The sequence below is a fragment of the Wenyingzhuangia gilva genome (assembly GCF_030519655.1).
Taxonomy (GTDB): Bacteria; Bacteroidota; Bacteroidia; order Flavobacteriales; family Flavobacteriaceae; genus Wenyingzhuangia; species Wenyingzhuangia gilva.
The window spans coordinates 230,685-288,355 of the sequence record NZ_JAUMIT010000002.1; the positions used below are offsets into that span (position 1 = coordinate 230,685).

Sequence of the window (57,671 nt, forward strand, 5' to 3'; positions counted from 1 at the left end):
ATGTTTTACTAGTAAATATTTTTAAAGGTTTTCTATGGTTTTAATTGTGTTTAAACCAGATTGGATTTTAGATAATTGTCCTTTTAAAATAGATACGATTGATGGTGGAGTAGCAGAGTCATATATAGCGTCTTCATAGTCTTTAATAGCCTTTTTTTCTCCTGTAATAGCTGCCTCTAACATTGCTTCGGCATTATTACTAGAAAAGAGTGTTTTAATATCTATCCAAGCTCTATGAGCATGACTTTTTAAACTAGTGTCTTTTTTATATTCTCCACCTAATGCTTTAATTTCTTCTACTAATTCTTTTGCAAATTCTTTTCTTTGTTCTGATTTTGCTTTAAAATATGCTTTTAACCCTAAATGGTCGGTTTTTTCAGTTGCTTTTTTAAATCCCTCCTCAGCATCGTGGGTTCTAATTAGTAATCCTTCTAGTTTTTCTGTAAGAATGTCTAAACTTGTTTTCATCTTTCTATCATTTTTTTTGGGTAATACTTTAAATGATGCGTATTACCTTAACATCTTTCTCTACTCCAAAGTTAAGTGATAGATAAACAGTTCTTTAGCGCTTTTGGTTTAAGTTTGTGCTCAAATAATAATAATAGAAATAAATTTACGAGGGATGAATGTGTTATAAAATATCTAAAATTCTTTCTAAAGCCATTCCTCTAGATCCTTTAATTAATAGGGTAGTGTCTGTAAAATCAATATCAAAATTATTTTTTAACTCTTCAAAAGAAGTGTAAAACTTAGCTCCGTCTACTTTTTGTTCATAAAAGTTTTTTCCAACAAAAATGGTTGAGTTAAAATGATAAGACAATACTTTTTCTACAATTTCTTTGTGTTCTTTTCGACTTGTACTTCCTAGTTCAAACATATCTCCTAGAATAACAGCTTTATTTTTTTTATCTAAAGCATTTATGTTTTCTAGAGCAGCAGCCATGCTTGTTGGATTGGCGTTATAAGCATCTAAAATTATATGCGTACTTCCTTTTTCTATAATCTGAGAACGGTTGTTTTCGGGTTTATAGTTTTCTATGGCTTTTTTAATGTTTTCATCAGAAATATTAAAATGATGACCTATAGCAATTGCAGCAATAATGTTGTTATAGTTATATTTTCCTATCAAGTTACTTTGAATCACCTCTCCTTTATGAGCCAATTGTACATAAGGTGTTAATTCTAACAAAGGAGTTTCGTGTGGATTGATGTAGATACATTCGCAATAATCTGCTTGTTCTACTTGTCGTTTATCTTCTTGATTTACAAAAGCAATTCCCTCGGCATTGGCAATGTAATCATACATTTCAGATTTTCCTTGTACAATTCCCTCTTCAGAACCAAAGCCTTCTAAATGTGCTTTTCCAAAATTGGTGATGTATCCAAAGTTTGGAGCAGCAATAAAACACAAATGCTGAATTTCTTTTAAGTGATTTGCTCCCATTTCTACCACTCCCATTTCTGTTTCATGAGTCATGCTTAGTAGAGTTAAAGGAACGCCAATGTGATTGTTTAAATTACCAACAGTTGCGTTTACTCTGTATTGGGTTGATAAAACTTCTCTAATTAATTCTTTAGTGGTTGTTTTTCCATTACTTCCTGTTAATGCAATAATAGGAATGCCTAAATATTCACGATGATAGTGAGCTAAATGTTGTAGCGTTTCTAAAACATTAGAAACTAAAATGGTTCTTTCATCAATATAAAAAGCTTCTTCGTCAATCACTACATAAGCCGCACCGTTTTCTAAGGCTGTTTTGGCAAAAGTATTTCCGTTAAAGTTTTCTCCTTTTAAAGCAAAAAAGATAGCTCCTTTGGTAATTTTTCTGGTGTCTGTGGTAAAGTTTTGTTTTTGATTTAAAAACAATTGGTGTAAGTCTGTTGTTTTCATAGATGACTATAATAGGGTCATTAAAGAAGAAATATAAACGCCTGCCGTTTCGGTTCTTAATCGGTTATGACCAAGGGTTACGGGGATAAAATTTAAATTGATACATTGTTGGATTTCCTTTGGAGTAAAATCACCTTCGGGTCCTACCAATACTAAAATATCGTTTTCTGGTTTGGCAATATGTTGTAAAAACTGTTTGTTGTTTTCATCTTCACAATGCGCAATAAATTTTTGGGTTGCTTGTTGATTTTTTAAAAAGTCATCAAACAAAATAGGCTCGTTAAATTTAGGAACATATAGTTGTAAAGATTGTTTTACTGCTGATTGAATAATTTTTTTCATTCTATCAACTTTAATCACTTTTCTCTCGGAGTTTTTACAAATAATAGGAGTGATTTCGTCAATCCCAATTTCTACTGCTTTTTCTAAAAACCACTCGTACCTGTCGTTTAGTTTTGTTGGAGCAATGGCAATGTGTAAATGAAAAGAACGGTTTTTAGCTTTATGTTCTTTTTTAATAATGTTTACAGTACATTTTTTTTCGTTGGCAAAAGAAATTTCTGTGGTGTAAAAATATCCATTTCCATCGGTAATAAATACAGTATCACCTTCGGACTTTCTTAATACTTTAATCAGATGTCTACTTTCTTCCTTGTCAAAAGTAAAAGTAGAATCAGTAGGTTTTATATGTTCACTAATAGATAATATCATAAGGTAAAAGGGTTAGTAGCTCAAGATAACATCTTCAATCGGCTCTTTTTTAACTTTTTTCTTTTTCTTCTTTTTGACTTTCTTTTCTTTTTTAGGTTTTTCCTCTTTAACTGTTTTTTCTCGTTTTTTGTTTTTTTCTTTAGGAGCCTCTTCAAGTAAAGTGTCTATAAATTCATCATCTTCAATAATTTCCTCTTCTTCTTTTTTAGTTTTTGGAGCTTTTACTTCCTCAGGTTCATCAATATACTCCCATCTATCGTAATGTTTGTCTATTCTAAAGGCTAGGTTTAAACCAATTTCATGACCTGAAATACCATTCCCAAGACTAGTTTTATAATTAACAGCAATGGCTAAATTTTTGTTAACTAAAAAAGGGGTACCTAATCCAATGGTTGAGTAGTGATTGTCTTTAGATCCAAAAAATTGAAATTGAACATAAGGATTCCATCTTCTTGCCACTACATAAGATGAGGAAACAGAATAGACCATCTGTGCATAGTTTCCATTGTAATTATAATAGTCTAATTGGTTATTTAAGCAGAGTTTTTGGTTGATGTTATTTTGAGTAATAATACTCATACTATAGCTACTCAATCCTCCGTTGTAAAATTGATCATCAGCCAATGGAGTGTGATATTTTGCTTGAATGGCAATACTAGGAATTAATCCATTGTATTTAAATCCATAACGTCTTTTCCAGCTCCTTTTAAGCTCTGGGCTTTCTTTGTTAACGTGTTCATAAATTAAATATTTAAGCCCTATAGATAAATTTTCAGTTCCTGAGATATTATGATTGTTAATATCTCCATAAGAAAATCGGTGATTTAAAATAGCTTCTAGTCTTTCAGATAAAAAACCATAATGTATATCAAGATCGTTACTAAAAGTATTAATCTTGTAATTAATGTTTTTTTTATTTAAACTGTTTGATAATACTGAATTTTCAATTTGAAAAACACCTCTTCCTACTGCATAAGGCGTTTGTGTATCACCAGGTCTGTTGGCATTTATAATACTCGTGTACTGGGCATGATTTGTGTTGGTAAATAAAATAAAACAAAAAATGCTGAGAAGAATTCGATTCATGAAAACAGAAAAATTATGATATGTAAATATAATATTTTATAGTAGAGCGGGTAGGTTCGTTTTCAAATTATTATTTTTGAACAACTAAAGAAAAATAAATGCAAGAAGCAGGAATCGTGAATTTTATTAGAACCATATTAATTATATTGGCTATATATTATATAGTAAAGTTTTTTGTGAAATATGTTGTGCCCGTTTTGTTGGTTAATTACGTTCAGAAAAAAACAGGTCAGCAAGTAAAAAAGGAACCGTTAGAAAAAGAAGGAACGGTTACGATTGATAAAAAACCAGCTCAAAACAATGTTGTGAATGACAATGTTGGAGAGTATGTAGATTACGAGGAAATAGATTAATTCCAAAATAAAAATAATTTTGAAGAAAACATTTAACGTGAAGCAGCTTGCTGTTTATATAGGTGTAATTATCGCTTTTTGCGTGGTTGCCCTTTTTTATTTTAAGCCTGTTTTAAAAGGATATAAAGTATTTCAAAGTGATATTGCTCAGTTTAGAGGGATGTCTAAAGAATTAAAAGACTACAGAGCTGAAAAAGGAAAAGAAGCATTTTGGACAGATGCTGCTTTTGGAGGAATGCCTTCTTACCAACTAAGCACTTATTATCCGAACGATTATATTAAAAAGTTAGATAGTGTCATTCGTTTTTTACCTAGGCCTGCAGATTATTTGTTTCTGTATTTTCTAGGATTTTTTGTGTTGTTAACCGTCTTAAAATTCGATTGGAAATTAGCTTTGATAGGTTCTTTAGCCTTTGGGTTTTCTACTTATTTTATTATTATTCTAGGAGTTGGTCACAATGCAAAAGCACATGCTATTGGTTATATTCCGTTGGTATTGGCAGGAGTATTGTTGCTTTTCCAAAAAAGATATGTAGTTGGATTTATTTTAACAGCCTTGGCAACTTCTTTAGAAATGCAAGCGAGTCACCCACAAATGACTTATTATATGTTGTTTATGTTGTTGTTTGTAGGCTTGTTTTTTGTGATGGAACAAATCCAAAAAGGAAGTTTAAAAAGTTCTTTAAAACCTATTTCTTTAGTAGTGTTGGCCATGGTGATTGGTTTGTTAACCAACGCACAAAGTATGTTGGCTACTAAAGAATACGCAGCACACAGTACCCGTAGTAAAAGTGAATTAACGGTTACTCCTGATGGAAAACCAAAAGAAGCAACCACAGGATTGTCAAAAGACTATATTACAGAATATAGTTACGGAATTTTAGAAACTTTTAATTTAATGATTCCTCGTTTGGTCGGGGGAGCGAATAACGAAGATTTAGGGACTGATTCTAATACTTATAAATTTTTAGCATCTAAAATAGGAGCTGGGCAAGCCGCTAATTTTTCTAAAAGTGTGCCTACTTATTGGGGAAATCAACCTATTGTAGCAGCACCTGCTTATATAGGAGTGGTGTTTGTTTTCTTGTTTTTTATAGGGTGTTTTTTAGTTAAAGGATGGATTAAAAAAGGATTGGTAGCAGCCACCATCTTTTCAATATTATTAAGTTGGGGTAAAAACTTTGGCTTTTTAACGGATTTGTTTATTGATTATATGCCAATGTATAACAAATTTAGAGCAGTTTCTTCTATTCAAGTCATTGCAGAAGTTTGTATTCCTTTACTAGGAATGTTGGCTTTAAAAGAGTTGTTTTCTGATACAGTTTCTAAACAAGAAAAAATAGAATCTGCTAAAATAGCAACAATTATGGTTGGTGGAGTTTTAATTATTTTTACGGTTTTTGGAGGGATGTTGTTTTCTTTTTCAGGATTAAATGATGGATATTACAATCAACAAATTCCAGGTTTTTCTGGAGCTTTACAGGCCGATAGAAAAGATATGTTATTTGCCGATGGATTACGTTCTATTGTTTTGGTAACTATTACCGTGGGGATTTTATGGATGGTGTTAAATGCCAAAATAAAAAAGCAATACGGAATTTTAGTTTTGGGAGTTGTTTTGTTGTTTGATACTTTAACTGTTGCCAAACGTTATGTAAACGATGATGATTTTTTACCTGCTAACAAAGTAGAAAAACCATTTTCGCCATCAGCAGCAGACAAACAAATTCTACAAGACAAAAGTCATTATAGAGTGGCTAATTTTAGCGGAAACTTTATGAATGATGGAGCTACTTCATATTATCACAATTCTATAGGTGGGTATCATGCTGCAAAACCACGAAGATATCAAGAGTTGGTAGATTATCAATTGTCTAAAAACAATATGCAAATCATCAACATGTTAAACACAAAGTATTTTATTGTGTCTTCAGAGCAAGGTCAGCCAGAAGCTCAAAAAAATCCAGACGCCAATGGAAATGCTTGGTTTGTAAACAATATCATTTCTGTAGACAATGCAGATGATGAAATTTTAGCCTTAACAGATTTTGATTCTAAAAATGATGTGGTCATCAACACACAAGATTTTAAAGTACAACCTACAGAAGTCGATTCTACTGCAACCATATCATTAATTTCTTATGAACCTAATGAGTTGGTGTACGCTTCTCAATCTGAAAAAACACAATTAGCGGTATTCTCGGAAATGTATTATCAACCAGGATGGAACGCTTATATAGATGGAAAATTAACTCCACATTACAGAGCAAATTATGTGTTAAGAGCCATAAATATTCCGGCAGGAAAACATAAAATTGTATTTAAGTTTGAGCCAAAAGTAATTCAACAAGGTTCTATGTTTAGCCTGGTAGGATATGGATTGTTAATTCTAGTATCTGTAGGAATCTTCTTTATGGAAAGAAAAAAAGAAACAAATCAAAATGTATAAAAAAACGCCTACAAAAAGATACAAATATACACTTGAGTTTTTACAAAAAGTATTGCCAGCACCTGCCGTAGTTTTAGATTTAGGAATAAGAAATCCTTTTACAGAAATTATGGAAGAAAACGGTTATACGGTTTATAATACTTCTGGTGAAGATTTAGATGAACTTCCTGAAATTGTAAATAAGGAAAAAGTAGATGCGGTTGTAGCTTTTGAAATTTTAGAGCATTTGCTATCTCCATACGTTTTGTTAAAAAATATAAAAGCAGAAAAATTAATCACCACCATTCCTTTAAAATTATGGTTTGCCAATGCTTACAGAAGTAAGACAGATGCTTGGGATAGACATTATCACGAGTTTGAAGATTGGCAATTTGATTGGTTGTTAGAAAAATCAGGTTGGGATATAAAAGATACAAATAAATGGACGAGCCCTGTAAATAAAATCGGTTTCAGACCTGTTTTAAGAAAGATTACACCTCGTTATTATGCAGTTTATGCGGAACGTAAAAATTAGTTCTATGCGTATAGGAATGATTTTAGACAAAACGTTTCCACCCGATCCTAGGGTAGAAAACGAGGCAGTGTATTTAATTGGCAAAGGATTTGAAGTTTACTTGTTTTGTTTAACCTATGATGAAAATGAAGTAGGATTAAATGATTATAAAGGCATTCATGTAGTTCGTCATTTAAGCAACGATTTTTTGTATAAAAGTTCAGCTTTGGCTTACACTTTTCCTTACTACAAATCTAAAATGAGCGCTAAAATAAAAGAGTTCATTTTGTTGTATCAAATTCATGTACTTCATGTGCACGATATTCAAGTAGTAAGTGCAGCTTATAAAGCTAGTAAAGCCTTTAAAATTCCATATATCTTAGATTTACATGAGAATAGACCAGAAATAATGAAAGTCTATCCTCATCTAAAAAAAGGTGTGGGGAAATGGATTATTGATATTGAGAGGTGGAGAGCTGCAGAAGAAAAATATGCCAAATTAGCCAAAAGAGTAATTGTAGTTACTCAAGAAGCTAAAGAGGAGTTGATGGAAAGAACCAATCTTCCATCAAAAAAAATAGAAGTATTACCCAACACCGTTCTAAAAAAGTTCTATACAAATTACACTTTAGAAGAAAGCATTCATACCAAATTCCAAGATGATTTTGTGTTGCTTTATATTGGAGATACCGCCATTCGTAGAGGATTGTTAACGGCAATCAAAGCGATTCCTGTTTTAAAAGATACCATTAAAAATATAAAGTTGGTTATTGTTGGTAAAAGTACAGAAGATGTTATTTTAAAGGCAGAGGTTAAACGATTAGGAATAGAAAAATATGTGAGTTTTGAAGGATGGCAAGATGAAAAATTGTTTCCTTCCTATATTATATCTTCGGATATTTGTATTTCTCCTTTGCACAGAAACAAACATCACGATACTACCTATGCCAATAAATTGTTTCAATATTTAAGTTTTAAAAAACCATTGTTGGTTAGTAATGCCATTGCTCAGAAAAAATTGGTTAAAAAACAAGAAGTAGGATTGACACATAAGGCTAAAAACTCAAAAGATTTTGCAGACCAGGTATTAAAGTTTTACAAACAACCTGCTTTGATAGATAAAATGGGTAAAGCCGGAGCAGAATTTGTTCACAAAGAATTCCATTGGGCTAAAACCGCCAAAACTTTAGGGAAAATATACAACAAAATAAAAAAGACTAAATGAGAGTTTTAGTCATTACATATTATTGGCCACCTGCGGGAGGTTCTGGCGTGCAACGTTGGTTAAAGTTTGTAAAATATTTACAAGATTTTGGTATTACACCAGTGGTTTACACTGTTGAAAATCCTGATTACCCAATTGTAGATGCTACTTTATGGAATGATATTCCACAAGGAATAGAGGTGATAAAACAACCTATTTGGGAGCCTTACCAATTAATGGATGTTTTTTCTAACAAGAAAAAAGTAAAAACAAGTGCTGGATTTTTGGGTACTAAAAAAAGTTTGCTTTCTAAAATTGCTACTTATGTACGTGCCAATTATTTTATTCCTGATGCTCGTATGTTTTGGATAAAACCATCCATTACTTATTTGGAGAAGTATTTATCAGAAAATAAAATAGATACTATTATTTCTACAGGGCCACCACACACCACTCACATGATTGGTTTGGGTTTAAAAAAGAAATTAGACATTCGTTGGATTGCCGATTTTAGAGATCCGTGGACAGAAATTGATTACTTTCATCAATTGCCTTTGACTCAAAAATCCATCAAAAAACATGAACATTTAGAGCAAGAAGTTTTAAAACATGCTGATGAGGTTTTGGTGGTGGGAAATCAAATGAAAAAATCATATGATGTGTTATCTAAAAACGTACATGTCATCACCAATGGTTTTGATGGAGAGGTAAGAACTAAAAAAAATCTAGATGAAGCTTTTACTATCACTCATGTTGGAATGTTAAATGCAGATAGAAATCCGATGGTTTTATGGGAAGCATTATCATTGCTAAAAGATAAAATTGATTTTAAAGTTCAGTTGATAGGGAAAGTTGCTCAAGAAGTAAAAGAGAGTATTTCAGCATATCAACTTTTAGAAAATGTCACTTTTATAGATTATTTACCTCATGAAGAGGTGAAAAGCTATCAACAAAAATCACAAGTATTATTATTGGCGGTTAACAATGTGCCTAGTGCAAAAGGAATTGTAACAGGAAAAATATTTGAATATTTACAAGCGCAAAGACCTATTGTGGCCATTGCTCCAACAGATGGAGATTTGGCAGCTATTTTAGAAACTTCTAAAGCGGGTTTTGTAGTAGGTTTTAAGGAAGTTAACAAGTTAACAGAAATACTTGTAGATTTACATTCACAATATAAATTAGGAATGTTAAAAGTAAATTCGGTAGGTGTAGAACAATATCACCGAAAAGCTTTGACAGGACAATTGGCAAACATTATCAAAAAATAAGTTGAAAAAAATAGTTACCATATTAGGAGCAAGACCACAGTTTGTAAAAGCAGCGGTGTTGAGTAGAGTTATTGTTGAACACAATGAACTTGAGGAAGTGATAGTGCATACAGGTCAGCATTATGATAATAACATGAGTATGGTCTTTTTTGAGGAGATGCAAATTCCTGTTCCTAAATACAATTTAAACATCAATGGGTTGAGTCATGGAGCCATGACTGGACAAATGTTGGCTAAAATTGAAGAGGTTTTAATATTTGAAAAACCAGATGCTGTAGTGGTTTATGGAGATACAAACTCAACTTTGGCAGGGGCTTTGGCAGCACAAAAGTTAGGAATTAAAGTTGTACATATAGAAGCTGGTTTACGATCTTTTAATATGTCTATGCCAGAGGAAGTCAATAGAATTGTTACGGATAGAATTGCAAATTTATTGTTATGTCCTACCCAAACAGCGATTGATAATTTAGAAAAAGAAGGATTTGGAAACCATGACATCAAAATTGTAAATTCTGGAGATATTATGAAAGATGCTGTCGAGTTTTACGGAGCTTTATCACAAGAAAAAGCTACAGTGCTAGAAAAACATCAGTTGGTGAAAAATGAGTTTGTTTTGGTAACTATTCACAGGCAAGAAAATACGGATGATATTATTGCCTTGAAAGGAATTTTTGAAGGATTAACAGCTATTCATAAACATAAAAAAGTAGTGATGCCTTTGCATCCTAGAACCAAATCTATTTTAGAAAAACATAAATTAACTTATCCAATTACATTCATAGATCCTGTAGGATATTTTGATATGTTGGCCTTGTTACAACATTGTGCTTTGGTGGTTACGGATAGTGGAGGGTTGCAAAAAGAAGCCTTTTTTAATAAAAAAGCCTGTATCATTGCTCGTGAAGAAACCGAATGGGTAGAGTTGGTCAATCATGGTTTTGCTACTTTGGTAGGAAGTAATACAGCTAACATGCAAGAAGCATATCAACATCATATTTTAGCCAAACATGATTTTTCTATGTCTTTATATGGAAATCAAGTTGGTGAAACTATTTACAAAGAAATAAAAATGTTGATTATTCAAAATAATTAGGTGTTCGAGCGTAGTCGAGAACAAATGCATCTCGACTACGCTCGATGACCAATCGAATCAAAGATGGGAATTGTTTTAAAAGAATCATACAGAAACACGGTTACTTTACTCTTAGCAATTTTGGTAGGAGCTGTAAATACGTTGTTTTTATATGTTTACTTTTTAGATACAGAATATTACGGATTGGTTACTTTTTTGTTGTCAACCGCTTTTATTTTAAAGCCTTTAATGGCTTTGGGAGTAAATTTTAGCGTGGTGAAATTCTTTTCATCATTCAGCTCCAAAGAACAAACAGATAAATTTTTAAGTTCAGCTTTGTGGTTTCCATTGGTTTTAGTCATTCCATTAGGAGTCATCTGTGCTATTTTTTATGGCTATATTTCCGATTGGTTGTCTGAGGAAAATCCTTTGGTAAAAGATTATACTTATTTGATTTTTTTAGTAGCCTTGACAACGGCCTATTTTGAGATTTTTTATGCTTGGGCAAGAGTTCATTTAAAATCAGTTTATGGGAATTTATTAAAAGAACTTTTTGTGAGAATTGCAGCTACTGTTTTGTTGTTTGCTGTTTATTTGGAGTGGATTAACAGTCACCAATTTGTGTTGTGGTTAACGGGAGCTTATTTTTTACAAATGTTTTTAATGATGTGGTTTGCATTTAAGTTATACTTGCCTAAGTTCAGTTTTTCTGTGCCTGATAATTTTGAAGAAATTGTAAAATACAGTCTTTATATCATTATGGCAGGTTCTGCTGCTACTATTTTGTTGGATATCGATAAGTTTATGATTCCGCAAAAAGAAGCCATAGAACAAGTGGCTTTTTATGCAGTTGCAGTGTATATAGGAACGGTGATTGAAATTCCGGGTAGAGCAATGAGTCAGATTGTTCAGCCTTTAACAGCCAAAGCGTTGAATGAAGAAAATGATATTGAGGTCTTAGATTTGTATCAAAAAACATCAATTACTTTATTAATTGCTTCGGGATTGGTTTTTATTTTGGTAAATGCCAATTTAGAATCTTTGTTTGCTTTTTTACCTAAAAAATATACAGGAGGTTTTTGGGTGGTGTTGATGATCTCAATCACCAAATTATACCATATGTTTTTAGGGAATAACGGAGCGATTATCTCCAACTCTAAATACTATAAAATTTTGCTACCCTATGGTTTGGGAATGGCTTTTTCTGTAATTTTTTTAAATGATTGGTTGATTGATCTTATGGGAATTAACGGAGCTGCTTTGTCTACTTTAATTGTGGTGCTTGTTTTTAACACGGTTAAGTTATGGTATGTGAAAAAGAAATTTAACATATGGCCAACGACCAGTAAAACATGGATAGCGTTGTTTTTTATCACGCTGTTTAGTGCTGTTGGAGTGCTCTTCAATTTTAAATTCCATCCTGTTGTAAATATATTATTAGAATCTATTCTTTTGGGAGCGGCCTATCTTTTTGTATTGATTCATTTTCAGCTATCTACAGATATCACAGCAGTTTACCATCAATTTAAATCAAAACTGAAAAAGTAGTGTGTTTTTTGGAATTTGAGTTTTGTATGTAGGTATAAAAACACTATATTTGCACCCGATTTAAATTTAATTAAAAACAATCATTATGAATCATTACGAAACTGTTTTCATTTTGAATCCCGTTTTATCTGACGTTCAGGTAAAGGAAACAGTACAAAAGTTCGAGGACTATTTGGTTTCTAAAGGTGCCGAAATGTTACATAAGGAAGATTGGGGGCTAAAGAAATTAGCTTACACAATCCAAAAGAAAAAAAGTGGATTTTACCACTTATTTGAGTACAAAGTTGCTGGTGAAGTAGTTGCTCCTTTTGAATTAGAGTTTAGACGTGACGATAGCGTTATGCGTTATTTAACTGTAAAGTTAGATAAGCACGCTGCTGCATGGGCTGAGAAAAGAAAGTCTAACTTAAAATCTGCGAAGTAATTATGGCAAATATCGATCAACAAGCAAAAGGTGGTGCTAAAGGAGATGTAAGATATCTTACTCCATTAGACATCGAAACTAAAAAAGAAGCTAAATACTGTAGATTTAAGAAAAAAGGAATCAAATACATCGATTATAAAGATGCAGATTTCTTAATGTACTTAGTAAACGAGCAAGGTAAAATTTTACCAAGACGTTTAACAGGAACTTCTTTAAAATACCAACGTAAAGTGGCACAATCTATCAAAAGAGCTCGTCACTTGGCATTAATGCCTTATGTTGGAGATTTATTAAAATAATAAGTAGACTATCATGCAAGTAATATTAAAACAAGACGTTGAGAACTTAGGGTTCATAGACGATATCGTAGAAGTAAAGAACGGTTACGGACGTAACTTTTTAATTCCTACAGGAAAAGCTGTTTTAGCAACTGAGTCTGCTAAAAAAGTATTAGCAGAAACTTTAAAGCAACGTGCTTATAAAGAAGCTAAATTAGTTGAAAAAGCGAACACTACTGCTGAAGCAATTAAAGGATTAGATATTAAATTGACTTCTAAAGTAGGTCAAGGAACTAAATTATTTGGTTCTATTTCTAATATCGATGTTGCAGAAGCTTTAGAAAAAGCAGGACATTCTATTGAAAGAAAATTCATCAAAATTGCTGGAGGATCTATCAAAAGAACTGGAAAATACACTGCTGCAGTGCGTTTACACAGAACTGTAACTGCTGATTTAGAATTTGAAATTATTGCTGAGTAATTTTCTCAACAATTAAACATATTAAAAGCTCACTACCTTTATTGGATAGTGAGTTTTTTTATGAAAAATAGTTTTTGCTGTTTTCTAATATTTTTACTTTAGACACCTGATAAAATGAAATACATTCAACTAACCAAAGAACAACTAGAAGAATTACACCAAGAGTTTGCAACCTTTTTGGCTACGCAGCAAATTGATGTAAAAGAATGGAATGATATTAAAGCAAACAAACCAGAAGTTGCTGATGAAGAAATTAATATTTTCAGTGACATGGTTTGGGAAGATGTATTAACCAAGGCTGAATATGTTGAACATTTTTCTAAATCTAGCATTAATTTATTTTATTGCACTGAAGGATTGATACAACGTATTATGATTAAATCTAATGATGATACTATTGATCTGTCTAGTCAACAAGGAATTCAGACTTTATTAAACAATCCTAAAAGCAAACAGTTTGAGTTTTTCAAAGGAGCAAAAAAATATGCTAAAGAAAGAAATTTAGAAATTTTTGACTTGATTTTAAAAGGAGCTAGTATTAATAAAGAAGGAGCTTTGTATCAGAATTTTAAAAGTTTTGTAGACTAAATTTATGGTAGATCAACAATTAGTGTCTTATTTAGAGGAGTTTGTGACCGATGAGCGCAAAGCTTTGTTTAGACAGGTTTTAAAAAACAGAACTAGGCATTTTGCAGTAGTGTTAGAGGATTTATATCAAAAGCATAATTGGAGTGCTGTAGTGCGTAGTTGTGATGTTTTTGGAGTACAAGATATTTATACCATAGAAAACAAATACAGTGCATATATTTCTAATGGTGTAGGAAAAGGTGCTCAGAAATGGGTAGATTTTCACAGATTTAAAACCAGAGAAAATAATACGCAAGATTGTGTGGATGAGCTAAAAGCAAAAGGATATCAAATTATTGTAACAACGCCTCATGAAGATTCCTCTTTTGTATCTGATTTTGATATTACTAAAAAATCTGCTTTTGTTTTTGGGGTAGAAGGAGCAGGGGCATCAGATTTGGTGATGAGTCAGGCAGATGGTTATTTAAAAATTCCTATGTATGGTTTTACAGAAAGTTTAAATGTATCTGTAGCAGCTGCTATCACTTTACAAAACACAACAGATAGATTGCATAAATCAACTATTGATTGGCAATTAACAGATGACGAAAAAGAAGAGTTGTATTTAAGTTGGTTAGAAAAATCCATAGGATCTATTAAACCGATAAAAGAAAGATTTTATAAAGAATTGGAAGATAAAAAATAAAAAAGAGGCTCTATTTAGAGCCTCTTTTTTATTTGAATTTTATCATTGCATTTTTAGGATTGTCCGCATCGTATAGAACAATATAAGTACTATCGGTTACTTTGTTTTTTAAATGCATCGGAACCTCTTGTTTTTTGTTGTAAATAATATCATTTACCGTATAAGTAAATTCGCAATATGGTAATTTTCCTCTTTGAAATTCACTCATCACTTTACCAGTAGTGGTCGCTGCATTTTCCATTATTTTCTCCTTGTAGTTTAGTTTTATCACAAAAGCAATGATGACCAAACAAACAATAATAAAAGGGAAAATGATTTTATTCATTGTCAAAATTGATTAAAATACTGTATTCACAGTTGAAAGTTTCTTTAAGATTTAATTTGATAATCCCCTCTTTTTCTGTGATTTCTTGATTGTGATTTACGTTGTCAGCAATTCCGTGCCAAGGTTCAATACAAATAAAAGGAGCTTCTTGGTTTTTAGACCAGATTCCCAAATAAGGAAAGTTTTTAAATTCAACACTCATGTAAGTGTTTCCTGTAGGCTCATGTATAAAAGAAATTTGAGAGAATGGATTGGGATTAAAAACAATAGCATCATTGTCAAACACATTTTTAGGCAATTCTAAAATCCCTTCTTGCTTAAAAACAGGATAGGATTCATTTCCTATCAAACTTCCTTCAATCAATTTGGCTTCGGGAGTTTCATCGTTGTCAAACATTAAAATATATTCCTCTCTAGTTTGGTTTTTTTCAAATGGACAATTAAAAGCAGGATGACCACCCACAGAAAAATATAAATCTTCTTGAGCAGGATTTTCTACAAAATAAGAAGTAACTAATCCGTTTGAGGTCAGGGTGTATTTTAGTTGAAAAAGAAAATCAAAAGGATATATTTTTTTAGATTCCTCATCTGATTCTAATTGAAACGTAATGCTATCTTCTGTTTGAGTTGCTACCGTAAAGTTTTTGTCTCTAGCAAAACCATGCTGTCCCATTGGGTATGAAATTCCTTTATAGCTGTAGCTGTTGTTTTTTAAAGAACCCACAAAAGGAAATAAAACAGGTGCATGTCTGTTCCAAAATTCAGGATTTCCATTCCAGATATATTCAATGTTTTCTTTACAAAGGCTAATTAATTCGGCTCCTTGAGATTTAAAAGTAGCCTTTAAATATTTGTTTTGTAGGGTATAGGTAGTGTTCATTTTAGAAATTAGTTTACTTTAATATCAGTGATTGTTGCGGTGTACTCACATCTTTCTATGATGAAAGAGAATTTGTTTCTAACAATTTCATCATTTATATTTTTACCAATAGTGGCATCAATCCAATAATCTGGACAAGGTTTTTGGTGTACATGACTTTTGTCTCTGTTCCAGTCTCCTTTGTGTAATACATATTGAATATCTAAAGAGTCTAAATGATATTGAGTTAAAATTTTTTGAGCTTTGTCAGATATTTTTAAGGTGTCTTTTAATCTAATTTGACTTAAAACTCTGGCTGTAGGGCCATAATTAAAAGTGGTTCCTTTTTGTTTATTTATGTAAGTTAAAGCGACTACTCCAAGAGCCAATCCACCAAAATAATACCCAAATCTTCTTAATAATTTGGCATCAATTTTACTTAGTAATTCTTTTAACATAATTAAGGTTTTCTGACATCAAAAGTAAAGAAGTAGATTGTATTAACAGGTCTGTTTAGCAATTAAAAAATCAATAAATTGATGTCTGTATAAGGAAAGTCAAACCAATCTCCTACGGCTTTGTTTGTTAAAATCCCTTTGTACATATACATTCCGCTTCTAATGATTTTGTCATATCTAACAGCACTTTCAAAACCACCCTCTTCTCCTATATTTAATAAATATGGAGTGATGATGTTACTGATAGAAATAGTGGCTGTTTTGGCGTAACGTGATGGGATGTTTGGAACACAATAATGAACCACACCATGCTTTTTGAAGGTGGGATTACTATGTGTGGTTAGTTCAGAAGTTTCTACGCAACCACCTCTATCAATACTGACATCAATAATTACAGCACCTTCTTTCATAACTGATACTAAATCTTCAGAAACTACAATAGGAGCACGGGTTTTTCCTTTAATAGCACCTATGACTACATCAGCTCTCATTAAAGCTTTCTCTAAGGCTTTGTGATGAATGGTAGAGGTGTAAATAGGAATATGTAAATCTTGTTGTAACTGTCTTAGTTTGGTGATGGAATTATCAAAAACTTTAATGCTTGCTCCTAATCCTTTGGCAGATTTTGCAGCAAACAATCCAACCGTTCCTGCACCTAGAATAACGACTTCACAAGGAGGAACACCACTAATATTTCCAAATAATCTCCCTGAACCACCATTTTCGGCATTCATTAATTCTGATGCAATTAAAATAGAAGCTGTTCCTGCAATTTCACTCAACGATTTTACTACTGGAAAACTATCATGTTCATCTTTTATAAAATCAAAAGCGATGGCGGTGATTCGTTTGTTAGCTAAGGCTTTAAAATAATCAGCAGATTGTGTTTTAAGTTGTAAAGAGGAAACCAAAAAAGCTTGGGGTCTCATTAAATCAATTTCTTCTAATGAAAGGGGAGATACTTTTAAAATTAAGTAACATTCAAAAACTTCTTTGGCGGTGTAAGCTATTTTAGCTCCTGATTCGGAATATTCAGCATCAGAAAAATTAGAGGGAATTCCTGCTCCGGTTTCGATAACTATTTTATGACCTTGTAAAGTCATGGCTGCCACCGCATCGGGGGTTAAGCAAACTCTTTTTTCTTCGTGACAAGTTTCTTTAGGTATTCCTATAAGAAAATCTCCTTTTTTAGAAGGAATTGCTAATCGTTCTTCTTGAACATGAAACTCAAATTTTCCAAATGCAGCCATATGTTTCCCCATATCATAAATAATAATACAGGTTATTTGTTACTTTAAAAAAAGAGTTCTACTGTTGTCTTCGTTAGTTTTAATAGTAATAACCTGTGCATCTAAAGGTAGTAAATTTTCTACATTTTCAGGCCATTCTATAAAAGCCCAGTGATTGTTGTATAAGTATTCTTCTATTCCGATATCATAAGCTTCGTTTTCATCTTCAATGCGATAAAAATCAAAATGATATAAAATTTCATCATTTGTAGTTTCATATTCATTTACCAATGCAAAAGTTGGAGAAGAACTAATGTTACATCCTAATTGCTTAGCAATTTCTTTAATAAGAGTTGTTTTACCAGTACCCATTGAAGCATAAAACAAAATGTTTTTGCTTTTTGTATTTACAATAATTTTTTTTGCTACAGCAGATAAATCATTTAAGTTGTAGGTAATTTCCATCCTTATTTTCTTTGTACACCTAACTGGATTCGAACCAGCACGTCCATAGGACACTACCCCCTCAAGGTAGCACGTCTACCAATTCCGCCATAGGTGCTTGTTGTAAAACTAGTTGTTTTTTAACAGAACGCAAATATATAAATACATGTTTTATTTTAGGGCTTTTCTGTATAGTTTTTAAGGTTAAATAAAATTACTTTTTAGAAGAAATTAATAATAATAGTATATTTACACTTATAAATAGAGTATTGGTGATATCTTAATATTTAATAGCGTTACACTTAGGAATCAAGACTTTTATTTGATACTTTAAACGTGTCTTATAACTACAATTAAAAAAGATGAATATCAAAATATATATATGTATAATTTTTATTTGTTTGCTTAATCAGCATGTTATTCCTCAAGGGATAAAAAATAACGATAAAAAACAAAAATACAACATTAATTATTTAGGAATTGAAAATGGATTGGCAAACAATTCAGTGACTTCAATTTACAAAGATAATAGGGGATTGATGTGGATAGGAACCTATGATGGAGTTAGTAGATATAATGCTTATGATTTTGTTAATTATAGAAATCAGCCAAACGATACAACAACACTTATTAATAATAAAATTACTTGTATTAGTGGTACTAAAGATTATATATGGATAGGAACCAAGAAAGGAATTAGTGTTTACAATTATTTGTCTAATCAATTTGAAAGAAAGTATTTTTTTAATGAAGGGCTTAAACAGAGGCAAATTATATCTTCAGAAATTTATGATATCAAAGCTTATAAAAACAAGGTGTATGTAGCAACTGATAATCAGGGGTTGTTTTATGATAATAAAGGAGTTATTAATAGGGTTCCTCTTGAGTATAATGGAACAGAATATTTAAATTTTAGGATTAAATGTATAAATTTTGATAAATCAGGTAATCTCTGGGCAATTATTCAAGGATTTGGAATTGCTACTATAGATGGAGATAAGAATCAATTAAAAATTGTATCTCGAAGAGTAAATGATGCTAATTGCATTGTTATAGATGATTATTTAGATGTCTGGATAGGTTATTCAGGAGGGATTTTTAGATATAATATAATTACTAAAAAGGAAACAAATTATCGAAATGATTTAATAAACTATTCAGTTAAAAATATATTACCTAATAAAAAATATAAGGAGTTATGGATCGCGACTGATGGAAATGGAATTGTAAATTTTAACTTAAAAACAGAAGTGTTTTTTAAAATAGAAGATTCTGATAAATTTGATGTAGGAGACTTAACTAGTAATGCAATTTCAACAATATTTCAAGAAGAAGACTCTGAAAGGGTTTGGATAGGTACTTTAAGAGGTGGGGTAGATATTTTGGAAAATAAAAAAACGCCATTTTACACCGTATCCAAAAAAGAGAATGTAAAAAATACATTACCTAGTAATTTCATTTTATCATTTTGCGAACAAGACCCCAACCATATTTGGATAGGAACAGATGGAGGAGGAGTTAGTTTTTGGAATAGGAAAACCAATACTTTTACTAACTATGCATACGATCCATCTAACCCCAATTCACTTCCCAATAATTTTGTTACTGGAATAGCTAAAAACGAAAAAGGAATATGGTTTGGATCTTATGGAGGTGGGGTTAGTTTTTTTGATGATAAAGCTAAAAACTTCAAAAAATATACACTTTTTAATACAAACACAAGAAAATTACAAACCTATACATGGTTAATGTATACAGATAATAGAGGGGATCTATGGGTGACAACTGCGGATGGATATGGAATTTTTAAATATAACAAGAGTACTGACAGGTTTGATTTTATAGATATTGATTTATGGGGAGTTACTTCTATATGTAAAGATGAAAATGAAAATCTTTGGTTAGGTACTTTTACGCATTTAAATCGTTTAGATTTTAAAACAATGCAATTAAAGAGCTTTGAGATAGATTATCCAGTAAGGGCTATTGTTCCTCATTCAAAAGATAAAATATTTTTAGGTACTGAAGGTGGAGGGATGATAGTTTTAAATCCTGAGACAGCAAAACAAAAAGAGTTGACTGAACTTGATGGGATTTCTAATAATTCTGTTTTAAATATTGTAAAAGATAACCAAGGTTTATATTGGGCTAGTACATATCATGGAATATTTAATTATAATCCAGAAAATGGAGCACTTGTTAAGTATTATGATTCTGATGGACTTCAAAGTAATCAGTTTAACTATAATGCAGGAGGGAAACTTTCTACAGGAGAAATTCTAATGGGAGGGATTAAAGGATTTAATGTAATTGATACGAAATCTGATAGTACGGCTAAAAATTTTCCATCATTAATTATTACTTCTATAAAAGTAAATAACAAACCATTAAGTCATTTTGGAAAAACTGCTTTTGGAATAAATCAAATAGAACTTCCTTATGAGGACTCTATGATTACAGTTGAATATGCTGGTTTAGATTATAGTTTACCTGAAAAAATATCTTATGCTTATTTTTTAGAAGGTTGGGATTCAGAATGGCATAAAGTGGAAAATATAAGAACTGCAAATTATTCCAAATTAACAGAAGGGAATTATGTGTTAAAAATAAAATCAACTAATGCTGATGGAAAATGGAATGATAAGATATTAACATTTCCTATTACTATTTTGCCTCCATGGTATAGAACAGGATTTGCTTATTTTTTATATCTACTAGCTCTTGTGTTAGGAGTGTATGCTATAGATAGATATCAACGAAAAGAAACACGACTTAAGTATGAAATAAAGTTATCTAAAGATTTAGCGGCTCAAGAGAAAGAATTAAATGAGAAAAAATCAACTTTTTTTACAAATATCTCACATGAATTTAGATCACCATTAACCATGATTATTAACCCTTTAAAAGATATAGTTAATAGTGGAAATTCTAAAGTAGACCCTAGTGTTATTGAGGTTGTATATAAGAACTCTCGCAGATTGTTAAGTTTGGTAGATCAGTTATTACTTTTTCGAAAAACAGAAACAGAAACTGGGAGATTAATTATTGGGAAACTGGATTTGGTAGAGGCGTGTAGTGAAGTTTTTACTTGTTTCACAAACCATGCTAAAATAAAAAACATAGCTTACACTTTTAAATCAGATGTAAATGAGCTTTTTGTTTATGCGGATAAACAAAAAATAGAAATAGCGTTGTTTAATTTAATATCCAATGCATTAAAGTTTACGGAAAAAGAAGGCGGAGAGGTAAAAGTGAGATTAAATGAGCTTTCAGGTGACAAAATATCTATAAGTGTAATAGATAATGGTAAAGGAATAACAGAAGAGGATAAAGAAAAAATATTCGACTTGTTTTATCAAACTAGTAAAAGAGATAAAAGTAATCGAAAAGGTTTTGGAATAGGTCTTTATTTGGTTAAAGAGTTTATAGAGCAACATAAAGGAACTGTATCTTGTTATGATACAAGAAAAGGAGGAACTACTTTTGAAATTATTTTATTAAAAGGAAAATCTCATTTTGGAGATATAGAGATTAAAGAAGAACTCGAAGAAGAACATATTGATTATGTTGAAGAAGTTGTTGGAGATATAGAGTCTGTTGAAAAAAATGTGTATAATGAGGAGTTTAATGAACTTGTAAAGGATTTAAAAAGTTTATTAGTTGTTGATGATAATCCTGAAATAAGAAAATATTTAAAGAATATTTTATCACCTAGATATAATATTACAACAGCCAAAAGTGCAGAGGAGGCTATAACGATACTAAAAACAATTCCGTTTGATTTAATTGTTTCTGATGTAGTAATGAGAGAAATGAATGGAGTTGAATTTTGTAGATATATAAAAACAACAGAGGGATTAAAGCATATTCCAATCATACTACTTTCTGGAGGGAGTACAGAAGGAGTAAAGCTGGAGAGTGCAGAAGTAGGAGCAGATGATTATATTACTAAGCCTTTTGATAAAGACTATTTATTAGCAAGAGTTAATGGAATTTTAACCAGAAGAGAAAGTGTACAAAAACATTTGTTAAATACGGTTACTAAGAATGTAAGTAGCTCCAGGCTATCAGAGGAAGACAAACAGCTTTTAGATAAGCTGGTACATATCATAGAGAATAAAATGGAAGAAGAAAGTTTTAATATTAAAACTTTAGCGATAGAAGTAGGAATGAGTCATTCTTTATTATATAAAAAAATTAAAAAAATCACAGGAAAGTCAGCTACAGAATTTACAAGAGGAATTAGGTTAAGAAAAGTAGCAACACTATTAATCACTACTGACATGCAGATTAATCAGGTGGCGAGTATGGCAGGTTTTGGAGATCTTAAATATTTTAGAAAACAATTTCAGCAGTTTTACGAAATGAATCCTTCAGAATTTAAAAAGAAGTATCAAAATGTAAAAGATAAAAAATACATCATAAACCATGATTTTTGGAAATCTAAATAGATTGTGCTTTATGACACTATCGCTTAATTTGTGTAAGTTCTAAAAATAGGGTTTAGCTATTTATAGCAGAATCCTATTTTCAAATATAGCCATAAACCAAATACTTCTTTCTTGCTATCAGTTCTAAGTCCTACAGCGATGTAAATAGTCTTGTTTACTACTTTAGAGTTTTCTCTCACCTTGAACATAATTCCATCGTTTTTGAAGCTTGGCTAAAAAGTTACTCAAGTCATCTCCGGTCTTGAATTGCTTTAAAAAATCGTCGTTTAATAATTCTTCTAGGTTCATAAGGTGTAAAAATTTTAACTTACACACTTTATGTGAGGGGGGCATTTTATATTATCATAGATGAGTTTTTATCTGAAAATTCAGAAATTTTTGAGTTAAGTTACCAGCTTGATTTCTTAATATTTTTCTAGTATTGATTTTACCCTCTTCTTAAATATTATTTTACTGATATTTGAATTTTAAACTATTAACATATCCTTTAAAAACTGAGGTAAGGTTTGGAATGTATAGTTTAGTTGATAGGATTAATTGATATAAAAACTATTAAATTTATCTATGTATGACTCGATTAAAGTGCGACAAAGAATTTAAGTAAACTATTGTAGACTTATTGCCCATAGAGAATCCAAAATCTATTAATGAAATCTGTAAAGATTATGTTTAAGGAGTTTCAAACAGAAATAGGATCATTTAAAGATGCAGGAAGACTTGCGAAAAAGAGAACCGATTGCTTAAAAAGCAACTTAAAGATGCCCAGGAAGAACGCGACATCTTAAAAAAGGCAGTAAGCATCTTCTCCGTGAGCGACAAGTAAGGTATAAATTCATTAAAGAAAATTCAAAAACCTATACTGTTGATAAGATGTGTAATCTGATGAATATAAGTGTCAATTCATATTATTCTTGGCTTAGAACTATCGATGTACCTAAAAATCAATCTCAAACTTCTTTTTACAAAGAGCGTATCAAACGAGTATGGGAAAAAGTAGAAAGATTTATGGTTCAGCTAGGGTTCAGAAACAATTAGAAAGAGAAAATATCTATTTAAATCATTCTTATATCTCTTATTTAATGAAACAAAAGGTCATTAAAAGTGTAATTTATAAGACATTTAAAGTAATGACTACAGATTCTAATCACAAATTACCTATTGCTGAAAATGTAATCAATAGAGATTTTAATAGCCTTGAATTAGGGCATAAATGGGTGTCTGACATCACGTATATAAAGGTAGGCAAGCAATGTAATTATGTGACTACTATTTTAGATTTAAAAGATAGAAAAATATTAGCTTGGACATTAAGTCAAGATATGACCACAGAAAATACGGTTTATAAAACTTGGTTAAAGGCTGTATAAGTAAGAAAAATTACTACGAATCATATTTTTCACTCGGATAGAGGTGTACAATATGCTTCAACTAAAATAAAAGACTTGTTTAAGAATAATTTAAAAATAATGCAATCAATGAGTAGAAAAGGAAATTGTTGGGATAATACAATAGCTGAATCCTTTTTTAAAACACTTAAATATGAATCTACTAATAGATATATGTTCAAAAATATGTTGCAAGCTCATAGAACCATTCATAATTATATCAAATGGTATAATTATGAAAGATTACATTCTAGCTTAGCATATATAACTCCTGCTGAAATGGAACTAAAAATTAGAATGAAATACATACAAAATGTAGCTTAATAAAAAACACCAAATTTACTAGATACTCTACGTTAGTATGGACTGGAACTTCCTGTTGTTGGTGGTAACATTGAAACAACGAACGGTTTACAAGATTATCATATGTTTTTACTTATTACTCAATCAGAAATTAATTTAAATAAAGATACTGAACTTACGCAAAATTTAGTGTATGAAAATTAAGATATAATACCGCTAAAGTTTTATGATACCAAAAGGAGTTAATTTTTTAATTAGCTCCTTTTGGTATTTAAAAATAGTGGAGGATTAGTTTTATTAATGTATTTTTATCACTGATTTGCTTGTTTTGTTGTTGAAAAGCTAGCATAAGTATTGTTGTTTTATAGATAATGAGGGTGGGAATATTAATAATCGAAATACGATTTTACCCCTTTTATCCTATCAATATAACCTATGCTAGATTATTTTTTTTAATGATATTTGGTTCTATGTTAAAAAAAGAATAACAATACATTCTTGTTTGTGTATTATTTAATAAAACCATAATCATGCCAATTGTTGTTTTAAAATAAAAATAACATTAACTAAAATTATTAATTAACTAAAATTATTAACTAAATGAAAAACAAATTACAACTAAAGAAACTTGAACGGAATTCTTTGTTTACTGGGGATTATAAATTTGTAAAAGAAACAAATAAAGAAATAAACATATAATTAACTAAATCTATTATGAAATTACTTAAAATAAGGAGAAATTATTTTTTGTCACATAGTTTTAATTCAAAAATAAAACTAGTGATGTTTTTTGCAGTTATAACTACTTTTCAGTTACAAGCAAAAGATCTAAAATCAGATAATGTAGCTGATGAAATTCAGAAGAGAACCATTACTGGGGTTGTTAAAGATGAAAAAGGTCTTGTTTTGCCTGGTGCAACTGTTCAAATTGAGGGAACAAGTAATATTAGTATGACTGACTTTGATGGAGAATTTAAATTAAATATAAACGAAGCCGACAAAGTTTTGGTTGTATCTTATTTGGGGTTTGATACTGCTAAAGTAAAGATTGGTTCAAAATCAGTATTTAATATTATTTTGAATCCAAGTTCTGAATCGTTAGAAGAATTGGTATTAGTAGGATTTGGTACACAAAAAAAAGAGAGCTTAGTGAGTTCTATTACGACGGTAAGTCCTAAAGAAATTAAAGGACCAAGTAGTAATTTAACAACTATGATGGCGGGTAGAGTTGCTGGTATGATTGCATTCCAAAGGAGTGGAGAACCAGGAGCAGATAACTCTGACTTTTTTATTCGTGGTTTGGGTACTTTTGGTTCTGGTAAACAAGATCCTTTAATCTTAATTGATGGTATAGAGTCTACAAACACTGATATGGCTCGTTTACAGCCGGATGATATTGACAGCTTCTCAGTATTAAAAGATGCTTCTGCAGCAGCTATATATGGGGCTCGTGGTGCAAATGGAGTAGTTTTAATTAGTACTAAGTCAGGAACATCAGGTAAATTAAAGTTTAGGTTTAGAGCGGAGAATAAATTTTCTACAAATTCTAGAAATTTTGATTTTGCAGACAATATAACTTATATGAACTTAGCTAATGAGGCTGTTCTGACAAGAAACGCAACAGGTAATCCACCCTATACTAGAACAAAAATAGATAGAACGATAGCAGGAGATAATCCTTATTTGTACCCAAACAATAATTGGATAGATCAGTTGATTAAAGATGTTACCGTTAATCAGGGTTATAATTTAAGTATAAATGGTGGAGGTGAAAAGGCTCAATACTATGTAGCTGGAACATATAATGTTGATAATGGTGTTTTAAAAGTAGATGGATTAAATAATTTTAATTCAAATATTAAATTGAGAAATTATTCGTTTAGAACAAATGTAAATTTAAACTTAACTCCTACAACTGAAGGTATAATTAGAATGTATGCTCAGTTTGATGATTATAATGGCCCTGTAGGAGGAGGGGCTGCAATTTTTAATAAGGCATTATGGTCTAACCCTGTTGCTTTCCCTGCTAGATATCCAAAAGAGTACTTACCATATGTAGATCATCCTTTGTTTGGTGGTGCGGTAACAGGTAATGGAAGTACTACTTTACTTCAAAACCCATATGCTGATATGGTGAAAGGATATCAAGTGAATAAGACTTCAAGCATAAATGCTCAAATTGAATTAAAACAAGATTTAAGTTTTATTACCCCGGGATTGAAGGCTGATTTTATGGGATATGTAAAGAGATACTCTAGATATTCAGTATCAAGACAATATAATCCCTTTTACTATAGTGCTTTTATTGATCCTTCAACTCAAAAAATACAGTTGTCTCCATTAAATGCAGGAGGACTTGGGTCGCTTGATCCTCAGGGGAGAGAATATTTAAATTATGCAGAAGGAGCAAAAGAATTAAATTCAAGAACTCACTTTCAAGGTTCACTTACTTATAATAAAACTTTTGCTGATAAACATGCTTTTTCAGCAATGTTGATCACAATTTTACAAAATTTTGAACAAGGAAATCCTGGATCAGTACAGTCGTCTTTACCAAGTAGAAACCTAGGTTTGTCAGGGAGAATGACTTATGCATATGAAGGGAAGTATTTAGCAGAACTTAATTTTGGTTATAATGGTTCTGAAAGATTTGCTAAGAATAATAGGTTTGGTTTTTTTCCAGCACTTGCTTTGGGGTATGTAATATCAAAAGAAAGTTTTTTTGAACCTTTAAAAGAATCTATTACCAGTCTTAAGTTAAGAGCTAGTTATGGATTGCTAGGAAACGATCAAATAGGGAATGATAATGATAGATTCTTTTATTTATCTGAGGTAAATTTAGACAACGGTACTTATGGTTCTACTTTTGGTGAGTTGGGAGCTGATTATAGTCCAGGTCTGTCAATATCAAGATATGCTAACGGTAAAATAAGCTGGGAGCAATCAGAGATAATAAATTTAGGTTTTGATTTAGAATTATTTAAATCGTTTACCCTGATAGCAGATTTCTTTAAACAAACAAGAACTAATATATTACAGGATAGAGCAAATATTGGTTCTACTTTAGGTTTGGCAGTAATTCCATCAACAAACTTTGGTAAAGCTGAGAGTAAAGGGATGGATATGTCAGTTGTATATAATAAAAACTTTGGGGGGTCTTGGTGGGCTAATTTGAGAGGTAATTTCACCTATTCAACAAGTAAGATTCTTACATATGATGAGAATTATTACCCAGATGAGTTGAGTTATTTATATAGAAAAGGTAGGCCAACAACTCAGCAATTTGGTTATATAGCAGAACGTTTGTTTGTTGATGATGCTGAGGTAGCAAATTCTCCAAGACAATTTGGTGAAGTTAGAGGAGGTGATATTAAGTATAGAGATGTTAATGGAGATGGGGTGATTACATCTTTAGATCGAGTTCCAATGGGATATCCAACAGTGCCAGAAATTGTATATGGTTTTGGGGGTACTGTAGGTTATAAAAACTTTGATTTTAGTATGTTTTTTCAAGGTTCAGCTCGTTCATCATTCTTTATCAATCCTCAAAATATTTCTCCTTTTGTAATTAATGGAGGGTCTCAAAATGGATTATTAAATGTGATAGCAAACGATCATTGGTCAGAAGAAAATAGAAATTCTTATGCTTTTTGGCCTCGTTTAAGTGATACATTTATTGAGAATAATAATCAGTCATCTACGTGGTGGATGAGAGATGGAGCTTTTTTACGACTTAAAAGTGTAGAACTTGCTTATAATGTTCCAAATAAGTTTTTGGATAATTACAGCATTACAAGTTTGAGGTTATACGCAAACACTACAAATCCTGTTGTATTTAGTAAATTTAAGCTTTGGGATCCAGAAATGGGAGGAAACGGATTAGGGTATCCAATACAATCAACCTACAACATAGGTATTTTACTTAATTTATAGTTAACAGATTAAAAACTAATGATGATGAAACAAAATACAAATATATTTTATAGGCTTAAAAAGTCTATTGTATTAATAACTCAGGTTATAGCTTTATTTTTCATGCAATCTTGTGGTGATTATTTAGATGTAATTCCAGATAATATCGCGACACTTGACAATGCATTCAAACTTAGAAATGAGGCCAGGAAGTATTTATACACTTGCTATTCATATCTTCCTAAAAATGGTGATGTAATTTTTAATTTAGGTATGTTAACAGGAGATGAAATATGGATTCCTTATAGAACTTCAATCACAAGTGATGCTTTTGAAATAGCAAGAGGTAACCAAAGAGTATCTAATCCTTATTTAAATGTATGGGATGGGACTTGGGCTGGAGGAGGTCCAAACGATAACTATAAGTTGTTTATTGGTCTACGCCATTGCAATATTTTCTTAGATAATGTAAAAGATCCTGATAAAATCCCTGATTTAGATGATATTGAAAGAAAAAGATGGATAGGTGAAGTAGAGTTTTTAAAAGCTTACTACCATTATTATTTATTAAGAATGTATGGTCCTATTCCTATTATAGATAAAAATATTGCTTTAGATGCACCCGAAGACGAAATTAATGTTGAGAGACAACCGGTTGATGCTGTTGTGTCGTACATAGTTGATTTACTAGATACAGCTATCGAAAAATTACCCGAAGACAATACTATAATTCCAAATATTGAAGCTGGAAGAATATCTAAAACAATTGCATTAAGTATTAAAGCAAAAGTTTTATTAATGGCTGCAAGTCCATTGTTTAATGGGAATACTGAAATGGCTCCGTTAATAGGTAATAGTGGAGAGGCTTTGTTTAATACTACTTATGATGAAAATAAATGGACATTAGCAGCTGATGCAGCTTTAGCGGCAATTCAGTCTGCTGAAGCAAATGGAAAAAGTTTGTATGAATTTCCTACTTCATCTTTTAATCTTTCATCAGAAACTATGACTCAAATGAGTATAAGACAAGCAGTTTGTGAAAGATGGAATTCAGAAATTATTTGGGCTAACCCTAACAGTCAAGCATCAGAAATACAAAGATTGGCTATGCCACCTCTAAAGTTAACTCATAATCATAATGATGCAAGAAAAATCCTTTCTCCTCCATTAAAAATTGCTAGAATGTTTTATACTAAAAATGGAGTTCCTATAAATGAGGATAAAACCTTGGATTTTACTAATGAAAAAGAATTACGAGAAGCAGACTTCTCAGAAAGATTTAATATTAAAGAAGGTGATAAAACAGCTAGGTTAAATTTTGATAGAGAGCCACGTTTTTATGCAGATTTAGCTTTTGATGGTGCTGTTTGGTATAAGTACGATAGTCCTTCTAGTTCTGATGAAGGAGATGTTTGGTCAGTAGAGGCTAAGTTTGGAGAATTTGCAGGTGCTTCACATGCATTTCATACTAATGAGACAGGTTATTTTGTTAAAAAATTAGTTGATTGGAATCAAGTTACATATGAAACAGGAGGAGCTGCATATCAGAATTATGCATGGCCAGAAATTCGTTTAGCAGAATTGTATCTAATGTACGCAGAAGCTTTAAATGAATCACAAGGGCCTTCAGCTACAGTTTATTCTAACCTTGACATTATTAGAGATAGAGCAGGTTTAGATGGTGTTGTTGAGTCTTGGGCTAATTATTCTTCAAACCCTTCGAAACCGACAACAAAAGAAGGATTAAGACAAATTATTAGACAAGAAAGAATGATTGAATTAGCTTTTGAGGGTAAAAGATTTTGGGATTTACGTAGATGGAAGCTGTCATCACAGTTTTTAAATACCCCTGTAACAGGTTGGAGTGTTAAAGGTGAAGATGCTGTGTCTTATTATCAAGAAAGAACTATTTATCAACAAACTTTTGTTTCTCCTAGGGATTATTTTTGGCCAATACCAGAAGGTGCAATTATTCAAAACCCTAATTTAGTACAAAATTTAGGTTGGTAATTTTTTAATTTAAATTCAAAAGAAATGAATAATAAAATATTTAAAACAAGTAGTCGTATCTACACGGTATTATGTATATTTTTAGCATTAGTAAGTTGTAGAGAAGACGAAGTAGGTCCATTAGAGAATAACCCTAATACACCAGGAAAGATAGAAAATGTAAATATTCTAAATATAGCTGGAGGAGCCGAGTTAACTTATACTCTTCCAAGTGACCAAGATTTACTATATGTAAAAGCAGTGTATACTTTGTCTTCTGGAAAAGTAGCGGAAGTAAAATCTTCATATTATCAAAATAAACTAGTTATAGAAGGTTTTGCTGATATGGATGAGCATGATGTTAAATTATATGCTGTTAATAGAAGTGAGAAAGTTTCTGAACCTACTACTGTAACGATACAACCTCTGGAATCACCAATATGGGAAGTGTTTAGAACTCTAGAGGCAACAACTGCTTTTGGAGGAGTGAGACTTACAGCTAAAAACGAATTACGTACTGATTTATCACTTTTATTAATGGAAAAAGATGAGTACGGAGATTGGATAACTAACATAAACAGTATTTATACATCTACAGATTCAATAAACAAGACAATAAGAGGATTTGAAATAGAAGAGCATAATTTCGCCATTACTGTAAGAGATAGGTGGTTAAATACTACTGATACTTTATTTACTTCAATTACACCTTATCCAGAAGTTGCTTTGCCAAAATCTAAGTATAAACCATTTGTTCTTCCAAATGATACAAAAACACATGCTACAGCTGTTTTATCACGTATGTGGGATGGTGAAACATTTAATTGGCCAGGTGTTTTTTTAACAGATGGTTCTGTTCCAGGTCAACATTTAGCTACATTTGATATTGGAGAATTAACACAGTTAAGTAGAATTGTGATTTGGGATTACCCTGAGTATTATAACGATAGATCATACTATTATATAGGTAACCTTAAGGAATTTGAAATTTGGGGTTCAGCAAATCCAAATCCAGATGGAAGTTTAGATAATACATGGTATAGATTAGGTTCTTATAATGCAGTTAAACCTTCAGGACTTCCTTTTGGGGAGCAAACGGGTGAAGATTTTGAAACTGCAAGAGCTGGATTTAGCTGGGAGTTTGATGTAGCTGCACCAAAAGTTCGATATTTAAGAATTAAATCAATTAAGAATTGGGGTGGAATTGGTTCTATGTCTATTGCGGAAGTTCAAGTTTATGGGGCTCCTAATGAGTAATATTGTCTAACTAATAAAAATCTAAATATGATTTGTTTAATAAAAAATAATAGTATAAAAATCTTAGCTTTATTTATAATGCTTGGTTTTTTTGCCTCATGTACTTCTATGGATGAAGGGTATGAAGAGTTTATAAGTAATGGTGAAATTTCTTATACAGGGAAATTAGATTCATTAAAGTTTTTTTCAGGAAATAACAGAATTAAAGTTGAAGGATTATTTATGTCGGATCCTAAAATTACTGAATGTAGAGTTTTTTGGAATAGTGGTGCAGATTCTATATCTGTACCAGTAATAAAAACAGACAAAGTAGATACTTTAAGAGTTTTTATAGAAAACATGCCAGAAAATATTTACAGTTTTAAAGTATATACCTATGATAAATTAGGTAATAAATCAATACCAGTAACCGGAATAAGTCAATCATATGGAGAAAGATATAAAGAGACTTTAACAAATAGAGTAATCAGTTCAAGTGTTTTATCTACAGATTTAGATTTAACAATTAATTTTGCTTCCATGGATTTATCATCTGGGGTTTTTGGTACAGAAATTGTTTATACTGATATAAATGATGTGAATAAGACAGAATTTGTTTCTATTGATTCAGAGGAAGTTGTTTTGGAAGATTATAAAGAAGGTTCTAAATATAATTATAGAACAATGTTTTTACCTGACGAAACAGCTATCGATACTTTTCATACAGACTATGTTCAACTATTACCCGATTTTGTTGATTTTACAAATAAATTAACAAATGTTTCACAACCATTTCAAGCATCTTCTTTCTCTGGTAGATGGGGTATTTTAGCTGGTTGGACAACAAACACAGCAGCTAAAAACCACGGAGGTTATGGTGGATGGGATAGTAATGATACCGGTGTTTTTAATGTTGAAAGTGGTTGGGGAGCAGCTAGTATTGTAAATGGTAAAGTATATCAAACCATTACATTAGAGCCAGGGAATTACACATTCAAGGCAGAGCCTAAAGCAAATGGTGGAGTTATTGCTAGTGGATATACTACAGCAGATAATGTATACCTTACCGCTGCAGAAGGAAGTACTTTGCCTGATTCTCAGGCAGGAGCAATTGAAACAGATCCGGCAACTTTAGGGTATACTAGACTTGTTAACACTATGGCTCCTGATGATGTTGAAGTGAGTTTTACAGTAACACAAACAACAGATGTTTCTTTGGGACTTTCAACTACCCAAGGTCAAGAAAGATTTTTAGTGATATACTCTTTTTCTTTACTAAAGAATAATAATTAATAAATCTATATTTTACTTAAATTATAAGTGGCATATGGTTTAACCATATGCCACTTTTTTAAACAAATTAATCGATATGAACATAATTAACCAAATTAAGATATTCACATTTTTCAGTTTTTTTTTATTAGCCTGTACGTCTTCTGAGAAACAAGAAGAAGTAGTTAAAAACGAAGAACCAAAAATAGAAGTTGAGTTAGCAACTTTGCAAACAGAAGAAGCTGAAGAAATAGATGTTTATACAGCTACAATCTGGGGACAAGTTACCAAAAATGGAGGTGCTAGTGTTACGGAGAAAGGAGTTTGCTACGGTCTTTCACCAAATCCTGTTTATGAAGGGGCTAAAACTGGTCCAACTTCTACCAAAGGTTCAGGAGAGTTTAAGGTTGAATTAACTGGGTTAAATGCAGCTTCTGTTTATTACGCAAGAGCATATGCTTTAAATGCAAAAGGCGTAAGTTACGGTAATGAAGTTAGTTTTACTACATTGCCAGCAGCATCTCCATTAGTGAGTATTAACGAAACAACAATATCGGGAGCACATGATATTTTTATAAATGTTGAATTAGAACAAGGAGATTTAACAATATTAGAATTAGGTATTGTTTATGCTAAGCAGACAAAACCAACAGTAGATGATACTAAAATTGCAAACGGTGATGTAAAGGATAAATATTTACAACGCATTACTGGTTTGGATGAACAAACAACTTATTTTGTAAGACCATATGTAATTACATCTGAAAGTACATTATATGGTGAGGAAAAAAACATACAAACCATTAAAAAAGGAAGTTTTACTTATTCCTTTAGACCAAATGATGCCGACACAGCTACTAGAAATAGATTAATAAAAGCTTTTGATGAAGCAACTAACTATTATAATAACTTTACTTCAATAGTAAAACACGTAACAGTTAATTATTCTCCAGGAACACCAACTGCAGATGCAAATTTTGCTGGTTGGATAAATATGGGATCAAAGGTTGATTATCAAAAGACAGGTACAGCCATGCACGAAATGGCTCATACTGTAGGTGTTGGAACTCATTGGAGGTATGCTGAGTTAATGGGGCCACCATGGAATGGAAGTAGAGCTAATAAAGTTTTGCAAATGATGACGAATAATCCTAATGCAGTTTTGAGAGGAGATGGAACACATATGTGGCCTTATGGAATAAATGGAGCTCATGAAGATACAGGTTCAGATGAATTGTATATGGTACATGCTTTAATCATTCAAGCTATGAAAGTTGATGGTTTACCAAGTAATTAAGATTGTTTATGAATTATTATTTAAAAAACTGTTATGAATTTTTAGAATTATAAATCACAATAATTTTCCATGTTTTTGAATTATAAATCCATAACTATATAATTGTATTATTTTTATAATTGTTAGTCTTTAAAGTTCGATAAACTGTTTAAAAACAATCAACAACCTCAATATTTTAATATGAAAAAACAAAAAAGATTAAGTCATCAACTTTTAGCTGTTTGCCTTTTGATAATTACTTTATTTTCTTGTAAAACAGCTTCCGTAGCTAACAAAGACAATAAATACACTCATTATTTGTTTACTTATTTTACTGGGAATACAGGTGATGAAGAAGCTATTAGATATGCTTTAAGTAAAGATGGGTATAATTTTCAAGCTTTAAATAACAATCAACCTATTATAGATTCTAAAGACATTAGTTCTACTGGTGGAGTTAGAGATCCACATATTTTAAGAGGAGCTGATGGTAAAACTTTTTATATGGTAGTTACTGATATGGTTTCTGCTAACGGATGGAGTTCGAACCGTGCCATGGTGTTAATGAAATCAACCGATTTAATAAATTGGACCTCTACTGTTATCAATATTCCTAAAACGTATCCTAAAGAATTTGGAGATGTGGTACGTGTATGGGCACCACAAACAATCTATGATAAAGACGCTAAAAAATACATGATTTATTGGTCTATGTTAGGAAGCAAAGGGCCAGATATTATATACTACGCCTATGCTAATAAGGACTTTACCGAATTAGAATCTACTCCAAAACAATTGTTTTATAGTCCTACAAATAGTGCTTGTATAGACGGAGACATTGTTTACAAAAATGGAAAATATCACCTGTTTTTTAAGAACGAAAGTCAAGGAGGGGGAATTAGAAAGGCTATTTCTGATAACTTAACAGAAGGTTATGTTCAGCAAGAAGGTTTTTACGATCAAACAGATGCTGCTGTAGAAGGTTCAGGAATTTTTAAATTGATAGATTCTGAGGAGTATATTTTAATGTACGATATGTATTCAGCAGGAAAGTATCAATTTACGAAATCAAAAGATTTAGAGAATTTTGCAATAATAGATGAAGAAGTTTCTATGAATTTTCATCCAAGACACGGAACAGTTATAAGAATTACCGAATCAGAAAGACAAGCATTGATAAATAAATGGGGAAGGATTAATAAAAGTTCTTTTTTAAGTTTTGATGCCCCAGCTATTAAGACCAACAATGTAGTAATAAATGACGAGCAACAAACGATATATATTCCTGTAATGTTAGGGACTGATTTAACCAATTTTGATCCGAAAATAAATGTAGTTTCATGGGCAACAATATCAACTTTAGGAGCTAAAGATTTTTCCAAAGGAGCCGTAAATTATGAGATTTCATCAGGAAATCAACAAAAAACATACAAAGTAATTGTAAAGGAAGATAACAATCCTGTGTTAAATGGGTATTATGCCGATCCAGAAATTTTTTATTCACACAAAGACAACAAGTATTATATTTATCCAACCAGTGATGGATTCACAAATTGGTCGGGTACTTATTTTAAAACATTTTCATCACCAGATTTGGTACATTGGACAGATGAGGGAGTTATTTTAGATTTAAAAAAAGATGTAAGTTGGGCAGATAGAAACGCTTGGGCTCCAACAGCTATTGAAAAGAAAATAAATGGAAAGTATCAATATTTTTACTACTTCACAGCAGCTCAAAAAATTGGAGTCGCAGTTTCAGATAATCCAACAGGACCTTTTGTAGATTCAGGGAAAGCATTGATCTCAGAAAGTCCAGAAGGAGCAAAAGGTGGGCAAGAAATAGATCCTGATATTTTTATAGATCCGGTTTCTGGTAAAAGTTATTTGTATTGGGGAAATGGTCATATGGCTTGTGTTGAATTAAATGAAGATATGGTTTCTATAAAACCAAATTCATTGGTTTTATTACATCCAGGAAGAACTTTTAGAGAAGGAACTGAAGTTTTTTATAGAAATGGAAAATATTATTTCTTATGGTCTGAAGACGACACAAGAAGTCCAAATTACCGAGTAAGATATGCAACATCAGATAGTCCAACAGGCCCTTTAAATATTCCAGAAAACAATATTGTGATAGAAAAAAGACCAGAAGATGGAATTTATGGAACAGGTCACAACAGTGTTATTCAAACTCCTGGAACTGATATTTGGCATATTGTTTACCATCGCTTTACTCGTCCAAACGGGATTGAAATGGGAAGAGCAGCAGGATTTAATAGAGAGGTTTGTATAGATAAAATGGAATTTAATGCTGATGGTAGTATTAAGCAGGTAGTGCCTACTGTAGAAGGAATAAATTCAATTGATTAAAACAGTGGTTCTATATTTTTGACTGATTTATACATATAGTTTTTGTGTCTTTATGTTAGTTTTATAGAACTTAAAAACAATTTAATAATGACTAAATATTATCAATTACTATTACTTGTTGTTTTAGTATTTTCAATTACAAGTTGCGGAAAAAAAGAAAACAAAATTAGTATTACAAACCCTATTGTTAAAGGGGCTTTTGCAGATCCTTCTATTGTTAAATATCAAGGGAAGTTTTATGTTTATGCAACAAAAGATCCTTGGGGAGGGAATGATTTGGCTGTTATGGAATCCTCAGACTTTAAAAACTGGGAACAAAAAACAATTAATTGGCCAACAAAAGAAATGTGCACAAGTCCAACTTCAAATGGGAGCATGGTTTGGGCACCTTCTGTAATTCAAGCCAAAAACGGAAAGTTTTATATGTATGTTTCTGTGGGGAGTGAAGTTTGGGTTGGTGTTAGTGAGCATCCTCTTGGACCATGGAAAAATGCAAAATCAGACAATACACCATTAATTAAAGGAAATATGTTTCCAGATTATCACATGATAGATGCAGAGGCTTTTATTGATGATGATGGACAGGCTTATTTGTATTGGGGTTCAGGTTTAAACTGGGTTAATGGTCATTGTTTTGTGGTTAAATTAGATGATGACATGGTTGGTTTTGATGAAACAACTATTAAAGACATTACTCCTCCAAATTATTTTGAAGCACCTATAATGGTTAAAAAGGATAATAAGTACTATTTAATGTATTCTGATGGAAAATGCACCAACGAAACTTATAAGGTAAGATATGCAACATCAAACACACCTTATGGTCCTTGGGAAGAAGGAGAACAAAGTCCGATATTAACTACATCTAAAGACAAAACCACTTTAGGGCCAGGACATCATACTGTTTTTAGCGAAAATGGACAAATGTATATACTTTATCATCGAATTCAAGATCATAAAAACAAAGATCATAGCGACTTATTAAGAGAACTAGCTATTGATAGTCTAAAGTTTAATTCAAATGGAGGAATTGATAAAGTGAAACCATCAGGAGTTTATTTAACTATAGAATAGATTTTAGAATATATATTCTGTTAAATATAAAAAGGCATTCATCAAGTTTTCTGATGAATGTCTTTTGTGGTTTTGATTAAATAAATTAGCTTGTTTTTTGATTAATATATGATATTATCTTATTATTACAATGGTATCGTTATTTATGTGTGTTTATTAGTACGTTTAATTTAAACGAAAATCATTGATAGCTCGTTTAATTTCAATTTGTTATAAAGTTATATTGAAAGTAAGTTTGACTAGAAAATGATTTTTTGAAATTAATTATTATGAGTACGCTCTATACACAATTGAAAAAGACATAAAAAAACTTAATATTCTAATAAAAGCAGAAGTAAATGAAGTGTATAAAATATGCTTGTTTTTTAGTGCTATTTTTTAGCTTAACACAGTTAGGATGGGTTCAAGCACAAACATTTGAACGTATTGAATCTTTTGCTGGTTTAGATTCTAATAAAGAGAATAATGGAGCTTCTATCGCAGATTTTGACCAAGACGGAGATTTGGACATTTTTGTTGTTGCAAAAGCTAAAGATCAAATAGGTGTTGATGTTACTATTAGTAAATTATTTAAAAATAATAACAATGGAACTTTTACAGATGTTACGTTAATATCAGGTTTGGTTAACTTATACTCAACTGATGAGATAGTAGAAGAAACACCAGCTCTTAACGGTTACAAATTTGGAGCATTTTGGGGGGATTATAATAATGATGGTTACCCTGATTTATTTTTAACACATATTAATAAAATACAACTTTTTAAGAATAAACAAGATGGAACATTTTTAGATGTAACCATTCAAGTAGGTTTACAACACTATAATGGTTGTGTAAATACAGGAGCTACATGGTTTGATTATAATAATGATGGTTTTTTAGACCTGTATGTATCTGAGTGGGAGCAAGGTTGTGAAGGGAATAGGTTATATAAAAATAATGGAGATGGCACTTTTACAAATGTAAGTAATATGTTTCAAGATGTAGTTAGCAAGCATTCATATCAATCAATTCCTTTTGACTTTAATGGAGATGGTTGGATGGATTTATATGTCGCAAATGATTACAGTACAGAAACAAATGATCTTTTCATTAATAATAACGGGAAAAATTTTACTGAAGAAGCAAAAAAGTATGGATTGGATCATTCTAAAGATGACATGGGCATTGCAATAGGAGATTATAATAATGATGGCTCATTTAATTTTTTTATAACTGCAATTGATGATAATGCATTTTATGTAAATAATGGAAATAATATTTATGTTAACCAGGGACCTTCATCAAATGTGAATAAAACAGGATGGGCATGGGATGTTCGCTTTTCTGATTTTGATTTAGATGGAGATGAAGACTTATTTATATTAAATGGTTATGATTATGGAAGCTCAGGTACTCAAACTAATGTATATTACGAAAATTTAAATTTAAATGGAGGAGCTGTTTATTTAAATCGCTCAAGTATCGCAAACTTAGATGAAAAAACAAATAGTGTTTCATTGGTTGATTTTGATTATGATAATGACGGAGATATAGATCTTTTTGTAACCAATAATGATAGATCTTCCTTTTTTTATGAAAATAAAACTTTAGAACTTAATAATTCTTTAACAAATCTAAATTGGTTAAAGGTTAAGCTAGAAGGTACGGTATCTAATAGAGATGCAATAGGAACTAAAGTTATTGTGAGAACAAAACAAGGAAGGTTTTATAGATATTACACTGGAAAAGGTTTTTTATCACAGAGCCTACAGCCGGTTCATTTTGGATTGGGTTCAGATGATAGAGTTATAGAATTGCAAGTCTTATGGCCATCTGGACAGATAGATACGTATAATAATATTTCAGTAAACAAAACTATTTTAGCAAAAGAAGGAGTTGGGTTGGAATCCTACAAAAATATGCCTAGTAAAAAAATCTATGGTTGTACAGATCCAAATTCTTGTAACTATAATCCTAATGCTGAAATAAGTACAGGACATTGTATCTATTTAAATGCTAGGTCTATATTAGGAGAAACAAGGGTAGTTAAAAATAGTGTAGAAGTATATTCATATCCTTTAGAAAATAATTCTTCTTTAAGTTGGAGTATCGAAGGAGGTGATATACTTGAAGTTTTAGAGAATGGAACTGTTACAGTTAGATGGGGAGCAGCTGGAAAAGGAATATTAAAAACTATAGAATCAAATGAAGTTTGTAATAGTAGTATTGTAGAATTATTTGTAGATATTTCAAAAGATGATGTAAATTACAATACAAGACCACATTCAGTAGCAAGAATTTGGAACGAGACTTTATTAGATTTAATACGAAAAGATTATGCAAGACCTACGGTACATGCAAGAAATTTATTTCACACAAGCATAGCTATGTATGATGCTTGGGCAGTTTATGATGAATCTGTACTGACTTATTTATTAGGGAATACTATTCATGGTTTTACTAGTGAATTTGAAGGGTTTAGTACTACAGAAAACATAACAGAAGCAAGGAAAAAAACGATAAGTTATGCTATGTATAGGTTATTGTCATACAGATTTAAACATGCTCCCAACCCAATATTGTCACAATCTATTATAGATGCTACCATGACAACTTTAGGATATGATAGTTCTATTATAGAAACAGATTATAGTACAGGAAACTCTATTGCATTAGGGAATTACATAGCTACTCAAATTATAAATTATGGATTACAAGATGGAGCTAATGAGGCTAATCTATATGCTAATAAATTTTACGAACCTGTTAATACTCCTTTAGATTTATCAAATCCAAGAAGTATAGATCACATCAATCCTAATAGATGGCAACCTTTAAGTTTTAATACTTTTATAGACCAAAGTGGGAATGTTATAGGAGGGATTACTCCAGATTTTTTAGGACCAGAATGGGGAAATGTATTGCCTTTTTCATTGTCAGAAAATGATAAATCAGTTTATCATAGGTCAGGACATGACTATGCTGTATATCACGATCCAGGAGCCCCACCAACTATTTCGGATGAGGAATATAAGTGGGCTTTTAGTTTGGTTAGTAAATGGGGTTCTCACTTGGATCCTACAGATGGAGTAATGTGGGATATATCTCCTAAATCCATAGGAAATATAGATTTAGATGATTTTCCGACTAGTTTTTCAGACTATGCTAATTTTTATAGAGAAATTGAAGGAGGGGATATTGGAGAAGGAAGGTTTCTAAACCCAAGAACACAAACTTCGTATCAACCACAAATGGTTCCAAGAGGAGATTATACAAGAGTTTTGGCAGAGTTTTGGGCAGATGGACCAGATTCAGAAACGCCACCGGGACATTGGTTTACTATTTTGAACTATGTAAATGATCATAAGTTATTGGTTAAAAAACTTCATGGAGAAGGGAAGGTCTTGGATAATTTAGAGTGGGATGTGAAGGCTTACTTTATATTAGGAGGAGCCATGCATGATGCTGCGGTTTCGGCATGGGGGGTAAAAGGCTGGTATGATTATATTCGACCTATTTCAGCCATCCGTTATATGGCAGGAAAAGGTCAAAGCAGTGATCCATCAAAACCAAATTATCACAAAGATGGAATTCCATTACAAAAAGGATTAATAGAGATTATTGAAGAAGGAGATGCTTTGGCAGGGGAAGATAATATCAATATTGGGAAGATAAAATTGTTTTCATGGAGAGGACATAAATTTATTAAAGATCCAGCAGTAGATGAAGCAGGTGTTGGATGGATTTTGGCAAAAGATTGGTGGCCTTATCAACGACCAACTTTTGTAACCCCACCGTTTGCAGGTTATGTATCTGGACATTCAACTTATTCAAGAGCTGCAGCTGAAGTGATGACTTTATTAACAGGTGATGAATATTTCCCTGGAGGATATGGGGAATTTATAGCCAAGAAAAATGAATTTTTAGTTTTTGAAGAAGGACCATCAGTAGATATAAAACTACAATGGGCTACTTATAGAGATGCTTCGGATCAATGTAGTTTGTCAAGAATATGGGGAGGAATTCATCCACCTTTAGATGATATTCCTGGTAGGATTATTGGAGAGAAAATAGGAATAGAATCTTTTAAATATGCCACAAGCTTTTTTAATAAAGAAAAAATAGAAGCAGATACAAAAATAGCTGTAAGCCCTAACCCGCTTAGAGAGGGGGTAAGAGAGATTGAGATTAAAAATGTGTTAGAGAATAGCAATATCTATTTATGTAATATAAATGGAAAGGTATTACAGGTTTTAAAAAAGCAATACAATTCAAGAACCAATACTTACGTTGTTAAGTTACCAGCAACATTGTCAGCTGGAATCTATATTTTAAAAGTAAATAATCAATCTAGTAAAATAATCGTTTTATAGTAAAAAAAACAGATATGAGAAAAATCAACATGAATCTTTTTAAGACAATGAGTAAAAGTGCTTTTGTTCTTTTTTTGTTAATCACCACATCTTTATGTGCTCAAAATGAGTCATTAAAAAGCTTTCCGCTCACTGCTGTTAGATTATTAGATAGTCCTTTTAAAGAAGCTGAGCAAACAGATATCCATTATTTATTATCGATAGACCCAGATAGGTTATTAGCACCGTATTTAAGAGAGGCAGGATTAAAACCAAAAAAAGAATCTTATGGAAATTGGGAAAATACAGGGTTAGATGGCCATATAGGCGGACATTATCTAACAGCATTGTCTTTGATGTACGCATCTACAGGAAATCAAGAAATTTTAGATCGGCTTAATTATATGATTGATGAGTTAAATGCATGTCAAAAAAATACAGGTAATGGTTATGTTGGTGGAATTCCAGGAGGTTTAAATATGTGGAATGAAATTGCTGAAGGAAATATAAAAGCAGGATTGTTTTCATTAAATAACAAATGGGTTCCTATTTATAATATTCATAAAACTTTTGCAGGATTAAGAGATGCATGGTTGATAGCAAGAAATGAAATTGCTAAAAAAATGTTTATTGATTTGGTGGATTGGTTTGTAGGCATTACCTCAAATCTTTCAGACGCTCAGATTCAACAGATTCTAATAAGTGAACACGGAGGAATTAATGAAGTTTTTGCGGATGCTTATGACATTACTGGGAATGAAAAATATTTAACACTAGCCAAAAGATTGTCTGATGAAAGCATTTTAAATCCTTTGTTAAAACAAGAAAACAAATTGGTAGGAAAGCATGCCAATACTCAAATTCCAAAAGTAATTGGGTATGAACGTATTGCTGAATTATCAGGAGATGAGGAGTGGGAAAAAGCCTCTAATTTCTTTTGGAATACTGTGGTAGATGAGTGGACGGTTTCTATTGGAGGGAATAGTGTTAGAGAACATTTTCATGATCCTGAGAACTTTAATTCTATGCTAGATAGCAAAGAAGGACCAGAAACCTGTAATACTTACAACATGTTAAAGTTGACTAAAATGTTACAAGCACATCACCCTTCTGAAAAATACATGCATTTTTATGAAAGAGCGTTGTATAACCATATTTTATCATCACAACACCCAGGTGATAAAGGTGGTTTTGTATATTTCACTCCTATGAGACCAAGGCACTACAGGGTGTATTCACAAGCACAACAAGGATTTTGGTGTTGTGTAGGTTCAGGAATGGAAAATCATGCTAAATATGGAGAATTTATTTATGCTCATAAAGATGAAGATTTATATGTAAACTTATTTATTCCATCAACGCTTAGTTGGGTAGAAGAGGGAATTAAAATCACCCAAGGAAATGATTTTCCATATAGTGAGGAAACGAGTTTAAAAATTAAATTAAACAAAAGAAGTAAAAAATTCGGTATTCACATTCGTAAACCGGATTGGGTGATAGAAAATGGATTTAAAGTAAAAGTAAATGATGAAAAAATTGAGGTAGAAGATTTAAACAATGGTTATGTACTTGTAAAGAGAAGATGGAGATCTGGAGATGTTGTAAATATTTCACTTCCTATGAAAACTGTTGTAGAAAACATGCCAGATGGTTCATCTTGGGTCTCATTTGTTCACGGCCCAATAGTCTTAGGAGCTAAAACAGATACGACAGATTTAAAAGGATTGTTTGCTGATGATAGTAGAATGGGACATATTGCGAATGGGGCACTTTACCCTATTGATGAAGCGCCAATGTTGGTGGCAGATGATAATAATAGTTTTGTAAAGAATTTAGTTCCAGTAAAAGGAAAACCGTTGCATTATAATATCAAAAAATTAATTAAAAACGAATCTTATAAAAATATTGAATTACAACCATTCTATACCATTCACGATGCTCGTTATATGTTGTATTGGCCAACGACTACGCAAGAATTATATAAAGCTAAAAAAGAAAAATTACGTACAGAAGAAGCCAATAAGTTATCACTTGAGTTACAAACCGTAGATCAAATTGCCTTGGGGGAGCAACAACCGGAATCGGATCATGGGTTTAAAGGTGAAAAAACCAAAGCAGGTGAAATAAACAATTTGCATTGGAGAAGTAGTACAGCTTGGTTTAGCTATCAATTAAAAAATCCAGAGAGTAAAGCTCGTATCTTAAGAATTACTTATGCTAATTTAAAGGATGAAAATGTAGGTTTTGATTTGTCTTTAAACGGACAAAAAATAGAAGCTTCTAAAATAGATATTAATAAAGAAAATAAGGACTTATATGTTGTTGATTATATAGTGCCAGAAATTGTAAATAATAAAAAAACAATAGGACTTAAATTTATAGCTAGAGAAAAAAAATCAACGCCTAAAGTGTTTTATGTGAGGTTGTTAAAATAATTCAAAACAGTCCTAGTTGTTTTTATTATTAAAACAACCATGGTTTATTATCATATTAACCCCGTTGAGTTACTATAAATATTATTTTATTTGTGTCTTTAGTAATTATTACAAATAAACGTATTTATAAAATTTTTAGAAAAAATATTGAAAATATAATATCATCAAATAAATAAAAAATGAAGAGAATAAAATTAGCAGCATTGCTTATTTTACTAGGATTAAGTAAAGGTAGTTATGCGCAAACAAATGTAAATGAATGGGAAAACCCTGCTGTTTTAGATAGAAATAAAGAAACAGCACATTCTATATTCATATTGTATGAAAATGAAGAAGTAGCAGCTAAGAACAATCCAGAAGCTTCTAAAAATTATAAGTCTTTAGATGGAACATGGAAATTTACGGTGGTTAAAAAACCAGCATTAAGACAAAAGGATTTTTATAAAGTAGATTTAAATGATAAAGATTGGTCTGATATTACCGTTCCATCAAACTGGGAATTAGAGGGGTTTGATATACCTATTTATACAAATGTAAAATATCCTTTTCCTAAAAATCCACCATTTATTGATGAGAATTATAATCCAGTGGGTAGCTACAGAAGAACTTTTAGGGTAGCAAAAGAATGGAAAGATAAAGAAGTAATGTTACATTTTGGTTCTATTTCTGGGTATGCAGTTGTGTATTTAAATGGAAAAGAAGTGGGAATGACTAAGGCTTCAAAAACACCTGCTGAATTTAATATCACCTCATTTTTAAAAGAAGGAGAAAATTTATTAGCCGTTCAAGTTTTTCGTTGGCATGATGGGAGTTATTTAGAAGATCAAGATTTTTGGCGTTTAAGCGGTTTAGAGCGTAGTGTTTCTTTACAGGCTTTGCCAAAAACAACTATTTGGGATTACTTTGTAAAAGGAGGACTTACCGAAGACTATAAAAATGGAACTTTTAATTTAAATGTAAAATTACGTGATTTTGACAAACGCGATTTTAAAAAAGGTGCAGTTCAAGTAAAATTATACGATCCAGAAGGAAAATTAGTTCTTGATGTAAAAGAAAAGGTAAAGAAAAAAACAACAGAAGTTGATTTTGATGAAGTTGTAGAAAAGGTGGCTGCTTGGAGTGGTGAATTTCCAAACCTGTATACATACTCTATTAGTTTGTTAGATGATGAAGATAAAATTATAGGAGTTATTAATGAAAAATTAGGGTTTAGAAAAATTGAGATTAAGAATGCTCAGTTAATGGTAAATGGAGAACCTATTTTGGTTAAGGGAGCTAATTTACATGAACATCATGATGTAAAAGGACATACTCCAGATAGAGAAACCATGTTACAAGATATTAAGTTGATGAAAGAAAACAACATCAACGCGATTCGTATGAGTCACTATCCGCATGATCCATATTTATACAAATTATGTGACTTGTATGGTATGTATGTAGTGGATGAAGCTAATATTGAAACACATGCTATGGGAGCGGAGTTACAAGGAAAATTTAACAAAGAAAAACATCCTGCGTATTTACCTTTATGGGCTCCTGCACATTTAGATAGAATAAAACGTATGTTCCAAGCGGATAAAAACAATACATCAATTATTCTTTGGTCTATGGGGAATGAATGTGGTAACGGACCTGTTTTTTACGAAGCATATGATTGGTTAAAAGCAAATGATGATACTCGTTTTGTGCAATTTGAGCAAGCGGGACAAAATACAGATACAGATATTGTTTGTCCGATGTATCCTGGAATTAATTATATGAAAGAGTATGCAGCTTCTGAGCAAGTGAGACCTTTTATTATGTGTGAATATTCTCATGCGATGGGAAATAGTAATGGGAATTTTCAAGAATATTGGGATATTATCAATTCAAGTAAGCACATGCAAGGTGGGTTTATTTGGGATTGGGTAGATCAAGGGTTAAAGACCAAAGATGATAACGGAAAAGTATTTTGGGCTTACGGAGGAGATTTAGGAGGTAAAGATTTACAAAATGATGTAAATTTTTGTGCCAACGGATTGGTAAGTGCTAATAGAATTCCACATCCTGCGCTTGAAGAAGTTAAAAAAGTACACCAAAATATAGCTTTTACTTTAAAAGACGGTAAAATATTAAGCATCACCAATGGGTTTGATTTTACCAATTTAGACCAGTATTACTTTACGTTTGATATTACTAAAAATGGACAAAAGGTAATTGAATCTCGTTTTGAGATTTCTTTAAAACCAAATGAAACTACACAAATGGACTTGGGAATTCCGACATTAGAGAATGGTGAGTATTTCCTGAGTGTCTATGCATATACTAAAAAAGAAAATCAACTTTTAGCTGCAGATCACGAAGTAGCAAGAGAACAATTTGATTTAAAAGTAGCTGATTATTTTGGTTTGCAATCAGAAAGTAATGCTAATCAAAAAATTAAATATTCTGTAAAAAATAAAGTTTTATCATTTAACAATTACAGAGTAGAAGGAAAGTTAGATTTAAAAACAGGAATGTTAACATCATATAAATTAACTCATACTGATGAATCACCTATTTTAAATTTACCAAGTCCTTATTTTTGGAGAGCTCCAACGGATAATGATTTTGGAAACAAAATGCCTGAGAGATTAAAAGCATGGCGTTTTGCAGACAAAACTTTAGAAGTAGTAGATGTTAAAGTAGGAAAAATGACAACAGATGGTTTACCAGTAACGGCTAACTTTATTTTATCAGAATTAAAGGTAAAATATACCATTGATTATTTAATTAAAAACGATGGAGCTATTAATGTAAAAGCGACTATTGACATGGGAGATCAAGAAGTACCAGAATTACCACGTTTTGGAATGCGAATGATTCTTGATGGAGATAATAATAATTTATCTTACTATGGTCGAGGTCCTTGGGAAAACTATAACGATAGAAATACGTCATCTTTTGTAGGTATTTATGAAGACAAAGTAGAAAATCAATTTACTTGGACATACATAAGACCACAAGAAGCTGGGTATAAAACAGATACTCGTTGGTTAACTCTTACAAATGGTTCTGGACAAGGAATTAGAATAGAAGGAGATCAACCTTTAGGGTTTAGCGCTTTAAATATTGCTACCGAAGATTTAGATCCAGGAGAACATAAAGCACAACGTCATCCAACTGATTTAACAGTAGAAAATAAAGTTTTCTTACATGTAGATTTAAAACAAAGAGGTTTAGGTGGAGATAATAGCTGGGGATCATATCCTCACAGACAATATAGATTACATGATAGTAAATACACTTACGGATATACGATTTCTTTAGAGAGATAAAAACATTCTAAATTCTATAAAAAAACTCCTTAATGATTAAATTAAGGAGTTTTTTTTGTAATGTGATGTTTCTTGTAAAATAAAAAAGCCTCCCTAAAAAAAGGAGGCTTTATGTGACCGGGCTGGGGCTCGAACCCAGGACCCTCTCCTTAAAAGGGAGATGCTCTACCAACTGAGCTACCAGGTCAATGAGAGTGCAAATATAAAGGTTTTTTTTAGGGACGAAACTTTTTTTAGCTAGTTTTTTACATGATATTTGCCATGGGTAATACTTAGATTTAAAAATGATGAAATTAGTTTTATTAGGATATATGGGATGTGGTAAATCTGCTATTTCAAATGCATTGGCTAACTCTTTGAATTTAAAAAGAATAGATTTAGATGATTATATAGAAACTAAAGAAGGAAAAACAATTGCTGATATTTTTAAAGAGAACGGAGAAATCTATTTTAGAAAATTAGAAACTACTTGTTTGTTAGAGTTATTAGATAATGAAGAAGCTTTTATACTTTCTCTAGGAGGTGGAACCCCATGTTTTGGAAAGAATATGGAAATCATTAACCAAAAATCTATTTCTGTATATTTAAGTGCTAACATTCCAACTTTGGTAAGTAGGTTGTTACCAGAAAAAGCAAAAAGACCTTTAATCGCTAGAATAGCAGATGAGGAATTAGCGGAATTTATTGGAAAACATTTGTTTGAAAGACGTCATTTTTATTTACAAGCAAAAATTGCTGTTTCTGTAGATGATAAACCTGTTCAAACCATTGCGAATGAAATTGTTTCGGCTCTTTAGTAGCTTAACATAAATATGCTATCGAATCTTCTTCGTTACTAAAATCAACCTTTATAGATTCTTGTAAAGAAGTAGACAAAGAAATTCCTTTAAAGTCTGCTTTTACAGGATATTCTTTATGATTACGATTTACCAAAACTGCTGTTTTAAAAGAAGCTAAAGAAACATTTAAGAAATGCTTAACTCCATAAATAAGTGTTTTTCCAGAGTTTAAAACATCATCTATTAAAACAATATGTTTGTCAGTATAATTTTCTTTAGAAATACTAGTTTCTATGGTGTTTAGAGGATTTTTCTTGTCTAATATTACTTCACATAAAGTAATTTTTAAATCAGAAATTTGCTCTAAATGATCTTTAATGTGTTCAGCAAAAATAAATCCATTACCATTAATTCCTGCTAAAATAATTTCGTCAACATCACAATGGCTTTCTAAAATTTGAAAAGCAATTCTTCTTGTTTTTTGTGTGATTTCTTGATGATTTAAAATAATGGACTTGTTCATATAATAATGAATTTAATTTTCGGTATTAAAGTTATTGTTTTCTTGGTAGTCATCTATATCTCTACGATCTTTTTTACTAGGTCTACCTGCACCTTTTTGACGGTAATAATCTTTAGAATATTTTAATAAATCTAAATGATCAAAAGCTTCTTTAGGAGTGGTGTCTCTTCTGTATAAATCTACCAATTTAGCACCAACTCTGTTAGGCGGAACGTCTAAAACTTCTAGCTGATAATTGATTTGGTTTTTGCGAACAATTAATTTTTCACCAATATATACGTCTTTAGAAGGTTTGGCATTAACATTGTTAATCTTAACATGACCTTTTTTACATGCCTCAGTTGCTATAGATCGAGTCTTAAACATTCTAATGGCCCATAAATATTTGTCAATTCGCATGTGTTATTTTTGTTTGTTTCTTTCCGCTAAGATATGAAAATTGTAAATTGCGTCTTCTAAAACGTTCAATAATGAATTTTAAAAAATTATGTTTTGCCCTAGTGGCAACAATTATAGTAAGTTGTGAAGATACAAACTCTTTTGAGCCGTTTGATCACGCTGCACAATATGTAATAGAAAAACCAATAATAGATGAGTATATAACAACTCATTACTATGATGATGCCACCAAAGAAATTAAAGAAATAGATGCCACTCAAACACCTTTAAAAGATGATCCAAATTTACAAGAGCTGGAAACGAATGTAAATGGTGTAGATTATGTGATGTATTCTTATGTATATGAACAAGGATTAAACGAAGATGCAGGTAATCAAGACGAAGGTGTTGTAAAAGGAAGTCCTGATGCTGACGATGCTGTTAATATTGCATATAAACTTTCTTCTTTGAAAAAAGATGCTGATGGAAATGAAATTGTATACCAAGAAAGTGACTTAAATGATACCTTTTTATATTTAGATAGATTAATAGAAGGATGGAAAGTAGGTTTAGCTGTTTTTAGAGGAGGTTTTGCCAGTGAACCAGATCCAGAGTTACCAAGGGAATATTCTGGAACGGGAAAAGGATTTATGATTATTCCTTCGGGATTAGCATATCAAAATTCTGGAAGTGGGGCCATTAGTCCTAATGAGTCTTTGATTTTTAAAATAGACTTAAGACTAGTAGTTTCTTACGGAGAAGATTTATAGTCAATAATAAAATAAATTTTATAAAAAGCATCTGTTTCATCTAACAGATGTTTTTTTATTTTTCAGCTATTTTCATTAGTTTGCTCACTGTTTTTATATTCCTAGTAGTAGCTGTAACTTTTAATTGTTTTTCAAAATAATTGTTGTTTAGTTTAGAATCGCTATATTTTGTAGCATATTGAATATAAATAACATCATTTTTAAGAATTAAAGCATCCGCTCCATTATTTACGTTGTTTACTTGTTCCTCATCAGGAACTGATGATAGAAAAGTAACATAATCATTTTTTTCTCTGATATTAAATGGATAATCATCATATATGTTTTTAAACTCATTTAAAGTGTAAGCAAAAGCCTTGATATCATATTTATATTCTTTTAAAATGATTTCAGAAAATAAATCACTTACCTCTTTGGTCTCTTGCAAGCTACTTTCCACTACAAAATTCCCGCTTTGTATATAACTTTTAACGACAGATAATTTGGGGTTTTCTAAAAGAATGTCCACAAAGTCCTTCATGATTATTTTGTGTTTTCCACTAACGTTAATACCTCTTAAGAATACTACATATATCATAGTAAATAAATTTTATCAATATTTAAAAGTATGATTTATATTAGTTTTTACAGGATTTAATTATCTTACTTTTGTTATAAAAATAATTACATTATGAGTAAAGCTATTTACATTGCAGCATCCCATTCAAACAGTGGAAAATCTATTGTAACTTTAGGTTTGATGAGGTTGCTGTTAGGAAAAACAACAAAAGTAGGTTACTTAAAACCCATAATTACGGTAGCAAAAAACAAGAAAGATTTTCATATAGAAACCATTATTTCTCATTTTGATTTAGATATAGATTATCAAGATGCTTTTGTATTTACGGGTAAAGAAGTCATCGCTAAAAGAAATCAAGGGAAAATTGGGGATGTGATTGATACTATTATCAAACAATATAAAAAAATGGAATCTAAATATGATTTTATATTGGTAGAAGGAACAGATTTTGAAGGAGATGCTACTTCTGTAGAAGCAGAATTAAATGTAGATATAGCTAAGAATTTAGGGATTCCAGTATTAATCATTAGCAAAGCTTCTAAAGGTTCAGTAGATAATACTATTGAAAACACAAAGTTGATTTATGATACTTTTCAAAATGGAGATGTAGAGGTTTTATCGGTGATTGTAAATAAAGTAAGTAAAGAAAACTTAAACAAAACAGAAAAACGTCTTTCAGGAATAGTACCCAAATCAGTAGTGACTTGTGCAGTGCCATTTTCTAATAAATTATCAAATCCTACGGTTGCAGAAATTGTAAGAGAGTTAGATGCAGAAGTCATGTTTGGGGCATCGGGACTAAACAATCCTATTAGTGCATATGGGGTAGGAGCCATGCAGTTAAGAAACCATTTAGAACATTATGTAGAAGATTATTTGGTGGTAACACCGGGTGATAGAGCTGATATTATTTTAGGGTCTTTACAAGCCAATAGTTCTAAAAATTACCCTAAAGTAGCAGGAATTGTGCTAACAGGAGGTTTAAAACCCGAAGCAACTATTTTAAGGTTGATTGATGGATTGTCTGATATTGTTCCTATTTTATCTGTAAAAACGGGAACGTTTGAAACTGCTACCAATGTAGCCAATGTTCAAGCTCAGATTTATTCTGAAAACACCGATAAAATTTTAGCATCCTTAAGAATTTTTAACAAATACGTACCTACAGAAGAATTAACCAATAAGTTAATCAAATTTGAAACCAAAGGAATGACTCCTAAAATGTTTCAATATAATATGGTAGATAGGGCTCAGAAACATAAAAAGAAGGTGGTTTTACCAGAAGGAAATGATCCTAGAGTTTTAGAAGCAGCAGCAATGTTAGCTACTTTAAATATTGTAGATGTTACACTCTTGGGGGATTTAGAAGAACTAAAATTAAAAGCTGAAAAAATAGGAATTGCGATTAACTTTGATAAAATTAAAGTTATAAATCCAGCAAAGTCCGAGTATTTTGAAGATTTTGTGAATACTTTTTATGAATTAAGAAAACACAAAGGCGTAAATATAGACATGGCTCGTGATACCATGACAGATGTGTCTTATTTTGGAACCATGATGGTGCACAAAGGGTTGGTAGATGGAATGGTTTCGGGAGCTGTAAACACCACACAACATACTATTAGACCAGCATTACAGTTTATTAAAACCAAACCAAATGTGTCGGTTGTATCGTCTGTTTTCTTTATGTGTATGGAGAATAGAGTCTCTGTTTTTGGAGATTGTGCTATCAACCCAGATCCTACAGCAGAGCAATTGGCAGAAATTGCTATTTCTTCAGCAGATTCCGCCGCTAATTTTGGAATAGAACCAAGAGTGGCTATGTTGTCTTATTCTTCTGGTTCCTCAGGAAAAGGAGCACAAGTAGATAAAGTTCGTACAGCAACAGAAATTGTAAAAGCAAAACGTCCAGATTTAAAAATAGAAGGACCTATTCAGTATGATGCTGCGGTTGATCCTGGGGTAGCAAAAAGTAAAATGCCAGATTCTGAAGTGGCAGGAAAAGCGACAGTCTTAATATTTCCTGATTTAAATACTGGAAATAATACATACAAGGCCATTCAGAGAGAAACAGGAGCGTTGGCTATTGGTCCAATGTTGCAAGGGTTAAACAAACCCGTAAACGATTTAAGTAGAGGTTGTACCGTAGATGATATTTTTAACACAGTTATTATCACAGCCATTCAAGCACAAGAATTATAGAATATGAATGTATTAGTTATCAATTCAGGGAGTTCTTCTCTAAAGTATCAAATGATAGAAATGCCATCAGAAAATGTGGTGTGCAACGGATTAATAGAGCGTATAGGACAACAAAACTCAAAATTTGTATACAATCCTATCAATGGAGAAGGAGTTGAGGTAGAAAGTGCTATTGCGACTCATAAAGAAGGGTTGTCTAAGTTAGTTTCTTATTTATTGGATGAAAGAATTGGAGTGTTAAAAACCACAGATGATTTAAAACTTATTGGACATAGAGTTGTTCATGGAGGAAGTACATTTTCTAAGACAAGATTGGTGACTCCTGAGGTGAAATCAAAAATTAAAGATTTATTTTCTTTAGCTCCTTTGCATAATCCAGCCAATTTATTAGGGATAGAAGTTTGTGAAGAGTTGTTTCCAGCAGCCAAACAAATTGTAGTTTTTGATACGGCTTTTCATCAAACCATGCCATCTATAGCTTATAAATACGCTTTACCTAAGCAAATTTCCGAAGAAAAAAAGATTCGTGTTTATGGATTCCATGGAACGAGTCATAAATATGTATCCGAAAAAGCCAATGAATTCTTGGGGACTACCAATACCAAATTAATTACGTTGCATATTGGGAATGGAGCTTCGGTATCAGCCGTAGAAAATGGAAAATGTGTGGATCATTCTATGGGATTTTCTCCAACAACAGGATTGGTGATGGGAACTAGAACAGGAGATATAGATCCATCTGTAGTATTACATTTGATTAAAAACTTAGGATATTCTGTTGATGAAGTAAGTAATATCTTAAATAAGGAAAGCGGCATGTTAGGAATGACAGGTTATTCAGATTTTAGAGATTTAATCAGCCAATCACAAAATGGAAATTCGGATTGTACTGAGGCTTTAGAATTATATGCCTATAGAGTAAAAAAATATATTGGAGCTTATGTAGCGGCTATGAATGGATTAGATGCGCTTGTTTTTACTGCTGGGGCAGGAGAAAACAGTGTCGATTTAAGAAAATTAATTTGTAATCAATTATCGTATTTAGGAATTGAATTAGATGATAATTTAAACAATATTAGAGCTAAAGAATTGGTTGAAGTACAAACAAAACAATCAAAAGTTAAAATAATCATCATTCCAACAAATGAAGAATTAGAAATAGCAAAACAGTGTTATGAGTTGATTTAAAAAAACTTTCTAATAATTTTATAAAAAAGGTTTACTACATAAGTGTGGTAAACCTTTTTCTTTTTGTTTAGATAATGTTTTGTTAATATTGAGTTCTTGGCTTTGGTTGCATTATTGTTTTTGATGTTGTATATAATTAAAAAACAAAAAATGTTATGAAAAAAGTATTACTTAGTGTGTTGTTTTTAGCAACTATGGGCATGTTTGCTCAAGAAACGGAATTTGAATCACCTTATTCAAAAGGGAATTTTACCATAGGTGGAAGTATTAATACTTATGATTCCGATAATGAAACTGAAGATGGAGATACTTCAGAAAGTAAAGGTTATTCTATAAATCCAACAATAGGTTATTTTATTAAAGACAATTTATTGATTGGTATTAACGGAAGGTATATTAAGGTAAAAAATACAAGACTCTCAAATCAGGTTGAAAGTACCAATGAATCTGATAATTATAGAGTAGGGGTGTTCGCAGAAAAATATTATAAGATTTATAAGAGTTTCTTTTTAAGCTTATCTAGTGAGTTTAATTATTCTAATAACGATAATGAAGGAGTAAAAAGTAGAAACTACAATTTAAGCATAGCACCCAATATTAGTTGTGTAATTAATAAGCATATATCTATAAAAGTAGGATTTAATAATATTTTAGGATATTCATATAGAACATATGATACTGAATTCATTAGTGGTAACTCTAGTGCTCTAACTACAAGTTTAGGAGATTCCGATTTATCGGTTGGGTTTAGATATTTTTTCTAAATTTTAAATAAAAACCTCGATAGAAATTCCTGTCGAGGTTTTTATGATTATTCTTTGCAGAATTAGGTTATAAAAATAAATTATTTAGTTCTAGATCTACTTCCATGAATGATACTTGTATTCATTAAAATAATATCATAAATAATTTTATTATTAAAAACTACACAATATGTGTGGAACTCACGTTTTTTATATTTCCATGTTAACTTTAAAAGCTTCGTTTGTTTATCAAAAATATAGTTCGATATAAAGTAAAATTTCTGTGCAATAATATTATATTGTTTTTTTATAGACATCTCAGAGAATAATACTAAATCTATGGTGGATTTAACATTATAGTTGTCTTGTAACATTTCTTTTTTGCTTTTGTCATCAAAAACTGATACTGGAATCAATTGTAAACTATCAATAGGCATGTTTAAGAAGTCTTGAGCATTTAAATCTCCTTCTTTATCTAATAGATTATAGCTAATTAGTTTCAAATTTGGATTATTAAAGATTGTAGATTGATGCTCTTTAATATAGTCAAGATGTGTTTTCCAATGTTTTAGAGCTTCTTTAAAATTCTCGTTAAAAATTGTAGAGGTATTATTTGTTTGAGAATAACTAATGTTATTATTTATTAAAATAATTACTAAAACTAAAATATACTTTTTCATACTAATTAATTTAAATTATTAGAGTTTATATAAGCTGATGTTTGATCAAAAGTTGTACTTCCACTGCTGGAATTAGAATAAGTAAAACTACCCCCTTGAAAGCTTAAGTTGATTGTTACAGTACTAAATGGGTTTTTAAGCGTTAGTGCGACAGCTAATGCGTATTCACAATAACCAGGACCAGTAGCCGGAGTGAATGGTTTAAATTGAATTATTCTAGCCTCAGATGTTGCAGCACCAAAACTTGATCCTTTAGCGTAATGATCAGCATTATATGTAGTAATGTACTTATCACAATTTAGATGGCTTTGAAAACCTGTAACAGTAATATTACTATAAGCAGTTGCAGCTGGTTGGTTATAGAATGGTACTTGAAGTATATGGTCTACTTCGTCATAATAACTTATAGGTTGATCAGTCATATTTTCTTTTGCAGTACATGTGTCACCTAAGTTATATATTTTACTTTTTTTGTTATGTGATTTTTTTGAGTTAGAAGTTAAAATATAATAGTTAGATAATATATCATCATATAATAATTCCCCTTTTTTAAAATATGTTATAGTGTTATATTCTTTTTCTTTAATTAACCACCTGAGATTAAATAATTTGATGTTTGGGTTTTCTTTAGTAATTTTTTTTATAAATTCTTTCTTTTTAATAATGTAGTCATTTTTGGTTTTGTTTTCAGTTATGTGAAATGAATATTGGTTTAATTCGTTACGATTATATATTGTAGAATTTTGACCATTAAAATCAATACGATTAAGAATAATTGTGGTTTCATTATCAAAGTTTTCAATAACTCTGTTTTTATAAGTGTTATTAAATTTCTTATATGATATAAGTTTAATATTGTTCATTTTCAATAAACTATCTTTATCATTTAAAACATAATTAAGTACTTCTGTCTCTGTTGAAAGTTCATTTACTTGTTTAATATGAGTGTCACATGTAGATATTATGTCTTGACTATCAAAGTTTTCTTCAGAACAATTAACTAAAGCAATGAATAGAATAGAATAGAATAGAATAGAATAGAATAGAATAGAATTTTTTATTTAAAACTAATATTTTTATTATAGATATACAAATTCAAATATAAAATCTAGTTTTTAATCAGTTAAGTAAAATCTTGTAGGTTAATAAAATATTTACTTAGGGATTATTTTTAACTGTTTTAATCTGTATCAAGTCTACCAAAAAGGCAAATAGCATAGAGAAATAAATATATCCTTTAGGAATTTCAAAATGCAATCCTTCTCCAATTAGTGAGACTCCAATCATCATTAAAAAACAAAGTGCTAATATTTTAAATGAAATATGTTTGTTGATAAAATTCACAATAGGTTTAGAAGCAAAAATCATAATTAAAACACTCACAATAATAGCAGCATACATCACATATAAATTACTGACCATTCCCACAGCAGTTATAATAGAGTCTATAGAAAACACAATATCTAACAATAATATTTCAATTAGTAAATTTCTAAAAGTAGGGTTCTTCACTACTTTATCAGGATTGTTTTGATGATTCTCTGTATGATGAAATATTTCTGTACTTGCTTTGTAAAGTAAAAAGACACCTCCACCAAACAATATGAGGTTCTTTCCGCTAAAACCAATACCTAACACAGTAAATAACGCATTGTCTAATCTTAAAATCCATGAAACAACTGTTAGTAAACCAATTCTAATAACGGCTGCTAGTGATAATCCTATAACACGAAGTTTATCCCTTTTTTCTTCAGGAAGTTTGTCAGTTAAAATGGAGATGAAAATAATATTATCTATTCCTAATACGACCTCTAAAAACACCAAAGTGATTAGTGGGATGATAATTTCTTGCAACATAGTTTAGTTTTTCTAGTCAAATTTAAGCAAATAAAAAACCCTCTAACAAAAGTTAGAGGGTTAAAATATAAGCAAGATGTTATTTTAAATTTATTTTACTTTTTCGACGATGGCCTTAAAAGCTTCTGGGTTGTTCATCGCTAAATCTGCTAAAACCTTACGGTTTAATTCGATATTATTAGCTTTTACTTTTCCCATAAACTGAGAATAAGACAATCCATGAATACGAGCACCAGCGTTGATACGAGTAATCCATAATCCACGGAAACTTCTTTTCTTGTTTTTTCTATCACGGTAAGAATAGCTCATTGCTTTCTCAACCGCATTTTTTGCTACTGTGTAAACGTTTTTACGTCTTCCAAAGTAACCTTTTGCTTGCTTCAAGATTTTTTTTCTTCTATTTCTTGAAGCTACTGAATTTACTGATCTAGGCATAATTTCAATGTTTTTTGTAGTAAGGCGATTTTCAATTACGAATTCTCAATTAGTAATTACGAATGTATCATTCGTAACTCGTAATTCAATAATTATTAATTCTTAAAGCCCACTCCATGGTTAATAATTTAATATTCCCTTTTAAACTTAAATTACTTTAAGTTTAATTGATTTTTGATGTTTGACTCATCACTTTTGTGAACTAACCCATCATGAGTTAATTTCAACTTACGTTTCTTAGACTTCTTTGTTAAGATGTGACTTTTGAAAGCGTGTTTTCTTTTTAATTTTCCAGTACCAGTTACTTTGAATCTCTTCTTAGCACTTGATTTTGTTTTTAATTTAGGCATCTCTCTTTAAGTTTTAATTCTT

The 57,671-nt window shown here is 31.1% G+C and carries 47 protein-coding genes, 2 tRNA genes and 1 pseudogene; 30 read left to right on the top strand and 20 right to left on the bottom strand.

The annotated features are described in order from the left end of the window. Nucleotides 1-21: 21 nt before the first annotated feature. The 4 genes from QVZ41_RS06080 to QVZ41_RS06095 form a co-directional block, all read right to left on the bottom strand. Nucleotides 22-468: a ferritin-like domain-containing protein gene (locus QVZ41_RS06080; protein WP_302883663.1), complete on the bottom strand. Its 447-nt coding sequence runs from the start codon at nt 466-468 to the stop codon at nt 22-24. Nucleotides 469-631: 163 nt separating this feature from the next. Beyond that, on the bottom strand, nt 632-1,891 hold the full coding sequence (locus QVZ41_RS06085; protein WP_302883664.1) for a UDP-N-acetylmuramoyl-tripeptide--D-alanyl-D-alanine ligase: 1,260 nt from the start codon (nt 1,889-1,891) through the stop codon (nt 632-634). Nucleotides 1,892-1,897: 6 nt separating this feature from the next. After that, nucleotides 1,898-2,602 carry a 16S rRNA (uracil(1498)-N(3))-methyltransferase gene (locus QVZ41_RS06090; RefSeq protein ID WP_302883665.1) on the bottom strand — a complete coding sequence of 235 codons (705 nt, stop codon included), beginning with the start codon at nt 2,600-2,602 and terminating at the stop codon, nt 1,898-1,900. A gap of 12 nt (nt 2,603-2,614) precedes the next feature. Next, nucleotides 2,615-3,688: a transporter gene (locus tag QVZ41_RS06095; RefSeq protein WP_302883666.1), complete on the bottom strand. Its 1,074-nt coding sequence runs from the start codon at nt 3,686-3,688 to the stop codon at nt 2,615-2,617. A 98-nt stretch (nt 3,689-3,786) separates the two neighbouring features. Here QVZ41_RS06095 and QVZ41_RS06100 point away from each other — a divergent pair, with 98 nt between their 5' ends. From QVZ41_RS06100 to QVZ41_RS06155, 12 genes are all read left to right on the top strand, one after another. After that, on the top strand, nt 3,787-4,041 hold the full coding sequence (locus QVZ41_RS06100; protein WP_302883667.1) for a DUF4834 domain-containing protein: 255 nt from the start codon (nt 3,787-3,789) through the stop codon (nt 4,039-4,041). A 37-nt stretch (nt 4,042-4,078) separates the two neighbouring features. Next, nucleotides 4,079-6,490 (top strand): YfhO family protein, encoded by a 2,412-nt coding sequence (locus tag QVZ41_RS06105; RefSeq protein WP_302883668.1) that lies wholly within the window; start codon nt 4,079-4,081, stop codon nt 6,488-6,490. Beyond that, entirely contained in the window at nt 6,483-7,004 is a 522-nt protein-coding gene (locus QVZ41_RS06110; RefSeq protein WP_302883669.1) for a class I SAM-dependent methyltransferase, read from the top strand. Before QVZ41_RS06105 ends, QVZ41_RS06110 begins: the two co-directional genes overlap by 8 nt. Before the next feature lie 4 nt (nt 7,005-7,008). Then, the gene (locus QVZ41_RS06115; protein WP_302883670.1) at nt 7,009-8,208 is read left to right on the top strand and encodes a glycosyltransferase family 4 protein; all 1,200 of its coding nucleotides are present in this window, start codon (nt 7,009-7,011) and stop codon (nt 8,206-8,208) included. Next, nucleotides 8,205-9,458 (top strand): glycosyltransferase family 4 protein, encoded by a 1,254-nt coding sequence (locus tag QVZ41_RS06120; protein WP_302883671.1) that lies wholly within the window; start codon nt 8,205-8,207, stop codon nt 9,456-9,458. The genes QVZ41_RS06115 and QVZ41_RS06120 overlap by 4 nt, the downstream gene beginning before the upstream one ends. Nucleotide 9,459: 1 nt before the next feature. Next, entirely contained in the window at nt 9,460-10,551 is a 1,092-nt protein-coding gene (wecB, locus tag QVZ41_RS06125; RefSeq protein ID WP_302883672.1) for a non-hydrolyzing UDP-N-acetylglucosamine 2-epimerase, read from the top strand. Between the two features lie 63 nt (nt 10,552-10,614). Then, a complete protein-coding gene (locus QVZ41_RS06130; RefSeq protein ID WP_302883673.1) occupies nt 10,615-12,078 on the top strand; it encodes an oligosaccharide flippase family protein in 1,464 nt (487 codons plus the stop codon). 85 nt (nt 12,079-12,163) lie between these two features. Continuing rightward, complete coding sequence (gene rpsF / locus QVZ41_RS06135) at nt 12,164-12,502, top strand: 30S ribosomal protein S6 (RefSeq protein ID WP_302883674.1); 339 nt, start codon at nt 12,164-12,166, stop codon at nt 12,500-12,502. A gap of 2 nt (nt 12,503-12,504) precedes the next feature. Next, nucleotides 12,505-12,801 carry a 30S ribosomal protein S18 gene (rpsR, locus tag QVZ41_RS06140; protein ID WP_073121300.1) on the top strand — a complete coding sequence of 99 codons (297 nt, stop codon included), beginning with the start codon at nt 12,505-12,507 and terminating at the stop codon, nt 12,799-12,801. Between the two features lie 13 nt (nt 12,802-12,814). Then, the gene (gene rplI / locus QVZ41_RS06145; RefSeq protein WP_302883675.1) at nt 12,815-13,261 is read left to right on the top strand and encodes a 50S ribosomal protein L9; all 447 of its coding nucleotides are present in this window, start codon (nt 12,815-12,817) and stop codon (nt 13,259-13,261) included. A 114-nt stretch (nt 13,262-13,375) separates the two neighbouring features. Then, on the top strand, nt 13,376-13,849 hold the full coding sequence (locus tag QVZ41_RS06150; protein ID WP_302883676.1) for a DUF6495 family protein: 474 nt from the start codon (nt 13,376-13,378) through the stop codon (nt 13,847-13,849). A gap of 4 nt (nt 13,850-13,853) precedes the next feature. After that, a complete protein-coding gene (locus QVZ41_RS06155) occupies nt 13,854-14,534 on the top strand; it encodes a TrmH family RNA methyltransferase (RefSeq protein WP_302883677.1) in 681 nt (226 codons plus the stop codon). 28 nt (nt 14,535-14,562) lie between these two features. Here QVZ41_RS06155 and QVZ41_RS06160 read toward each other — a convergent pair whose 3' ends face one another. From QVZ41_RS06160 to QVZ41_RS06185, 6 genes are all read right to left on the bottom strand, one after another. After that, nucleotides 14,563-14,859, bottom strand: a complete 297-nt coding sequence (locus QVZ41_RS06160) for a hypothetical protein (protein ID WP_302883678.1) — start codon at nt 14,857-14,859, stop codon at nt 14,563-14,565. After that, on the bottom strand, nt 14,852-15,739 hold the full coding sequence (locus tag QVZ41_RS06165) for an aldose 1-epimerase family protein (RefSeq protein ID WP_302883679.1): 888 nt from the start codon (nt 15,737-15,739) through the stop codon (nt 14,852-14,854). Before QVZ41_RS06165 ends, QVZ41_RS06160 begins: the two co-directional genes overlap by 8 nt. Nucleotides 15,740-15,747: 8 nt before the next feature. Further along, on the bottom strand, nt 15,748-16,176 hold the full coding sequence (locus tag QVZ41_RS06170; RefSeq protein WP_302883680.1) for a hypothetical protein: 429 nt from the start codon (nt 16,174-16,176) through the stop codon (nt 15,748-15,750). A gap of 62 nt (nt 16,177-16,238) precedes the next feature. Beyond that, the gene (locus tag QVZ41_RS06175; protein ID WP_302883681.1) at nt 16,239-17,438 is read right to left on the bottom strand and encodes an alanine dehydrogenase; all 1,200 of its coding nucleotides are present in this window, start codon (nt 17,436-17,438) and stop codon (nt 16,239-16,241) included. Between the two features lie 27 nt (nt 17,439-17,465). Continuing rightward, the gene (gene tsaE / locus QVZ41_RS06180; RefSeq protein ID WP_302883682.1) at nt 17,466-17,870 is read right to left on the bottom strand and encodes a tRNA (adenosine(37)-N6)-threonylcarbamoyltransferase complex ATPase subunit type 1 TsaE; all 405 of its coding nucleotides are present in this window, start codon (nt 17,868-17,870) and stop codon (nt 17,466-17,468) included. Between the two features lie 14 nt (nt 17,871-17,884). Then, a tRNA-Leu gene (locus tag QVZ41_RS06185) sits at nt 17,885-17,967 on the bottom strand. Nucleotides 17,968-18,211: 244 nt separating this feature from the next. Here QVZ41_RS06185 and QVZ41_RS06190 point away from each other — a divergent pair. Beyond that, complete coding sequence (locus QVZ41_RS06190) at nt 18,212-22,300, top strand: hybrid sensor histidine kinase/response regulator transcription factor (protein ID WP_302883683.1); 4,089 nt, start codon at nt 18,212-18,214, stop codon at nt 22,298-22,300. Nucleotides 22,301-22,386: 86 nt separating this feature from the next. On the opposite strand, the pseudogene QVZ41_RS06195 reads toward QVZ41_RS06190, so the two are convergent. Beyond that, nucleotides 22,387-22,497, bottom strand: a pseudogene (locus QVZ41_RS06195) (transposase); the annotation flags it as partial. A gap of 786 nt (nt 22,498-23,283) precedes the next feature. Between QVZ41_RS06195 and QVZ41_RS06200 the strand changes: the two are divergent. The 12 genes from QVZ41_RS06200 to lacZ all read left to right on the top strand — a co-directional run bounded on the left by QVZ41_RS06200 (nt 23,284) and on the right by lacZ (nt 47,185). After that, nucleotides 23,284-23,667, top strand: a complete 384-nt coding sequence (locus tag QVZ41_RS06200; protein WP_302883684.1) for a hypothetical protein — start codon at nt 23,284-23,286, stop codon at nt 23,665-23,667. A gap of 99 nt (nt 23,668-23,766) precedes the next feature. Then, nucleotides 23,767-24,009 (top strand): integrase core domain-containing protein, encoded by a 243-nt coding sequence (locus QVZ41_RS06205; protein ID WP_302883854.1) that lies wholly within the window; start codon nt 23,767-23,769, stop codon nt 24,007-24,009. A gap of 762 nt (nt 24,010-24,771) precedes the next feature. Next, nucleotides 24,772-27,921 carry a SusC/RagA family TonB-linked outer membrane protein gene (locus QVZ41_RS06210; protein WP_302883685.1) on the top strand — a complete coding sequence of 1,050 codons (3,150 nt, stop codon included), beginning with the start codon at nt 24,772-24,774 and terminating at the stop codon, nt 27,919-27,921. 24 nt (nt 27,922-27,945) lie between these two features. Continuing rightward, the gene (locus QVZ41_RS06215; RefSeq protein ID WP_302883686.1) at nt 27,946-29,910 is read left to right on the top strand and encodes a RagB/SusD family nutrient uptake outer membrane protein; all 1,965 of its coding nucleotides are present in this window, start codon (nt 27,946-27,948) and stop codon (nt 29,908-29,910) included. Nucleotides 29,911-29,934: 24 nt separating this feature from the next. Then, the gene (locus QVZ41_RS06220; protein ID WP_302883687.1) at nt 29,935-31,146 is read left to right on the top strand and encodes a DUF4959 domain-containing protein; all 1,212 of its coding nucleotides are present in this window, start codon (nt 29,935-29,937) and stop codon (nt 31,144-31,146) included. 27 nt (nt 31,147-31,173) lie between these two features. Continuing rightward, a complete protein-coding gene (locus QVZ41_RS06225; RefSeq protein ID WP_302883688.1) occupies nt 31,174-32,418 on the top strand; it encodes a DUF4998 domain-containing protein in 1,245 nt (414 codons plus the stop codon). A 76-nt stretch (nt 32,419-32,494) separates the two neighbouring features. Further along, the gene (locus QVZ41_RS06230; RefSeq protein ID WP_302883689.1) at nt 32,495-33,694 is read left to right on the top strand and encodes a hypothetical protein; all 1,200 of its coding nucleotides are present in this window, start codon (nt 32,495-32,497) and stop codon (nt 33,692-33,694) included. Between the two features lie 180 nt (nt 33,695-33,874). Next, nucleotides 33,875-36,043 carry a glycoside hydrolase family 43 protein gene (locus tag QVZ41_RS06235; RefSeq protein ID WP_302883690.1) on the top strand — a complete coding sequence of 723 codons (2,169 nt, stop codon included), beginning with the start codon at nt 33,875-33,877 and terminating at the stop codon, nt 36,041-36,043. 87 nt (nt 36,044-36,130) lie between these two features. Then, nucleotides 36,131-37,117 carry a family 43 glycosylhydrolase gene (locus tag QVZ41_RS06240; protein WP_302883691.1) on the top strand — a complete coding sequence of 329 codons (987 nt, stop codon included), beginning with the start codon at nt 36,131-36,133 and terminating at the stop codon, nt 37,115-37,117. Nucleotides 37,118-37,455: 338 nt separating this feature from the next. Next, nucleotides 37,456-41,472, top strand: a complete 4,017-nt coding sequence (locus QVZ41_RS06245; RefSeq protein WP_302883692.1) for an FG-GAP-like repeat-containing protein — start codon at nt 37,456-37,458, stop codon at nt 41,470-41,472. Nucleotides 41,473-41,486: 14 nt separating this feature from the next. Then, nucleotides 41,487-43,886 (top strand): glycoside hydrolase family 127 protein, encoded by a 2,400-nt coding sequence (locus tag QVZ41_RS06250; protein ID WP_302883693.1) that lies wholly within the window; start codon nt 41,487-41,489, stop codon nt 43,884-43,886. A gap of 179 nt (nt 43,887-44,065) precedes the next feature. Beyond that, nucleotides 44,066-47,185 (top strand): beta-galactosidase, LacZ type, encoded by a 3,120-nt coding sequence (gene lacZ / locus QVZ41_RS06255; RefSeq protein WP_302883694.1) that lies wholly within the window; start codon nt 44,066-44,068, stop codon nt 47,183-47,185. Nucleotides 47,186-47,299: 114 nt separating this feature from the next. On the opposite strand, the gene QVZ41_RS06260 is transcribed toward lacZ, so the two are convergent. Further along, nucleotides 47,300-47,372, bottom strand: a tRNA-Lys gene (locus QVZ41_RS06260). Between the two features lie 100 nt (nt 47,373-47,472). Between QVZ41_RS06260 and QVZ41_RS06265 the strand changes: the two genes are divergently transcribed. Next, complete coding sequence (locus QVZ41_RS06265; protein WP_302883695.1) at nt 47,473-47,982, top strand: shikimate kinase; 510 nt, start codon at nt 47,473-47,475, stop codon at nt 47,980-47,982. Nucleotides 47,983-47,986: 4 nt separating this feature from the next. Here the strand turns inward: QVZ41_RS06265 and QVZ41_RS06270 are convergent, their stop codons facing one another. Together QVZ41_RS06270 and QVZ41_RS06275 are read right to left on the bottom strand one after the other, a co-directional pair. Next, nucleotides 47,987-48,487: a phosphoribosyltransferase family protein gene (locus QVZ41_RS06270; RefSeq protein ID WP_302883696.1), complete on the bottom strand. Its 501-nt coding sequence runs from the start codon at nt 48,485-48,487 to the stop codon at nt 47,987-47,989. 12 nt (nt 48,488-48,499) lie between these two features. Then, on the bottom strand, nt 48,500-48,886 hold the full coding sequence (locus QVZ41_RS06275) for an RNA-binding S4 domain-containing protein (protein WP_302883697.1): 387 nt from the start codon (nt 48,884-48,886) through the stop codon (nt 48,500-48,502). 71 nt (nt 48,887-48,957) lie between these two features. Here QVZ41_RS06275 and QVZ41_RS06280 point away from each other — a divergent pair, with 71 nt between their 5' ends. After that, nucleotides 48,958-49,635, top strand: a complete 678-nt coding sequence (locus QVZ41_RS06280) for an FKBP-type peptidyl-prolyl cis-trans isomerase (protein WP_302883698.1) — start codon at nt 48,958-48,960, stop codon at nt 49,633-49,635. A 55-nt stretch (nt 49,636-49,690) separates the two neighbouring features. Here QVZ41_RS06280 and QVZ41_RS06285 read toward each other — a convergent pair whose 3' ends face one another. Continuing rightward, entirely contained in the window at nt 49,691-50,212 is a 522-nt protein-coding gene (locus QVZ41_RS06285) for a DUF1697 domain-containing protein (protein ID WP_302883699.1), read from the bottom strand. A 93-nt stretch (nt 50,213-50,305) separates the two neighbouring features. Between QVZ41_RS06285 and pta the strand changes: the two genes are divergently transcribed. From pta to QVZ41_RS06300, 3 genes are all read left to right on the top strand, one after another. Further along, nucleotides 50,306-52,396, top strand: a complete 2,091-nt coding sequence (gene pta, locus QVZ41_RS06290) for a phosphate acetyltransferase (RefSeq protein WP_302883700.1) — start codon at nt 50,306-50,308, stop codon at nt 52,394-52,396. A gap of 3 nt (nt 52,397-52,399) precedes the next feature. Continuing rightward, nucleotides 52,400-53,584 carry an acetate/propionate family kinase gene (locus QVZ41_RS06295; protein ID WP_302883701.1) on the top strand — a complete coding sequence of 395 codons (1,185 nt, stop codon included), beginning with the start codon at nt 52,400-52,402 and terminating at the stop codon, nt 53,582-53,584. A gap of 155 nt (nt 53,585-53,739) precedes the next feature. Next, nucleotides 53,740-54,348, top strand: a complete 609-nt coding sequence (locus QVZ41_RS06300; protein WP_302883702.1) for a hypothetical protein — start codon at nt 53,740-53,742, stop codon at nt 54,346-54,348. Nucleotides 54,349-54,428: 80 nt separating this feature from the next. Here QVZ41_RS06300 and QVZ41_RS06305 read toward each other — a convergent pair whose 3' ends face one another. From QVZ41_RS06305 to rpmI, 5 genes are all read right to left on the bottom strand, one after another. Then, nucleotides 54,429-55,007, bottom strand: a complete 579-nt coding sequence (locus QVZ41_RS06305) for a hypothetical protein (protein ID WP_302883703.1) — start codon at nt 55,005-55,007, stop codon at nt 54,429-54,431. A 5-nt stretch (nt 55,008-55,012) separates the two neighbouring features. After that, complete coding sequence (locus QVZ41_RS06310) at nt 55,013-55,870, bottom strand: hypothetical protein (protein WP_302883704.1); 858 nt, start codon at nt 55,868-55,870, stop codon at nt 55,013-55,015. Between the two features lie 295 nt (nt 55,871-56,165). After that, complete coding sequence (locus tag QVZ41_RS06315; RefSeq protein ID WP_302883705.1) at nt 56,166-56,864, bottom strand: TerC family protein; 699 nt, start codon at nt 56,862-56,864, stop codon at nt 56,166-56,168. 90 nt (nt 56,865-56,954) lie between these two features. After that, nucleotides 56,955-57,299, bottom strand: a complete 345-nt coding sequence (gene rplT / locus QVZ41_RS06320; protein ID WP_302883706.1) for a 50S ribosomal protein L20 — start codon at nt 57,297-57,299, stop codon at nt 56,955-56,957. Nucleotides 57,300-57,451: 152 nt separating this feature from the next. Then, nucleotides 57,452-57,649: a 50S ribosomal protein L35 gene (rpmI, locus tag QVZ41_RS06325; RefSeq protein WP_068824420.1), complete on the bottom strand. Its 198-nt coding sequence runs from the start codon at nt 57,647-57,649 to the stop codon at nt 57,452-57,454. Between the last annotated feature and the right edge of the window lie 22 nt (nt 57,650-57,671).

Bases quoted from the DNA above. Each gene is read 5' to 3' on its own strand.
- QVZ41_RS06080 (WP_302883663.1), bottom strand. From the start codon at position 468: ATGAAAACAAGTTTAGACATTCTTACAGAAAAACTAGAAGGATTACTA.
- QVZ41_RS06085 (WP_302883664.1), bottom strand. From the start codon at position 1,891: ATGAAAACAACAGACTTACACCAATTGTTTTTAAATCAAAAACAAAAC.
- QVZ41_RS06090 (WP_302883665.1), bottom strand. From the start codon at position 2,602: ATGATATTATCTATTAGTGAACATATAAAACCTACTGATTCTACTTTT.
- QVZ41_RS06095 (WP_302883666.1), bottom strand. From the start codon at position 3,688: ATGAATCGAATTCTTCTCAGCATTTTTTGTTTTATTTTATTTACCAAC.
- QVZ41_RS06100 (WP_302883667.1), top strand. From the start codon at position 3,787: ATGCAAGAAGCAGGAATCGTGAATTTTATTAGAACCATATTAATTATA.
- QVZ41_RS06110 (WP_302883669.1), top strand. From the start codon at position 6,483: ATGTATAAAAAAACGCCTACAAAAAGATACAAATATACACTTGAGTTT.
- QVZ41_RS06115 (WP_302883670.1), top strand. From the start codon at position 7,009: ATGCGTATAGGAATGATTTTAGACAAAACGTTTCCACCCGATCCTAGG.
- QVZ41_RS06120 (WP_302883671.1), top strand. From the start codon at position 8,205: ATGAGAGTTTTAGTCATTACATATTATTGGCCACCTGCGGGAGGTTCT.
- QVZ41_RS06130 (WP_302883673.1), top strand. From the start codon at position 10,615: ATGGGAATTGTTTTAAAAGAATCATACAGAAACACGGTTACTTTACTC.
- rpsF (WP_302883674.1), top strand. From the start codon at position 12,164: ATGAATCATTACGAAACTGTTTTCATTTTGAATCCCGTTTTATCTGAC.
- rpsR (WP_073121300.1), top strand. From the start codon at position 12,505: ATGGCAAATATCGATCAACAAGCAAAAGGTGGTGCTAAAGGAGATGTA.
- rplI (WP_302883675.1), top strand. From the start codon at position 12,815: ATGCAAGTAATATTAAAACAAGACGTTGAGAACTTAGGGTTCATAGAC.
- QVZ41_RS06150 (WP_302883676.1), top strand. From the start codon at position 13,376: ATGAAATACATTCAACTAACCAAAGAACAACTAGAAGAATTACACCAA.
- QVZ41_RS06155 (WP_302883677.1), top strand. From the start codon at position 13,854: ATGGTAGATCAACAATTAGTGTCTTATTTAGAGGAGTTTGTGACCGAT.
- QVZ41_RS06160 (WP_302883678.1), bottom strand. From the start codon at position 14,859: ATGAATAAAATCATTTTCCCTTTTATTATTGTTTGTTTGGTCATCATT.
- QVZ41_RS06165 (WP_302883679.1), bottom strand. From the start codon at position 15,739: ATGAACACTACCTATACCCTACAAAACAAATATTTAAAGGCTACTTTT.
- QVZ41_RS06170 (WP_302883680.1), bottom strand. From the start codon at position 16,176: ATGTTAAAAGAATTACTAAGTAAAATTGATGCCAAATTATTAAGAAGA.
- QVZ41_RS06175 (WP_302883681.1), bottom strand. From the start codon at position 17,438: ATGGGGAAACATATGGCTGCATTTGGAAAATTTGAGTTTCATGTTCAA.
- tsaE (WP_302883682.1), bottom strand. From the start codon at position 17,870: ATGGAAATTACCTACAACTTAAATGATTTATCTGCTGTAGCAAAAAAA.
- QVZ41_RS06190 (WP_302883683.1), top strand. From the start codon at position 18,212: ATGAATATCAAAATATATATATGTATAATTTTTATTTGTTTGCTTAAT.
- QVZ41_RS06200 (WP_302883684.1), top strand. From the start codon at position 23,284: ATGGGAAAAAGTAGAAAGATTTATGGTTCAGCTAGGGTTCAGAAACAA.
- QVZ41_RS06205 (WP_302883854.1), top strand. From the start codon at position 23,767: ATGCAATCAATGAGTAGAAAAGGAAATTGTTGGGATAATACAATAGCT.
- QVZ41_RS06210 (WP_302883685.1), top strand. From the start codon at position 24,772: ATGTTTTTTGCAGTTATAACTACTTTTCAGTTACAAGCAAAAGATCTA.
- QVZ41_RS06215 (WP_302883686.1), top strand. From the start codon at position 27,946: ATGAAACAAAATACAAATATATTTTATAGGCTTAAAAAGTCTATTGTA.
- QVZ41_RS06220 (WP_302883687.1), top strand. From the start codon at position 29,935: ATGAATAATAAAATATTTAAAACAAGTAGTCGTATCTACACGGTATTA.
- QVZ41_RS06225 (WP_302883688.1), top strand. From the start codon at position 31,174: ATGATTTGTTTAATAAAAAATAATAGTATAAAAATCTTAGCTTTATTT.
- QVZ41_RS06230 (WP_302883689.1), top strand. From the start codon at position 32,495: ATGAACATAATTAACCAAATTAAGATATTCACATTTTTCAGTTTTTTT.
- QVZ41_RS06235 (WP_302883690.1), top strand. From the start codon at position 33,875: ATGAAAAAACAAAAAAGATTAAGTCATCAACTTTTAGCTGTTTGCCTT.
- QVZ41_RS06240 (WP_302883691.1), top strand. From the start codon at position 36,131: ATGACTAAATATTATCAATTACTATTACTTGTTGTTTTAGTATTTTCA.
- QVZ41_RS06245 (WP_302883692.1), top strand. From the start codon at position 37,456: ATGAAGTGTATAAAATATGCTTGTTTTTTAGTGCTATTTTTTAGCTTA.
- QVZ41_RS06250 (WP_302883693.1), top strand. From the start codon at position 41,487: ATGAGAAAAATCAACATGAATCTTTTTAAGACAATGAGTAAAAGTGCT.
- lacZ (WP_302883694.1), top strand. From the start codon at position 44,066: ATGAAGAGAATAAAATTAGCAGCATTGCTTATTTTACTAGGATTAAGT.
- QVZ41_RS06265 (WP_302883695.1), top strand. From the start codon at position 47,473: ATGAAATTAGTTTTATTAGGATATATGGGATGTGGTAAATCTGCTATT.
- QVZ41_RS06270 (WP_302883696.1), bottom strand. From the start codon at position 48,487: ATGAACAAGTCCATTATTTTAAATCATCAAGAAATCACACAAAAAACA.
- QVZ41_RS06275 (WP_302883697.1), bottom strand. From the start codon at position 48,886: ATGCGAATTGACAAATATTTATGGGCCATTAGAATGTTTAAGACTCGA.
- QVZ41_RS06280 (WP_302883698.1), top strand. From the start codon at position 48,958: ATGAATTTTAAAAAATTATGTTTTGCCCTAGTGGCAACAATTATAGTA.
- QVZ41_RS06285 (WP_302883699.1), bottom strand. From the start codon at position 50,212: ATGATATATGTAGTATTCTTAAGAGGTATTAACGTTAGTGGAAAACAC.
- pta (WP_302883700.1), top strand. From the start codon at position 50,306: ATGAGTAAAGCTATTTACATTGCAGCATCCCATTCAAACAGTGGAAAA.
- QVZ41_RS06295 (WP_302883701.1), top strand. From the start codon at position 52,400: ATGAATGTATTAGTTATCAATTCAGGGAGTTCTTCTCTAAAGTATCAA.
- QVZ41_RS06300 (WP_302883702.1), top strand. From the start codon at position 53,740: ATGAAAAAAGTATTACTTAGTGTGTTGTTTTTAGCAACTATGGGCATG.
- QVZ41_RS06305 (WP_302883703.1), bottom strand. From the start codon at position 55,007: ATGAAAAAGTATATTTTAGTTTTAGTAATTATTTTAATAAATAATAAC.
- QVZ41_RS06310 (WP_302883704.1), bottom strand. From the start codon at position 55,870: ATGAACAATATTAAACTTATATCATATAAGAAATTTAATAACACTTAT.
- QVZ41_RS06315 (WP_302883705.1), bottom strand. From the start codon at position 56,864: ATGTTGCAAGAAATTATCATCCCACTAATCACTTTGGTGTTTTTAGAG.
- rplT (WP_302883706.1), bottom strand. From the start codon at position 57,299: ATGCCTAGATCAGTAAATTCAGTAGCTTCAAGAAATAGAAGAAAAAAA.
- rpmI (WP_068824420.1), bottom strand. From the start codon at position 57,649: ATGCCTAAATTAAAAACAAAATCAAGTGCTAAGAAGAGATTCAAAGTA.